We start from the raw sequence: 57,671 nt of genomic DNA on the forward strand, positions 1-57,671 counted from the left end.
CCTTCGATATCTGCCGTCATGGTGTCGTGAAACCCCCCGGGGATACCTGTTCCGGCTCCCACGGAAAGTATTGCCGGGTGCTCGAGCATTTTATTCTTAAAAGCCTCACGGTTATTTCGTATCTCCGTATGGTTTAGTGGAAATGTAAGCACCTGCTGCTTATCAAAACCGAGGTCCTTTTCCTGGATAAAATTCATCTGCCTCCCTACCATAAGTGTCATGATGATCAGAAATGCAGAGGTAGTAAACTGAAGAATAACCAACACCTTTCTAAAACCAACACCACTTTTTCCGCTTTTTACTTTTCCCTTCAGCACCTCCACGGGTTTATATGCCGAAAGTATAAATGCCGGATAAATACCGGAAAGAAGACCGGTAACAACAATGATAAAACCAAGCATAGGCAAAAGCACCGGTAGTTCATGAGTAAGGGATAGCTCCAACCCGAAGGTGTGGTTAAAAACCGGCAGAACGACTTCAATAGACATAAAAGCAAGCACCACAGAAACGCCGGAAATAAGAAATGCCTCTCCCAAAAACTGGATCATTAACCCCTTTTTCGATGAGCCGAGCGTCTTTCTTACTCCTACTTCTCTGGCTCTTAACACAGACTTTGCCGTGGCCAGGTTCATGAAATTAATGCAGGCGATCAGAAAAATAAATATGCCTACCACAGAAAAGACGATGACACTGCTTTTGCTGCCATGCAACACTTCATCGTAGCGCACATCCTGCTCGAAATATGTTTCTGACAGGGGCTGTAAAGTGATGTCTATCCGGTTGGTCATCGTTTCGAAATCCTTCCCGAAATACTTATCCATAAAGCCCGGAAACTGTGCCTCCAGATGAGATTCACTGGCAGGGTCGTTAAGTAAGACGTAGGTAATAAAACTATTGCTCCACCAGTCGGAGAAGTAGCTTGCATTTCGCAGTAGCGCCAGGTTGCCCACAAAGTCAAAGTCCATATGAGATTTGGCAGGAAGCTCTTCGAATACTCCTGTTACCATCAGGTCGAATTCATTATCAACCCTAATCATTTTGTTTAGCGGGCTATCATCTCCAAAATATTTCCTGGCTATCTCCCCGGTAATGATCACTGAATTTGGCTGATCCAGCGCTGTTTTGGGATTTCCCTGAGCGAGCGGAAAAGTGAATACATCCAGAAAATTCGAGTCCGCAAGAGAAAATTTTTCTTCCATAAACACCTTGTCTTCATAAGCCACCAGCCCCTCCCCAAAAGACATTCTCACCGTTTGATCCACTTCTTCGGGAAAGTCGGTATGTAGCGCCTCTGCAAACGGACCGGAAGTCACCCCAATGAGGTATTTTTCGCCATTGAGATTTCCGATGCGTAGTAGCCTGTATATTCTGTCTGATTGGGCATGAAAACTGTCATAGCTGAGCTGATCATTGACATACAAATAAATGACCATGCAAACGGATATCCCAAGTGTAAGCCCTGAGATATTGATGAGGCTGAAAACCTTCTGCTTCCAGAGGTTTCTTAGTGATATTTTTATGTAATTTCTTAGCATCGTGTTTGTCTGTTTATTTCAGAACTTTTCGAAACCACAGAGGTAACAGAGGCTTATTGGAGAAACACAGAGAAATCTCTCTGCGGACTCTGTTTCTCCTCTGTGTACCTCTGCGGTTAATCATATCGTCAAAACGATCGATCTTTTTATTCTTCTTTCAGTACCTCCACGGGGTTGGTCCGCGCTGCTCTGAACGACTGGTAGCTCACTGTGATCAGCGTTATCATCACCATAGACAAGCCTGCTATAACGAATATCAGCGGGCTCACTTCTATTTTGTAGGAGAAGTTCTGCAGCCAGTAATCTGCCAGGTAGTAGCTAAACGGAACTGCTATCACCAAAGCTATTGCTATGAGCGTCAGAAAACCTTTGTTGACCAGCAGCAGAATATCTTTTATATTCGCGCCAAGCACCTTTCTTATACCAATTTCTCTCACTTTTTGTGTAGTGGTGTAATATACTAATCCAAAAAGGCCGATACACGCAATGAAAATTCCGAGTCCGGTGAATATGGTGAACAACGCATTCAGCCGCTCTTCCGATTTATACATTTTGTCAAAAGCATCATCCATAAACGTATAGGCAAACGGCCATTCCGGCTCCAGCTCCGCCCACTTGTTCTCAATGAAAGTCAGGGTTTCGGAAACATTCTCCGGTTTTATCCTCAGCGCCAGGGTATGATATGCCTCAGGATAAATCTGCAACACCGTGGAGGACATGTCTTCTCTAAGGCTTTTAAAATGAAAGTCTTTCACCACACCTATCACCCGGGCTGTTTTTACCGAATCATAATGCCACATGTCCCATTTTAATTCTTTACCAAGTACCTGTTCAGGCTCATTATATCCCATGTTTTTCATGGCTGTTTCATTAATAATAAAAGCCGACTGGTGGTCTGTTGAATGTTCTTTCGAAAATGCCCGGCCGGCCAGCAGCTCCAGTTGCATGGTCTGCAGGTAGTCATGGTCTACCATAAAATGATTGGCGGGATACTCTTTACCGCTCACCGCGTCCACCACCTCATCACCGGAAACGAGGTCACCGGGAAGGCCGTAAGAATAGGTTGCGGCAATAATGTTTGGGTGGTTGAGAAACTCCTGCTTAGCCGCATTCTGGTTATCGCTGATATTATCCCTGATCCTGAAAAAGATGATCTGCTCTTTGTTAAAACCCAGGTCCTTATTGCGCAGAAAGCTCAATTGCTGATATACTACGATGGAGCCTACGATAAGGAAAATGGATAAAGTAAATTGAATGACGACCATCACTTTTCTGAAAACAGAGGTAGAGGAAACTTTTGATCCGGAACCTTTGCCCAAAATAGCCACGGGTTTGAACTTAGAGGCATACAAGGCCGGGTATACGCCCGCCAGGCAACCGATAAATACAGCAAAAGCTATAATGGAAAGTAACACCAGGGGCTCGGTCACAAAATGAAATTGAATGTTCTTATCCGCATAGGCATTGAGGTAGGGAAGCAGAAGCTCGGCCATCAAGCCGGCAATCAACACCGAAACCACCGCCAGGAGGATGGATTCTCCCAAAAACTGAAAAACCAGTTGTTTCCTGACTGCTCCGATCACCTTTCTTACACCCACTTCCTTCACCCGGTTGAGCGAGCGGGATGTGGATAAATTGATGAAATTGATACAAACAATAATGATGATGAAGATGGCGCTGGCCGAAAGTGCTGTCACCGTATAAATGCTGCCTTTTTTGGCAATATCCATTTCCAGCCTGGACGAATGCAGGTAGATATCCTGCACATTTTGAAAGTATGGACGATACGTAAACCCCCGCGGTTCCGTAACCGGCCAGGCCTCCTCTTCGATGAAGGAGGCAAACTTATCTTCAAAAGCCTGCGGATCAACCTCCTCTTTTAGCTTCACATAGGTAAAAAACTGCTGCCAGACCCAATTCTTCATCCGCTCCATATCAAAGCTGGGGTGGTACAGGCTTTCCATCGATATCACCACCTCCAGGTCGAGGTGGCTGTGTTCGGGAAGGTCTTCAAATACACCGGACACTGTGAAATCTCCCTGATCGAGCTTGATCACCTTGCCCAGTGGCTCATTGCCCAGATGTGCCTGTGCAAAACTTTCCGATACAATAATATGGCGACCTTCTTTTAGTGCAGTGGCCGGGTCACCTTTAAGCAGCTCTACGTCCAGGATGTCAAAAAATGTGGGCTCCGCATAAATAACGTTACGTTCGAAAAACCGATCTCCGTCTATGTCAAACATCACCTCGCCATAGGTGTCCAGCACCCGCATGGTGGATTCCACCTCTCCGAAATTCTCTTCCAGCTTGGTAGCAAAAACAGGAGGCACAATGGGATAGTAGTTGGTAGTGCCATCCGTGCCTTTTCGGATATTGTAGATCCGGAAAGTTCTATCCTTATCCGCATAATGGGTGTCATATTTCAGCTCGTCCCAAACGAAAGTGCCGATGAGCATAAAGCTGGCCATGCCTATCGCCATTCCGGCTATGTTGATAGCGGAGAACAGCTTGCTTTTAACAATATTCCGGTAGGCTATTTTTAAATAATTTCGAATCATCTCTCTGACATTTATTCCTCTTTCAAAACATCCACCGGGTTGGTGAGCGAAGCCCTGAGTGTCTGAACAACGATGACCGCCAGCGCCAGCAATGCTACTATGGCGCCTGCAGCCATAAAAAACCAAACCTCCATTTCAACCCGGTAAGGAAATTCATTGAGCCAGCGGGTCATGATCCACCAGGCTACCGGCAGAGCGATAGCCGCGGCTATGACGATCAGTCGCAAAAAGTCTCCTGAGATCATTGCTATTATCTGATTGGCTGAGGCGCCCAGCACCTTTCTGATGCCTATTTCCTTTGTTTTCCTGCTTACGGTATATCCCACCAGCCCGAAAAGACCGAGAAGAGCGATCAGCAGGGAGATAACAGAGAAAATGTTGACTATTTTAGCAAACCGCTGATCATCTCCATAGCTGTTGAGCAGGGCCTGATCCTGGAAGGTGTAGTCGAAAATAGCAGAAGGGAAATGCTTCTTCCACGCTTTTTCCGCCACTGCAAACAGCGCTTCAGCATCCTTTCCCTTGATCGTAATCCTGGAAAAATTGGTTTGGACGTACATGCCCAATGGTTCTATCTGATGTCTCAATGAATTGAAGTGAAAGTTTTTCGTGACTCCGATGATCTTCCCTTTGCGGCCGCTGTAGACCAATTCCTTATCGATGGCCTCCTCAGGGCTCCAGCCATAGGCCTTCGCTGCTTTTTCGTTGATCAGAAATGCCTGCGTAGAGTCAGAATTGATCTCAGGAGAGAAGTTCCTGCCCGCCAGTAGCTCTATGCCGTACGTATCGAGATAGTCGAAGTCTACCGGCAGGCGGTAGAGCTTTTCAAACCGCACCTCGCCATCTTCATACTGCACGCGGCCATTGCCGTTGCCCAGTCCATTGGTGATCATAGACCCCGAGCTGGCCACCTGCTGGATATTCGCATGTGACATCAGCTCTTCCCGGAAAGCGAGATACCCGTTTCTCACATCTTCATTACCGTTGACGCGCAACACCATCAGGTTGTTGTGATCATATCCAAGGTCCTTCGACTGCACAAATTTCAACTGCTGTGTCACCACCACCAGGCCTACCAGTATCATCAGGGTGATAGCAAACTGGAAGGTCACCAATATGCTTCTGGTGGCGCTCCTGCCGGTTTGGCTCAGCGTGCCCTTCAACGAACTGATGGTATTCAGGCGCGCCAGCCTGCGGGCCGGAAAATAGCCGGCAACAAACCCGAGGGGCAGGCAGAGCAACAGCAACTGAAGCGCTACACTTAAACGGTCGAACAAAATGAATTCCTTGCCGGAAAGCTGGTAAAACAGGGGCTTAAATACTTCGATCAGCAGCCCTGCGAAGATCATGGATAATAATGTTAGTAATAAAGTTTCTGTCAAATGCTGCCAGATCAGTTGCTGGCGCATCGCTCCGAGCACTTTCCGCACACCGGTCTCCCGGGCCCGCTCCAGTAAAAATGAAGTGGAAAGGTTGACATAATTGATACCTGCCAATAGCAGAATAAAAACTCCGATAGCTGAAAATATCCACACATGGGCGAGCTTGCCATTCGCTTTGAACTCATACATCAGATGGGAGTGCAGGTAAATAGAGGTGATTGGCTGCAGATAAAACCTGTAGTAGAGGTCATACTCCTCCATCATTTCTCCCATGTGGGTATCGGCCATGCCGGGAAGCTTTTTCTCCAGGGCTTCGGGAGAGGCACCCTCGTCTAACAGCACATACGTATGATAGCTGTTATTACCCCAGTTTTGAAGTTCTCCCCCGGCAACACTTTCGATGGTTTGCAATGATCCCAGGATATTGAAGGTGAAATGCGAAGCTTGAGGAGGATCAGCGATAACGCCAGTTACCTCATAGTCTATTCCACGGCCGTCAGGGTCATACTGGTATATCTTCAGCGACTGACCAACCGGATTTTCCTCTCCAAAGTATTTTTTGGCCATACTTTCCGTCAGCACCACCTGGTACGGTGCGGAAAGCGCAGTTTCTTCATTGCCTTGCAGCAGGTGATAATCGAAAACCTCAAAGAAGGATGGGTTGGTAAAAACTATGTAGTCCTCCACAAATTTCAACTCCCCCTTTTCTACAATGGCGTCATTCTTCGCGAACGTTGCGCTGGCTTTTACCTCAGGAAAGTCCGCTACCATAGTTGGTCCCAAAGGCAGACTGGTTACGGACTGGTGCCAGCGGTCAGTACCCACGCCACCCTCGGCCACTACACGATAAAGCTGATCTTTCTTCGCAAAGTGCTGATCGTAGGAAAACTCGCTGCTGACCCAATTGAATATAAATGCCGCACACGCCAGACCTGTGGATAACCCGATGATGTTGATCAGGCTATACATTTTTCTGCGTTTCAGGCTCCTCAGGGCTATTTTTATATAATTTTTTAACATTTTTGATCTTTTATTCCTCTTTCAATGATTCTACAGGGTTGGTAAATCCCGCTTTCAGCGCGTGATAGGCTACCGTAACAAAGGCAATCAGGCCCGCGCTAACAATGGTAATAATAAAAATTTCGGCTCCGATGGCTATTCTATAAGCAAAATCCTGCAGCCAGCTGTTCATCCCATACCAGGCCAGCAGACAGGCAGGCACCGCTGCTATCAGCACGATCATGAGGTATTTCTTTGAAAATGATGCTACAATCCATGAAATGGAAGCCCCCAGCACTTTCCGGATGGCGATCTCCTTGGTTTTGAGCATTACACTGAAGGACGCCAGGGCATATAATCCCAGGCAGGCGATCAACACTGCAAAAACCATGGAGAAGGTGAGTACGCTGGCTACATTTTCTTCCGTAGCATACAGTTCCTTGAACCTTTCCGCGGGAAAATAATATTCATACGCCTGATCGAAGCCCATTTTCTCCCACGTGGCCGCTATTTCCTGCAGTGCCGTGGCCCTGGCTTCCGGGTTGAGCTTTACAGACACGTAGCGATAAGAGCGGGCGCTGTCGCCTCCGTAGTAGTGGACCAGCGGCTGCACTGGGTCGCGCAGTGACTGGACATTGAAGTTATCCACCACTCCGATGATATCCAGCTCATCACGGGAGCGCGGGAAAATCAGTTTCTTACCCTCTGCCGTTTTCCAGCCGATCTGATCGAGCGCGGCTTTATTCAAAATTACGCCTCTATCGAAATCGCTTCGCGAACCTTCATGAAACGATCGCCCCTCCAGCATTTTCACGCCATAGGCCTCAAAGAAATTATGATCGACCACGGCTACCTGCCAATCGAGCGTAACATCTTCTTTGCCCTCGGCCAAAAAGAGGGTGTAAGATCTCGTATAGTTACCGGGAACGGAGCTGGAGCCCGTCACTTCGGTCACCCCCGCGATGTTTTTTAGTTCATTGCGAAAGGAGATGATCCGAGGCAGGGCAGTATCCCTGTCACGAAAATCTCTTAGCGACAAGGGGATAACCATCACATTGTCCTGGTCGAAATTCAGGTCGTGGTTTTTCATGAAATCGATCTGCTTCATAATAATGCCCACGCTGCTCATCAGGGCGATGGCCAATACAAACTGTATCGTCACCAGTGTATTGCGGACGGACATCTTTCCTCCTTTCACCTGGCCACCCTTGAGGATGTGCCCTGGCTCAAAGCGTGAAACAAAAAGTGCAGGATAGCTGCCTGAAATAATGCCCACGAGCAGCCCGATGCCGACAATCAGCATCAGAAAATCAGGATCCTGCAGGTAGCGGATCTCCAGGTCCATCTCCACCAGCTCGTTGAACTTAGGCAGGAACAATTCTGCCAGCAGGCCACCCAATATCAGCGCGATGATGCTCATGATCATCGATTCGCCCATGAACTGACTGATCAATTTGTGGCGGTTGGCGCCCAACACTTTTCTTACCCCTACCTCCCTGGTCCTGAGCATACTTTGGGCTGTCGCCAGGTTAGTGAAATTGATAATGGCAATGACGAGGATACCCAGCGCCACCAATAGTAGGATGTGGGCATATTTCCTTTGTCCAGTTATCTTATCGTACAGATCTTCCAGGGGCAGGATCAGAAAATTACCCCGCTCCTGCTCCACAACATACTTCTCCATCAGGATATTGAGCTGTGGACGAAGTTGATCGGGATCAGCGCCGGCCCTCAGTTTAATAAAGGAATCGCAAAATGAACCGCGCCACAGGTTGTCTCCCAACTGCTCTCTGACCAAAGTGGCAGACAGGGGAGCGATACAATCAAAGGTGTAGGACGAATTCGAAGGAATTTTACCCAAAACACCAGTCACGACTCGCTCAGTGCTGAACCCGAAGCGCAGGGTCTTGCCCAGCGGATCTTCATCGCCAAAAAATTTCTGCGCCACCTCCTGGCTGATGACCACGGAGTTGGGCTCGTCCAAAGCCGTCAGCGGATCGCCCTTGATCACGGGAAAAGTAAATACTTTGAAGAAGTTGGAATCTGCCAGCGTCATCTGCTGCTCAAAGCGCTTGTCATCCAGCTCTACCCAGGTGTTTCCGGTTCCCACCATGCGTGTGCCCTGCTCGATCATGGAAAACTCCTCTTTGGCCACATCTACCAGGGGATACCACGTATCAAATACATCCATACGGCCATTTTCAGTGGCCCGGTCGCGGTACATGAAGTAGATCTGGTCGGAGTCTTTGTGAAACTGGTCGTAGGTGAGCACGCTTTGCGCGTAAAATATGATCAGGATGGTGATGGCCAAACTACCGGCCAAACCGAGAATATTGATCAGGGAATATGCTTTATGCTTAAGAATATTCCGAAAGGCGATCTTCAGGTAGTTTTTAATCATAAAAATTTGAGTTTTTGACCTTGATTTTCTCCTTCCAATACATGTGCCATAGAAATTATTGCACTGAAAATCAACCGTTTATATTATATCCATTGATCCCAAAACAACTATTTTGTTCCTTTTTGGAACAGCTTTGTTTCGGTGTGAAACAACATTTACTTTTACAGCTAATGGAAAATAAGCTACTTGATGGACAAGATCAGGGAAATTTTTGAAAGCGTTGTAAAACAGAGTGATGCTGACTGGCAGGTATTCTCGTCAAAGCTTGTTAGAAGGGAATACCCAAAGAAAACCCTGTTGTTAAAAACCGGGGAAACGGAAAAGCATCTCTCTTTTATTGAAAAAGGCATCGTGAGGTTCTTCATGCCCCGCGAAGAAAACGACCTGACCACAGCCTTTATTTTCGAAAATGAATTCTTCAGCGCCTACGACTCCTTTCTCACCCAAACCCCGGCCATCTACCAGGTAGAAACCCTCACGGATGCCACCGTCTGGCATATCACACATGCCGACCTGCAGGAAATCTACGAACGCACCTCCGTTGGCAACCGCATCGGCCGCCATGCCGCGGAGAACCTGTTTCTGAAGAAAACAAAGCGAGAGCTCTCCCTCCTCAATGACAGCGCAGAGGAACGATACCTGAAATTATTCACCGAACGGCCCGAGTTGATCCGGCATATCCCGTTGAAGTATATTGCTTCTTATATTGGCATTACTCCGCAGGCACTGAGCAGGATCAGGAGGAGGGTGAGGGGGTAGGTGGATGGTGCTTCACCATAGTTTTGTCGGTAGATAAAGCAGCAAAACGTAGATGCTGTAGCTTAGTCAAAATCCAGCAATCCATACGTTTCGTGATACGAAGTTCTGATGTTGATTATTTCAAACTTAGCGTTCACCTTTTCTTTGAGAATCTTGTGTATTTTCAAGCATCCCTCATCAGAAGTGACAAAGTGCGTTATCGCCTCCTCTATATCAGCTTGAGCAAAAAGCTTCGAGTCATTGGGAATGATGTTCCTGTTATTCAGCTCAAGTTTGTCTTTTTCATCAAATATGATTCTTGCGAATTGTCCCGCTCGAATACCGTGGTTAAAGTTGAATGGAACAACTTGCAAATTTCTCCAAGGTAGCTCATCAAAACTTCCTCTAACGCAATATTCAGCAATAGATATTGTTGAGCATTTTAATATAATATCTTTCTCAAGAAAGTATTTAAAATACCCAAGTGCATTTGAATGCAGACTATCATTTTCATTTAATAGCCGGATGAAGAAGCTTGTATCTAGGAGGACACTATGCTTCATAATTTCCTCTTATGGAATTAAGCCACTTATCGACATCATCTACATCTGACCATTTTGATGTTGCTTTCTTCATCAAAGTAGATAGATAGTTTTGATCGTACTTAGGAGTGTAGTCTATAAGTTCGATAAGTTTCAAACTGGATTTATCTATTTCAGAAGTTTGGATATTCTGTTTCCCAATTGCTCTGACCCCAAAGTCCTTATAAAGCAAATTTTCCTCCTTTTCACCAAGAAATTCTCGATCTGTTTGGATTGTTAATGACCCAAGATCCTCGGTGTCTAGATGAATATTAGCTTTGTTTTTACCCCCAGCATTTGTTAATGTGCCATAAAAATAGAATTCAGCATCAACCCAAATATTTTGGGTTCTTTTGAATCTAGTCTGGCTGGTAATTTTAAGTTCATTACTCTTATCAAGGGAAGTTCTAATACTTAGATCAAAATTATTTTTGATAGCGTTCTCTTGTAATGTTTCTATTGCTTGGGCAGACTGTGCTTCAAGAAAATCCACAGAATTGGATGAGTCTACCAAGCCAATAATGGCATTAAAACCAATAACCGCCTGAAGGCTCGTTTTAATGATGTGTTTAACAGATCCAGTTTCTATAGAATAGCTAATAGTGGGACGATCTTTTTTGCTGGTTGGAAATAGAAGATTTTCAACAGTTTGCAAAATTGTGATGATCTCTCGGATGTCATAGTTATCCGGACTGAGTTCAATATTTCCTCTGCTACCGACAATTCTTATCTCTATGTTTCCAAGGTTCTCCACAATCCAAATATACAAAAACTAAATTTTGAATCCAGGCCAGGGGTCGATCATATCACCAAATCATTTTGCTCGAACTCAAAGAGCAGTTTGATGCCTCTCCTTTATTGAAAAAGGCATTGTCAGGTTCTTCATGCCCCGCGAAGAAAACGACCTGACCACACCGTTTTTCTTCGAAAATGAATTTTTCAGCGCCTACGACTCCTTTCTCACCCCCCTTCCATCCCTGGCGCGTGTTTAGCGGTTAGCGTAACGTGTGCCCTCCCTCGCATTAACAGTACCTGAGCCTCAGCTTCCGCCTCGGATCTGGGGGGATCCTGAATATTTTCTCCGTTGCTCTACGAAAATTTCAGGATGACGTGGTGGTTGAGATCTTGGCTATGTATGTAATAGTTTGTTGGTGAAAAACACCAACAAAAGGGGTAGGTAAAATTTCAGGATGACGGGGTTTAGTTTTGACCGCTGGCACTTTTTGAAACGGATCAGCCTGCGGTTAAGTAGTTTCGTTTTGTATTATACGTAAGCAAATACCCTCTTTTGTTCGTATCACTTAAAAATGAACGGTTCACCAGGGTTTCAATGAACGGCTGCCTTTCCAGGAATGGATTTAATAATTTCCCGACTCTTCTTTCTGCAACACCTATTCGCCTGGCAAATTCAATAAAGTCGCTTTTACCGGGATGTCCGCTCTTTCTGTATTGTTCACTTTGAAAATCATCGGCAAACAATCCTTTATCCAATGCAAAATCGGTATCGTCTACATGCAGCCGGGTATTTATCAAATCATAAGCAGGGCTAAGCAAGTAATCGCCTCCCGTTGATTCAAGAAGTGAAAAGTTTTTTAAATGGGCATCTCCATTTGAAAAAAGGAAATTAAAAACCACTAATGAAAAGTATTTTTCTATTTCTACCCGCCATGCCGGAGCATATCTTTGTATCAGTAGTCCTGCTTCCTCGTAACTATATTCATACTTAAAATTGGCTCCGGCATTGTCTTTTGTTTTACCTGCCAGCGTTGCGAAATCCTCCTTGCCCCACTTGCTGCCGTCATCTTTTACATCAAACCGTTTGGTAATATAGGCAGGTGAACCATTTTTGAAAAATACCATGGCATTTTCAGCCGTGTTGAGTCTATAGACTTGCCGGGCTATTTGCATGGTGAGATGTTCGTTTGCCGGAACCTGGTCAACGTTCTTCAAGTCTCTTGGTATGGGTTTGAGTATGTAAGTTCCCTGTTCCCCCTGATTTGTTAAACGCAAATGATTTTTTTCAAGTAGCAGGCTTAGTTTTTCCTGCACCCCCGAGATGGAGATACGCTTACGATTTTCAATGAATTGCTCGGCAACCTCTTCATTTTGCTCCGGCTGCTCGTAAGGTAATACATGACTTACTTTTTTCCCGCTGAACAGGTTCCGCAAACAACCAGGACTGTAAGTTGTAAAACCTTCAGCCAAAGTTCCCGGGCAATATTTCAATTCATCTAAGTTCATTTTACTGCTATCGGTTTTACAGTTACCGCTCCTATAGTGTCATACTGTGCCGTTGCCATTAGTAGTCCAAAACTATCTTCCTCATCTATCCTCAGTTGTGTACTTTGCAGCTTTCTATTGACGCCTTCGCTTAGCATGTTAAAGAAAAAAGGAAACAGAAATTCACTGCTGTATTCCTTTTGCGTTTTAGGAAGCGTTAAACTTATGGCCGGTTTGCTGTCATCGTTAAAATAACTGTCTGCATATTCAAAAACATAGCGATGGCGGCTTTCTTCCGTCAGCGTTCCGGCTAAAATTCCATTGCGGTATATCTCCATTCTTCTCATTTACTCATGGCTTCTTTTTTACTTCAAGAGTAATTTCCATCCCCAACACTTCCGCTATTTTTTCCAACACCTCCAGAGAAGGATTGCCTTGTCCCCGTTCTAGTTTATAGATCGTATTGGTGCTCACATTTGCCAGCTCGGCCAGGTGCGGTTGCGTTATATTCAACTCTTTTCTTCTGTTTCTTATGATTACTCCAATCTGCTTCACTAACATTATAATGTGATTTTTAGTATAAAAATAGCATTTATATTTGAGTTAGGCAATCAAAATCACAACATGGTGTGATTTTAATGTTTTTTATTAGTGGTCGAAAAGAAAAGCTCTTTAAAACACATTATAATGTGATTTTTGGGTTTGAATGATGGTTTGTTCAAAGCCTGAGCTTCAGCTTCTGCCATGTATCCAGGGTACCCGAATATTTTCTCCGCTACGCTGGCAGGAGCAGTAGGCAAAACATGTGAAAAACATTCCACCTCCGGCCGTTGGCCACCTCCGCCAGCGGAGGACAGTGCTAACTCAATTTACGACAATGGAAACTTAGCTCGTTCTCCGTTTCGCCATTCATACCTTCAGCACTATATCCACTACACCTCATCCCAACAGGGCACATTACTGACAAAACCACAAAAAGAAATTAGCATTTTCCCCCTCGGGAGGGGTCAGGGGGAGGTCCACATAACTAAAACGCTGTCAGCTACAGCCTCTCAATCTGCTCTTTTGATAAACCGGTGATTTCGGCAATCTCTTCAATAGCATATTTCTTATCCAGCATCTTCTTCGCCATTTCCTTCGCCTTCCTCAACTCCGCCTTATCCAGTTGCTTTTTCAGCAGCTCAATCTGGCTGAAGGTAAGGTCATATTCGCTGTCTTGCATAATTTTGGCCAGTAAGCCCTTTTCTGCGAAGCTATAGTAGCTCTTTTCGGTGATGATGAGGTGGTCGATAACGGGTACATTAATGAACTTGCCGATGGCCTGCATTTTATCTGTCAGCTCGATGTCTATGTCAGAGGGGGAGAGCTCTCCGCTCGGGTGGTTGTGCACCATAATGATCTTCACCGCCCGCTTTTGCAGTGCAAAGCTGAACACCTCCATCGGCTCTACAAGGGTTTGGTTCACCGTACCCAGGCTGATCAGCTCGATCAGAAGGATCTGGTTGTTGGTAGCGAGGCAGACAATCCAGAAGTGCTCTTTATTGCGGTCGATCTTATTCTCACGCAGCAGCACCTGCTGCATCACCTTGTAGAGGTCATCAGCATTGAGGATCTTGATCTTTTGTTCTTCAGTTAGGCGGACGTTCATGTATGCAAATTAAGGGATTTTGGGGATATGTTGGTAGTGGGTGTGGGGAAAGGTATACTAACTGTGCCTGATTCGAAGTCTAAAATTGTGTTTGGAGCTGTGCTGTTGGAATGGTTGGTTATTGGCTTATTGATGTTAATAAATAGTACGTAACGATGAAAAAATAGTGGTGTTTTATCACGTTGAAGTAATTGGCACGGCAGTCTGAACCATATTAAATACAGGCGTATAAAGATCAACTTCTTGTTCAGGAGTCTCAATTGTGACAATAAGGCTGTACCGAACTATTGAATCTATTTTACCAAGTTGTTTTCTTGTCCTGTACCAGCCATTCTTAGGATAAACCGACAAAATATTTCTTCTGGACAATTCGACACCAGAAGTTGTTTTAAAGTCTTTTTTTATTGATCCTTTACTCCTTATACGTTCCTTCAGCGTCCACAACTCTGAAGATGTATCAATTGTATCATCATCGTTTTCATCTGTTCCAGAAGATGCAGCCGATATTCTCCTTTTAAATTCATTAAGTGGCTCTAAAGGTTTAATAAGTTTGAAATCCAGTTCATGAGAATGATACCGGAAATTTGACGCATATTGACGATTACCTGGATTAGGTTCTATGTAGTAAGATAAAGTGACTTTAATTGTTACATCACCATCTCCAATTTCGTCTCTCAGCACATCAACTGGCCAAGGGAGTTCATACAAATGATATTCATTGTATCGTGGCTGTGATTTTTCCAATCTGTATGGTTGAATGGAACGCTGCGAGACAAGTGTAAGCGAGTTATTTGAACTATTCTTTGCCCTATTTAATATAGGAACACCGTAGCCTACAGACCGTAACAGAGCTCTTCTGTCTGTCTCAAGATTCAAGTTATAGTTTTGCAACATAGCATCTGTCCACTCTGCTGAATGTACCATTAGCCCTCGAATTGTTTCAGGCCAGTAATCAGGATATTCTGTTTTCAGCTCGGCTGCCATTTTTGAAGCCAAAGCGACAGATGCACTTGTATCTCCAAATGTTTGAAAGATATTTATTCGGTGGTCTTTATGAGTAGTCAGCAATTGAAGGGTATCCTTATAATCAACTTCATTTTCTCTGTGCGCCAAATTCCCTCCCTCCATCACGATATCTGGCTTATTCGGCCACTGAGTTTCCCAAGTTCCTGAGGTTGAGTTTGAAGGTGCCATTGCACCATTAATTGCTAAAGGATTCCATCCCGGCCATTGTTGGCCATCAATTCTATCTTTACGTGTGTAACTCCCAACTGTTAGCGCGTTATAGGCTTGCGCAGGATCTTGAACGGATTCATAAAAGTTCTTATCTGGGAATTCTTCTGCGTTTTCAATTCTTACATTACCTCCACTTACTAAAATTAATTGTGGTTCTTTAGGGTCAAGAATACTACCAAATGCGATTTTATCAACTGACGCTGAACTTGATGAGGGTCTCCCTCTAAAGCCGAAATCCTTATTGGTTACTGATAAGCAAAAAACCCTGGGATGATTTGGGTTATCAACAATTGGTGTAGCACATGCATATTCATAAATCGCACCATACATTTCTGGGTCATTCGGAGATTGTGGATGATAAATCTTGAAGGATTCAAGCCCGTGATAGAGTTGAGTAGTTCCACTATTGGCTAAAACCTGAGTTAAATCTCCATATAATGCCAGACCAGCCATTCCTGTACCATGACCACCTCCACGTTCACTATCAAACTTGCCCCAATCTTCAATCCATGTATATAATCTTTCATCAGGCAATGATGGATTTATCAGAGCGTGTTGATTAGTTACCCCACTATCCAGTAAACAAACAAGAACAGAATTTTTATTAAAACGATTTTCCGTTCTTTCTGATAGGTCTTGTAGCCATTGTTCTTTATCCGAAATTGAAATACCATCTTGAGTAATAAAATCAGATAATTCCTGAGGATGTCGTAGCTCAGCAAGATTATCAAGAAGCATTATAGATTCTGAAAGCTGATTAGCAGAAGCTTTTACTAGTCGTACAAAATGCTCTGGAAAATCTAACTGCAACCGACCAATCTGTGCATCTAGTTCCTCAAGATTATTTATAACTTTAGCTATTCTTTCGTTGTCATTGTCGGTTTTCCTAAACCAAACTTCCCACCAGACTATTTCATTTTCATCAGGAAAAGGAATTTCTGGATCATCAGACCAAAAAGCTTCAAGTGTTGCTAATTTAATGTTTGCAATATTTGAAATAAGTGGATTAGACTTTGGGGTGTCGGTTATATTTCCTTCTCGGTCTTTAGTATTTTCAGTTAAGTATTGTTCAGCTTTCTTGATAAAATGACTGATGCCTCCCTTTGTTAACATTAGAGCAACACGATAGCGATATTGATTCTCTTGCTCTGGATGTTTTTCCTGTTTAATGTTAACTATTTGATAGGTTGGTCGATCTGTATTTTGATGTAATTGGTCGAATTTTAGTGGATAACCCCATTCTGAGATGAAAGTCACATAAATCGCATCATCTCGAATAATATTTTCTGGAAGTTCGGTATCTTCGGCTAATTGTAATTGCTGACGTACCACTTGAAGCTTTCGTAATATTCTGTTCCCATGTTCGGAACGATTACGTTGGGTAATTGGGAAGTCCACCTTTATTTTGGTGGGGTACTTATATTGTTCACCGGAGGCATATTCTTCGATTCTCCCAATATGTGGTTTGTCGAAATTATCTGCCATTTATGATTTACGTTTTTTAATGGCGATAATTAATTCTGATTTTTTAAGCTTATTATCTCCGCGAAGAATCATCTCTTTAATAGTTTCTTCACAGGCTCTAACAATATCAGAATAATTCAGTCCTTCTGCCTCTTTAGCTAGCATCTGGTAATTAATTCGCTCATTAAATTTGAACCCAAAGAGATTTTTCTTGATTGTATCAATGATTTCACTTTTGTTCGGTAAAGGATAAGTAATGATATCATCAAATCTTCTGAATAAAGCCTGATCCAGAGTCTCTGGCATATTTGTAGCAGCAACAATAACGCTGTTACTTTGATCTTTTTCAATATTAATTAAAAAGCTATTTAAGACACGTTTGATTTCTCCAACATCTTGTCCTTGGTTTCTGTGCGAACCAATTGAGTCAAATTCATCAAATAAATACACTCCTCTATGGTCGGGCATTGCATCAAATATCAACCGCAATTTTGCAATTGACTCCCCCATAAACTTAGAAATTAAACCATCCAATCGAACAATGAAAACAGGAATTCCTAACTCTCCAGCAATTGCTTGTGCGGTCATGGTCTTTCCACATCCTGGAGGACCCTGAAGTAAAAGCTTCCTCCTTGGCATGAGGTTGTGTTGTCTGAGGACTTCCCATTTTTGTTGTTCATTGACCAATTTCAACAACGGTTCTTCTACTGATGGAGCAAGAATCATATCCTTTAGCTTGATCTTTGGCTGGAAAATTTCAATCAGTTCATGAAGATCCCGTTTTGATTGATTTATTGGAATTGTCTTACTCCGATCGAGAAAAGAAAGGGAACGGTTTTTTCTCGCTTTCTCAATTAGCGACTTAAGTTCCTGAGCAAATGTTGTATGACCTTTCCGTGCTTCAGACGCAGCAATTTGCATAGCAGAAGCAAAAAAACGCTCTTCATCACCATCGCCGAATGATTTAATTAAACTTTTTATTTGATCCGCTGCTGCCATTATTAAATAATTAGTTCTTCTTCATTCATTTCCAAAAATACAACTAAGTATTTCCAAATCCATTTAAATTGACGTTTTTGATTGACGACCCTTTTGCATATAACGACCGCATACGCCTTAGGCGATTTCCAAGCCACTGTCGGTACGAGTTATTTTTCTACTTCGAATTCATATTCAATTTCATAAATCCCAGGTTGCAGTGGAACATTGAATTCATCCGATTTTAAACCTATATGAAAATCATATACGGTCCCTGTTTTCGCAAAAACATTTACATTTTGACTTCCATTTGGTGATTTTTTTAATACGGATTTATTCTTAGTGGGTGGCGAACTTAAGTTCGTATCGAATTTGGCCACAACATGCCCTTTGAAACTAGGCTCCGAAAGAAGAACCTTGATGATCCCCTTCTTTTTATCGGTATCGTTTGTTTCAATCAGATGGTCATGAAGTTCTGCATTATTTCTTTTTAAACTTGATTGTGGGACTAAGTGAGAGGGAAGTTTTTGAGAGTTCGCCTCTATTTTTTCTTCAATTTTCTCTCGTTTAGCAGGAGAAGCACTTGAGATCAGATCAATATCTTCAAATAATTGTGACTGGGCATTACTTTGTTCAGTTAGTTTTTCTCTAACCTCATCTGATACAACACCTGCCCAATCACTTAGATATGTGTTATTTGATGAACGAATTAAACGAATCATATTGCGAGTTGATTCTAGATATATCATGCCCTTCGAATCCGAGTTTTCCATCGCTGATTTTTCTTGCTTACTATCAAGATACTGTTCAATGGAATATAGCTGTTTTGATTGATTCAATATCTTTTCGCTTGACTGCTCTCCAATCCTATCAATCAATTTTGTGTTTTCTGCCTTTAAGGTTTTTTTAGAATAATGTGATGAAATAACCCAAGAAAAAGCCGCTGAGCCTAACGCTAAAATGATTGAAATCAAAAGTCCTTCTCTTGATTCAAGATTATCTAGTTGACTTGTCAAAACCAAACATGCAATAACTAAAAAAAATGAACCCCCTGCTAATATATTCTTAACATTCATATCCAACAATTTAATATGCGCAAACAATTACATATTCTGTAACATTTTCTATTATAATATTGATCTATGTCAAGCGCCACAATCTACACCTCCCCCTCCTCACCTCCACCAAAACTTTCCCAACACCCCAAATCCCTTTCCGAAAGCAGCAGAAAAGCGGAAGATCCGCCCACACAGCACTTCAGGCATCTCCAAAAGATAATCAATTAAAAGCAATGGTTTTTGTAGGGAAAAAGGAACGGAATGGTGAAAATGGCCTTGAGAGGCTATAGGAGAAGATTTCTGTCAATCCGGATTAGGTATTTTTCACTATAAAATTGGGTAAAATGTACCAATTACAGTTTTGCCGTTTTCTGTTCGCAGTTCACAGTTTTTTGGGTTTGGTTGGGGAGAAGTAGCACAGCCTGGAGGGATTTATGCACAAGTAACTGCTCCAAAGGTGCATGGATCTCTCCCTCTGTCCCCGAGGCAAGCCAGGCAAGCTCGGGACAGGCGAGATGACTGTACTTCTAACATTCTTAAGGAGGGGGGCATGGCATGCGTCAGACGGTTCCGAAACCGTCAGACGCTTTTCCACGGCTCCCATCCGAACAGCATTACTTAACCCAGGTTCATTGCCTGGCCCACTTCCCCAGGCGATCTTTGCGCAAGAGATTCTAGTCGGGAGTCTTTAGTCGTGAGTATTGAGATGACACGTAATAAATAATTGGCAACGTACCCAAGTCTCAATACTCAAATCTCAAATCTCAATACTAGTTATATGAAGCCGTTAATCGTACTTATTGTCACTTTTTTAATCGCTCTTGTAGCATTCAAAATATTTCGCAATGCCTATGAATTAGCTTTGTCTGCCCGGATAGCGCTCTCCATCACCCTTTTGTTCACCGCCATGGGGCACTTTGCTTTCTCTGAGGGCATGGCCATGATGGTGCCGGAATTTATTCCCTTCAAAAAGGAGATGGTATATCTCACGGGCCTTATTGAAATTGCTGCGGCTATTGGTTTGCACGTTCCTCAGCTCCGCCCTCTGACGGGGTGGCTGCTGATCCTGTTCTTCGTGCTGGTGCTTCCGGCCAACATCAAAGCAGCCATGGAGCAGGTAGATTATCAAAAAGCAACGTTCGGAGGCCCCGGTGTGACTTATTTGTGGTTTAGGGTGCCTTTGCAAATCCTTTTTATCGTGTGGACGTATTTTAGTGCTGTGCGTAACTAAAGCTGTTACTCTATCTTTTTCAAAAGATCTAACAGTTCCTTATCTGTGATATTTTCCTTGTTGGATTTATCATAAATGGAGAGCAAAAAAACCGTTTCACCAGTAACATAAACATACGTAATCACTCGTGCACCACCAGATTTGCCCTTACCCTTTGAAGCAATAGCAAGGCGAATTTTATAACAGTTATTGCCAATTGAAGTGCCAAACGTAGGTTCTTCGGCAAGTTTATCTCCTAATTCCTTTAGTTCAGTTCTAAGAGAGGGGTACTTCTTGATGAGTTTTTTGCTTCCCTTTTGAAGGAGGAAATGGCACCGACTCTATAGCTCATCCAGAAACTCGCTTAACGGTTGAGCTTTTTTTTTCCCCGCCTTAATCTGGTTTACTTCTTCAACAGCGCTTTTTAAGTCTTTCAAGATTTGTTCTTTTGATGTCTCTTCTTCAGTCTCCACTTTTTTTATAAACTTCAGACTTTTTATCAACTCCATAAAAAACGGGACTTTTTTATCAGGGATATGTATGGTAATCTGTTTCATCTATGAAAGAGTTTTGCCTGCAAAATTGTAAATATAGTAACCTTATCTAAGCAAAAAAAGTTGCACCTTAGCTTCAGTGCAGTGCGTAATTAAAAATTCTTTCCCTTGGACCACGGCCACATCATAGAGCAAACAAAGAGCGTTGTTACATCGATTATAAAAGCTTCTGACCCGGAGTTGCACTATTTCAGGCAAAATGTTCGTGTCCATCAAATGGCAAAATCAGACCTCCTGGTTCGGGAAGGCGAAACATGTAATAGCATCTTTTTTGTGAACAGCGGTGTTTTTCGCTCATTTTTATGGGCTGATGATGTGGAGGTGAATACTGAATTTTTCTTTGAAAACTCTTTTGCAGGGGCTTTCACCAGCTTTTTACTGGAACGCAAAACTGTGCTTAATATTCAGGCGCTTGAAGAAGCTACGGTAACTGAAATTCCAAAAGCGACTTTGGAAGCGCTTTATCAACGCGATCCGGCTTGGTACGCATTGGGTAAATATATTTTCGAAAGGGAATTCATAAAAAAATGTCAACGGGAAAGTGACTTCCTAAAGCTAAGTGCAAAAGAAAGGTATCTCAGCCTGGTTCAACAGCACCCACAGATAGAGGAGCGGATTCCGGGATATCATATAGCCTCTTTTCTGGGTATCAAACCTGAATCCCTCAGTCGCATTCGTTCAGGAAGATTGACATAAATTAACCGTGAGTTCGATATAAAATGCTTAAAAAAAGATAGTCATCCTGACGTGAGGAAGGATCTTCCTAAGTTGGCGGTAGTATCCTTGAACTTAGTAAGATTCTTCGTGCCTCCCCGGCAAGTTCCATAGCCGTTAACTTAAGAGAAATATAGCCCCAGAGGATATACATAATAACCTAAATATATGACACCTTGTGAAAATATGTGGTCTCACACCTCACCCATCAAAAGCCTGTGCTTTTACTACAGTCTGCACTTCCCTCTCCTTGAGGAGAGGGCAATTCTTCTGTGCTTATATTTCAGCCTGTTCAGGGGTGAGGTGATAACTCAACACGGGAATAAAATGATTGGATTTAGCATTTTAGATATCATTTTAAAAGTGCCACAGACATTTCGCTCCTACCGGGATGTTTGAGTTAACGGCTATGGAGCCAAGGTCGGGACAGGCAGAATGACCTTAAAATGAGGTTTTTGGGTTATTTTAGTCGGTTCTACTATATGAATTCATGTTAAATTAACATAGGTCAATCACCATATTGTTACACATCTCATTATTTTGACATCAAAAAAGTACCATGGACAAAAGAGTAAAATTTGACTTCGAGTTTTTCTTCACCAACGGAGGCAGTATCAAAGGCGAAGATTTCCGCCTCGATATCTCCGGAGACGACATCAGCGATAAAGCGCTGGCCGATTATATCATCGAAGATATGCGGCTGCTGATGGTAGGCGAGACCAGGATCCTGAACAAGGAGATCATTACCGAAAAGCATAAACGAAAGCCGGTCAATGGCAGCACGGGCAAAAGCATGCTCATAGACCTCAGCCACACCATAGAAGATGGGCTGGTGACCTACAAAGGCTTGCCTGCACCTGTTATCTGTGATTATCTGAGTCGTGAAGAGTCAAAAAAACACTATGAAGAGGGCACGGAGTTTCAAATCGGCAAGATTGAAATGGTATCCAACACCGGCACATACATCGACTGCCCTTTCCACCGGTTTGAAAACGGTAAAGACCTCTCCGAAGTAGGACTGGAAGCTTTCACCGACCTCGAAGGCATCGTGATCAGGGTGCCGCATACCGAAACCAAAGAGGTCACACGGGCACACCTGGAAAACTATGAGGTTCGTAACCGGGCAGTACTTATCCACACCGGGTGGGATGAATACTGGAACATCGAGGCTTACTACGAAAACAACCCTTACCTGACCAAAGAGGCGGCCGAATACCTGGTAAGCTGTGGCGTCAGGCTGGTGGGTATCGACTCTCTGAACATCGACAACACCAATGGCAAGAGCCGGCCTGTGCATACCACACTTTTGGGAGCTGAGGTGCTGATCGTTGAGCACCTGTGCAACCTGCAACTGCTTCCGGAAGAGGGGTTTACGTTCAGCGCCATTCCTCCGAAGTTTAAAGGGGTGGGCACTTTCCCGGTGAGGGCTATGGCGAAAGTGAGAGGGTGATGTTTCGAGGTAAGTGATCTGATTGGAGTCATCTGATCACGCTCTAGAGCTGCTTATGGAAGAGAAACTAAAACATGTAAATGCTCAGATTAGTATCTATGTGCCAAATGATAAAATAAAGGAAATCCTGCAGAAGGAATCCGCACAGAAAGAAGTTAAACTGACACCTGCCAGAGCCATGCTGCTTTACCTCATGTTTCAATATGAAGCTATGGGAGAGCAGAGCAGTTTATTTGTCGCCAACAAACTGGCTTATTTTCTACAGCGCGCAGGCGAAAATCTACGCTTAAAATTTGAAGCTTATCATTATGGCCCTTATGCGGTACAGTTAAATCATGTTTTGCTGCATTTAAATGGAGTCTATTTAAAAGGAATGGAGCAAAATGTAGTCAAGCCTTTTGAACCAATCCATTTGGACTATGACAAATACGCAGAGATTGAGAAATACATTCGTGCGAATCTATCACTTGAACAGCAGCAGCGACTTAAAAGTGTTCTAAAACTAATCCAAGGTTTTGAGTCGACTTTTTCGATGGAATTGCTTTCCTCTGTTGATTATCTTGTTTCAAAAGAAGCGGTTAAATCCACTGATGAGATTCTGAAACACCTGTCGCAGTGGAACCCGAGAAAAACTGACCTGTTCCAACCACGACACGTCAAAATAGCCTATGATCATCTGAAAGATCAAGCGCAAAGTAGTTTTGAATTGGTTTATAGGATTATTTCGGATTGAAGGAAAATTTCGATCAGTTTGATATTCTCGGTTAGGAAGCTCCTTCCTTCGTCAGGTTGACCGTCAATATTGCATATCGAGATATGCGATAAAAAATTATAGTTAATAATTTTACAGTCCGCGACATGTTGATTCTCAATTCGCGATTCGCGAATTCTAACCACACATAAAAATAAATATTCCATATTCCGATATGGAATATTTATCTAATTCCACTTTAAAATCAGCATCTAATTCAGTAATATTATGTATTCGAATATGGAATAAAGAAAATGGCTGTACAAAAACAACCTACAATAAGCCCGTTGGATATAGTTGTTCTATTACGAATCGCCATGTCCAATGAACAGGAACTTTCGCAAAACCTACTCGCTGGAGAATTACAATTAAGTCAGTCCGAGATCAGCAAGTCTCTTAAAAGATCCCGCTATGCAGGTCTGTTAATTGGCAACTACCAAGTGATGAAACAACCTTTAATGGATTTTATTCAATATGGAATAAAATATGCCTTTCCTCAACAGCCTGGTGCGGTAGTAAGAGGAGTGCCTACGGCCCACTCGATGAGTCCTTTGAGTGATGAAATTCAAAGCTCAGAAAATTATGTATGGCCCTATGCAAGAGGAACGATGAGGGGGCAGGCAATCACCCCGTTGTATCCCGGGGCTGTTAAAGCGGCCCTAATGAATGATCGATTGCATGTGCAATTATCATTAATTGACGCGATACGTGTAGGTAGAACAAGAGAAAGGCAACTTGCTATTCAAATATTAAGAAAACAGCTATTGAATGAAGAATACACAGATCAATCGACTGGCTACTATACAGGTAGCTAAAGCATTAGATGATTTAAATGAACAGGTAGTTTATGTTGGCGGAGCAGTGGTCAGCCTTTATATTGACGACCCTGCTGCTGATGATGTTCGGCCTACAAAAGACATTGATCTGAGTTTTGAAATTCTGAGTATCGGTGAACTGGAATTGTTAAGGGAAGAATTGAATAAACGTGGATTTAAACAGACTTTTGAAGACAATGTGATTTGTAGATTCCGTCTCGATGATAAAAAAGTAGATGTGATGGCCACGGAGGAAATAGGCTGGGCACCTGCAAACAGATGGTTTAAAGACGGATTTAAAAATTCTTATACTGTTGATGTAGAAGATGTTACAATTCGACTAATGCCATTCCCATATTTTCTGGCTTCCAAGTTTGATGCATTCAAGGGTAGAGGCGCTAAGGATGCCAGAATGAGTCATGATTTTGAAGATATTGTGTATTTATTAAATTACACCTCAGATTTTACAGAAATTATCCTTTCAAGTGACGCAGAAGTAAGAATTTTTTTGATCAACTGCTTTGAAGAAATACTCAATGACAAATTACTACAGGAAGCTATTATAGCCCATATGTATTACGCGGAAAGAGAGGAAAGATTTAATATTATTATTGACCAGATAAAAGAAACAATAGATGGGCTTCAACAAACTCAATAGCGTAGAGCACTACATCATCCACCAGCTCAGCGGAATGAACCTGAACACCCAGGTGCTGGAAGAACCGAAAGCTAACTATGGCAAGGGTACCGCTCGCCGCAAGAGATTAATCGCGGTGTAAATGAAGTGCTCGTTGAGTCAGAATTGAAAGAGGCGCTGATCAGGCTCAACCCGGCTATTGAAGCACAACACGAGCTGGCTGATGAAGTAATTTTAAACTCAGGACCATACTGATTTCGGTCAAAGCGAACGGCTTGAAGAGCTCAGAGACCGGGCGGAACAAGGTTTGATCACCTCTATTGAGTTTGTCAAGGAATTATGCAAGCTGGCAAAAGAAACTGTTCAGGCCGAAAAAGAACTGGAAGAGGAAATCAAAGAAAAATCCCCTAAAGCCGCTTTAACAGAATTGTTTTTAGAATTAAAAACGGACAAAGCCCCCGCTGTAGTGGAACGAATAGTGCATGATATCGATGCTATTGTGCGGGGTGGTTAACTTTCCCGGATGGCAAAATACTTCTTCAGGGGAACGGGAAGTACAAAAATCTTTGCGTAAAGCACTTTTAAAATATCAGCTTCACAAGGATCAGGTGCTGTTTGACCGGGCTTATGCTTATATCAAAGAGTATTATTAGAGCTTTTCAGTGATCTGATCACTGCACGCAGTGAAGTGGATTAAGAAAACTTTTCAAAACCTCACCCATCAAAATTCTGTGAGTATACTACAGCTTGTGCTAAGGCTATTCTCCCCAACCATAACAAATATTTAACATTTAATGACTGCCTGCGTAACAGTTAATAAAGAACTTAGCTGAAAGTAAGTGAAAAATTCTTCATTAGCCGATGAACTATCACTGCACTTTATGGTTAGTACTCTGGTTGCGACCGGAGGAAGCCGAAAGTGATGAGAAGATATAGAAATGTCGGGTGAGGCTGTTGGGTTTAGGTTGAAAATATAATTTGACAGCCCCCCGGACATTTCCCGTAAATCAAAACCCTGAACGGGTGTGGGTTATTAATGCATCAACATCTTTGGTAGATCAAATGTTTTGGCGCGCCTAAAAATGTGTGTTTGAACGATTAATTGAAAGGAAAATTGCTGTGGGCTTCTTGCTCGGGCTGAACTTCAAAAACTCTTGCCTTGTTCTGCCGAGGCTATGCAAGGGCGAGGTGGAAAAGGAGGCTGCTAAGGGGAGGTGACAAACTTTACTAATCCTTGAAGGCTTAGTAAAGTAGCTAACTACCTTAGAATGACTGACAATAAAGGAAAGTCGACCATTTAAACTTAACCTTTCATTTCCGACAACACACCCACCCATTGCTGCTAACACGGTTATCTGCTATATTTACTTCAACTCTGTGATTCCAAAAAACCACTATGAAATGTACTCAACAATTAAATTCTACCTTTTAATAACGGCTTCCATGGCTATTTACGCTTGTAATGGCTCGAAAACTTCAAACGAAGAAGCAAGTGCTGACGCTGATGCAACAGCGTCCCCAGAAGTTCGTGTAAACAATAATGGCGTATTTATAGCTCATAAAAGCTGTGGTGATGGGGATACAACCTTGTTGTTTGTACACGGATGGGCTATTGATCAAACGTATTGGTCTGGCCAGGTAGAGGCATTTTGCCCTGATTACCGGGTGGTGACAATAGATCTCCCCGGCCATGGCAGTTCCGGATCGGATAGAGATAGTTGGACCGTTGAAGATTATGCCGGTGATGTAAAAGCCGTCATTGACCAACTCCATTTGAATAACGTGATCCTGATCGGTCATTCGATGGCCGGGGACATCATTCTAGAGGCAGGCATCAATAATGACAAAGTCATTGCGCTGGTTGGTGTAGACAATTTTAAAGATGTTGGCTTTGAATATACCGAAGAAATTCAGGCGCAAATATCTGGGTTCATAGATCAGTTAAAGACCAACTTTGATACAGTGGCGACCGCATATTCCAAAACCTATCTTTTTCACCCGACTACGGACAGCGCTATTGTCGACAGGGTGATTACTAATGTGGTAGAAATCGACTCATCCATAGCCACAACAACCTTACAAAAGTTGTTTGAGTATGCACCAAAAGAGGCTGATCGCCTGTCACAGCTCGATAAAGAGCTTTACCTGATCAACAGCAGTGCAACCCCTACTGATTCCACAGGTTTGAAATCGACAGGAGTTTCCTATAAAATACTGGACATTGGCCCTACCGGACATTACCCTATGGTTGAGGCTCCTGAAAAGTTTAATACCTTGCTGCGATCGGCATTGGAAGATATAAACGCTGATGCCAATGAATGACGTTTGATCATCTGATCACTGAAGCCGCAAAAAAGGCGTAGCCAAGTTCAGTTCCAATTGATCTTACATAATTAACGTGAGTTCGATATAGTAGAACCGATTAAATTGTATTCGTATCTAAAACAGACCTAAAAATCTCTTTTTGAGGTCATTCTGCCTGTCCCGAACTTGCCTCGGGGGAGGCCAACAACTTAGGAAGATCCTTCCTCACGTCAGGATGACTTCCTTTTTTAAGCATTTTATATCGAACTCACGTTAATTATATTCAATTGCGTATAATTTCAGGATATTAAGCAATATTATACGTAAAAGCATATAATAAGCTTTTTTTTGTTATATTTGTATGTAAATGCATATAACATGAATGAATTATCAAACTTTGTAAAGACCCGAAGAAAGCATTTGGGCTTAACTCAGGAAGAATTTGCAGAAAAAGCGGGAGTAGCCCTCACAGTTATTAGAAAGATTGAGCAAGGTAAAGAAAACCTCAGTTTGACGAAGGTCAATCAGGTGTTGCAAATGTTTGGTCATGTTTTAGGCCCAATAAATATGAATCATGCGGCAAGGAATAATTAAATACAACAACGTAAGGGCTGGCCTTTTGACTGAGGAAGATAATGGAGAGTATTTGTTTGTATATGATGAAAATTACGTCCGAACCCACCCTGACCAATTCATTACTTTTCAAATGCCCGTATCCACAGGGCCATACAGAAGCAAGAGATTGTTCCCGTTTTTCGATGGGCTAATTCCGGAAGGATGGCTGTTAAATATTGCTGCTGAAAGCTGGAAAATTAACAAGAATGACCGCATGGGACTGCTTCTTGCCTGTTGTCAAAATGCTATTGGTGCGGTAAGCGTTCACCCTGTTAATACTGAAGCCGATGCCTAAATGCTTGTATTGCTATAAGGAATTGGATGAAAACCATGTTGACTATCATCCGAAGTGTATCAAAGCATTCTTTGGAACAAATCATGCTCCCGTTTTACCATATCGATTATCGGATATGGAAAAATTGGCAAAAAAAGTAGCAGAACTATCCATATCTGTTCCGGGCGTTCAGCCAAAATTGTCTTTGGGATGGATAAAAAATGAATTGAAAAATGGCCATCAGGGGCGATTAACCATTATGGATGCTTTAGAGGGGCATTATATATTAAAACCGCAAAATGCGGAATATCCTCAGATGCCTGAAAACGAGCATCTTTCCATGAAATTAGCGGAACTGTTTAAAATTGATATTGTACCTGTTAATCTGATTCGCCTGGAATCCGGCGAATTGTGTTTCATTACCAAGCGAATTGATCGTAATCCGGATGGATCAAAAAGTCACATGATCGATTTTCTACAGATCCTTGAATTGGCAGATAAATACAAGGGTACAATGGAAACCTTGGGAAGAACCATTGGAGATTTATCAGTGAACACTTTATTAGACAAATTGCGATTTTTTGAATCTACGGTTTTCAACTTCATCATTGGCAACAACGATATGCACCTTAGAAACTATTCGATGTGGATGTCAGATATGGGCTGGGTACTTTCGCCTTTCTATGACCTTTTAAATGTAAAATTGATACTCCCCAAGGATAAAGAAGATATGGCCTTGCTATTGGGTGGTAAAAAAGAAAGTTTCAATAAAGGTTATTTTGACCGCTTTGGCACCGCTTTGAAATTAAATGACAAGCAAATACGTGCCGTGTATAAAAAACTTGCAAAGTGGCTACCGGAAGCTACTCAATTGATAGAAAGCTCTTTCCTGGAGGCTGATCGGAAAAAAGCCTATAAGGAATTAATATCTCAACGCGCAAGACTTTTTACCTTGTAACCCAACAATACTTCTAAAACTTTACTAATCCTTGAAGGCTTAGTAAAGTAGGTAATTATCTCAAATCCCGGCCTTCTCCCTCTTCCAGCACCCAAAATTCATCGGATGGAATATTTTGCTCCTTCAGGGCTTTCTGCAGGTCCTCCACAGGTTCCCGCTGACCATCATCGCCTAGCGGGAAGGTGCCGAAATGGATGGCAACGCTTTGTTGCGAATTGATATCCTTATGCACCTGCACGGCCTCTTCCGGTGAGATATGTACGGGAGACATAAACCATTTGGGCACATAAGCGCCAATGGGGATCAACGACAGCTTGATCGGTGCAAAACTTTGCCCCACTTCTTTGAAGATATTTTGGTCATAGCCTGTGTCTCCCACATAGTAAATATTGCCATCAGCTCTTTTGAGTACGAACCCACACCACAGGGTGGCATCTCTGTCCAGCATACCGCGGCCTGAGAAATGTTGTGCAGGCACTGAAGCCACGACTAACTCCGGGTTAAGTGGCATTTCCTGCCACCAGTCCAGGCTCACCACCTTCTCGATATCCAGGCTCTTCATGTACTTATCCACACCCAGGGGAACAACAAACATCGGTTGGAAAATGTCATAGAGTCGTTTTACCGTGGGTTTATCAAGATGGTCGTAGTGGTTATGGGAGATGAGTACGAAATCGATCGGGGGCAGGTCTTCGAAGCGGATGCCGGGAGGGCGCATCCTTTGAGGGCCTAGTTTTGTGAAGGGGCTGACTCTTTGGCTGTAGACCGGGTCTGTGAGAATGTTTACCCCGTCTACCTGGATGAGAAAAGACGAATGGTTGATGAATGTTATCCTAACCGAGTGCGTGATTTCAGGTGGCTTTGGACCGTAACTGACGTCCAGCTTCTTCCATGGCCCCTGATCGCGCTGTGTCATCCATTTCAACACCTGAGCAAATCCCTGGGCCGATGCTCCTGAGGGGTTTTTGAATTGCTTTCCATCAAAATGAGCCATTTTAGGCCCTTCATGCTTCGGTGCAGATATGGACATCCCGATAATGACCGGAATGATGAAAATTAAAAGGATTGCGCCTATGATCCAGAGCATTGTTTGTTTGTCAGTTGTTTAAGAAAACGTCTGTGGTCTTGTTATGTTTGGCTCGGAAATGCTTATCGCGGAACTGCATGGGCAACGTTTCTTATAGGTATTTATTTTTTACCACAGAGTTAACAGAGGTATACTTGAGAAACACGGAGAGATTTCTCTGAGCCCTCTGCTTCTCCTCAGTTTGCTCTGCGGTTAGTCCACACCCTAAAAGATAGGCAAATGTTTACAGAAAGCCCACCACCGGCTGGTGGTCTTCCAGCACCTCCGCTTTAAACCCAGCCTCCTCCACCACACGCATCAGCTTGTCAAAATCCACAGACCTGTTTTTACATTCCACCCTCAAAATGTTATCCACATCCTCCAGGTCAAAATTTATAGTAGCCAATGGGAAGATGTAGGAAAGGAGGCGAAACACCCTCTCTGCATCTTCTTTTCGATCAATATCGGTTTTAAATACTTCTACCATGGATCATAAACATTAAAATTGTACCCTGTACATCACATCGGGAAAGAACCCTATTTGCTCCACGAGGTCAACGGCATCGGTCACCTCGTTATATCTTCTCACAAACTCATTTTTCCGGTTGGTCACATTTTGAAGGTCCACAAAAAACTGGTGCGAAACATTCCGTTTCTTGCTGTTTAGTCTTACCCCAAACTTCACATCCCACCGGAAGTAAGGATCATATCGCTCGGAAAACGCAATGTCATCCCTTCTGATCTCCCTGCCCGCATTAGCGCGTGTAGCCTCCAGATCTACTGGAGAATACGGCTTGCCGCCCGATGTTGTCAGCTTAGTGTCAAAAGTCCAGGCATTCCTGCCTCCTGCGCCAAACTTCCATTCCTTGCCAAACAGCAGGTTATAGACTACATTATTGTTAAAGGCCGTGTTTCTTTCAACCCCATCGCTGCCTTTGTACTTAGATTCATATACGGATGTAGTCATCAGAAGGTAATAGCCGCGGCTAAAAAATTTTTCAAGCGTTAGCTCCACACCATAATTAGTTCCCGTGCCTTCGTTCACCAGTGATCCTTCCTCATTGAACACAAAGTCTGCTCCTTCGTTGAGCACGGAGTAGCTTCCAGGCACGCTTTCCACGGGCACATCAAACAAATTTTGATAGTAGAGTTCCGTCTTCAGGCGCCAGTCTGTACCAAAGTTGCGGTCATAGGCCAACACGTAGTGATGGCTTTTGATGAAATCGAGGTGCTGGTTGGTACGCTCGTAAACGCCCGGAGCCACCTGTTCTTCAAAAAAGAGCACTGGCGTGGGAACGGCTTGGGCGTGCAGCCCATAAGCAGCACTTAGTCTTTGACCTGGTGAAAGCTGCCAGCTTACTGCGGCACGAGGCTCTAAAGCGAAGTCTTTGGTATAGTCAAGATATTGGCTGTGCAGTCCGAAAGTAATACTTAGGTTATCAGTCAGCTTATTTTCTGCCTGCGCAAAAATCTGACTGAGCGTGTACGTATCGTCAATATTCCTTATTGTAATGAAGTAATCCGGCACTTCGTCACCATCGTTGTCGGGAATGTCTGACCGGTTGTCTCTGTCTGTAACAGCAAGGTCAGCCTCGTATCGCTCTATCAAAGCTCCTGCTTTCAGGCTCCATCTGGCATTAAACTTCTTATTCAGAGCAGAGGTCAGTGTATACCTGTTTTCTCTGGTAGATGAATTGACAGCCCGGTACTTCCTGATCAGAATATCTTCCGCGTCTTTGATCAGATTGTCTTGCAGGTATTCATTAAAATTGGTTGAAGCACCGATGGCTGTTTTTATAAAAGTAGTTTTGTTTATCCTGAGCAAATGGCTCAATCCCACTAGTCCCAACTGGTTATCCACATAGGCATCCTCATTGGGGTTGGCAAAAAGGTCATCCTCCTCTACCTTATCCCCATCGAAGTCGATACTGCTGAGTCCACCCAGACCAAAAAGCTCAAACTTCCCTGCTTTAGATTCTCCGAAATTGATCTTAAAGGAAAAATCCTGGTAGTAGGGTACGGCAGTAGTTCCTGTTGCAGCCAGGCTGGCTATTCCATAGCGATAGGACGCAACAAATGAAGCGTTATTGGCCTGCCTGATAGGTCCTTCAGCCATAAACTCTACCCCGCTAAAAGCACTCACCTGACCGGTAAACTCATAGGTGTCAGTATTACCATTCCTGAAGTTCACATCAAACACAGCGGCATTGGCATTACCATATTCAGCAGGAAATGCTCCCGTCAGGAAGTCAGAAGTCCTGAGCAGGTTGGTGTTCAGCGCATTAACCGGTCCACCAGTAGTGCCTTGGGTGGCAAAATGATTGGTAGTGGCAATAGGTATCCCTTCTATTCTCCACAATAGACCTACCGGTGAGTTGCCACGAACCACGATATCATTTCGCGAATCGTTTGGCGCGCTAACCCCCGCAAAGGTGGTGGCCAGGCGTGCCACATCATTACGCCCCCCGGAAAAGCGTGTCACCTCCTCAAGGCTGAATGTGCGGGCGCTTACTTTGGCCAGCTCATTCAACGGCAGGTCCTTGTCAGCCTCAGAAGTGATCACGATCTCATCCAGTCTCTCAACAGACTCTTCCAGCCTGAGCTCCAGTACCACTTCTTTCCCGGCTGTCACCAACACATTGGGTACAGTAATGCTTTTGTAACCTACATACTGCACGGACAGGGTCTGCCTGCCTACAGCTACATTCTCAATACGAAAATAACCTTCAGTATCCGTTGCTCCTCCTTTTATAGGATCACAACCTACCAATGTCACAGTAGCCCCGATTAGCGGATAATCTGCCTGGGCGTCCAGTATCCTGCCTTTGATCACCTGTGTTTGTGTCCACCCGGAGACGACCAGACCAAAAAATCCAACAGTAAAAAGCAATAATGTTTTCATAGTAAAGGCTTGAAGTTACACCCTAAACTAGGGGTTTACTTGTACCTTGTAAATGGGAAAACCCGTGAACACGGGAATTATCGAAGTTAAAGCTGGATTTGGCGGCATGGACGCGCCTCTTCTCATTTTTTGAAAATAAAAAGGCCTTAATTAACATTTTTCCGGCTTCAAGGGTAGTTTTTCCGGCTTCACCGCCAAAATGATTCGTTACCTTCAGGAGATTTGATTATTTTGTACTGATAATTAGTTTTATCTATAAGAAAACTCTTATCGTCATCGCGCCTGTCCCGGGCTTGCCACGGGGAGGAATCGAAGCGATCCCCTCTTAATGCACCCCAAAGAAGAGGGGATTGCCGCACTTCGTTCGCAATGACGATAATTGTGAGTTTTCTTAGAAACACTAATTAGCCACGCGCTAGTAAATGACCGGTAATGAGGCTGAGCAATCAAATCAAACTAAGGGAAATACACTTCAGGTGGATCGGGATACTAATATTATCGCTAATCATCACCTTTTTTGTCGACAGGGATGACGGCCATAGCCATACTCCTTTGGAAAAGCTCTTTATTGTGACCGGCATTACGGCATTTTTCTGGAATGGGGCCTTCATACTCTTCATTTACTTCCGAAAGAAGTTTCCATTTGTCCGTCAAACGCCAAGACGCCTGGTATTGACCGCCCTAGCTTTGAGTGGTTTCCTGATTGTTGGAGATATTGTGATATGCATGATGCTGGAGAGAAGAACATTGGCTAAGTTAATAGCAGAGCCTTCCACTATTTTTCTATACACAGACGTCAATTTCATTGCAGCCCTTTTTGTAGGCCTTATCTATGAAAATGTTTATTTCTTTGAACAATGGAAAAGTACTATCCAACTCAATGAAGCTTTAAAAAACCAACAGATCAGAACACAGTTTGAAGTGTTGCAGAACCAGATGAGTCCGCACTTTTTATTTAACAGCCTGAATACATTGACGACTTTGATAGCAGAAGATCAAAAAATTGCCACGGAGTTTACGCAAAAACTGTCAGAGGTATATCGTTATATTCTGGCTAATAAAGAAAAGGAACTGGTGTTGCTCAAGGACGAGCTGGAATTTGCCGAGGCTTATTTGTATTTGCTGAAAATGCGATATCCTGAAAACCTGACCGCCAGCTATGCGGTCGATGAGCAATACCTAAGGCAGTATATCGCTCCGCTTACCATTCAAATGTTGATTGAGAATGCTATAAAACATAATGTTATTTCGAAGGCACACCCGCTACACATCGATGTATATGTTGAAAATGGAAGTTCTGTTGTGGTTAAAAACAATTTTCAAGGTAAAAAAGGAATAGAAAAGTCTACCAAAACAGGTCTGGCCAATATCCGTAAGCGCTATGAGTATTTTGGCAATAAAAATATCGACATTATTACCACCGCACAAAACTACCTGGTAGCTATACCTCTGATCAGCCTGGTCAATGAAAATGATCAACCCGTGATTGTCGAGCTATGAGAGTATTGATTATTGAAGATGAGGCCCCCGCTTTCCGGAGACTGCAGAAGATACTGGAGGAAGTACAGCCTGGTGTGGAGATCATTGAGGTGCTGGATAGCGTGGAGGATAGCATCAAGTGGCTCAAAAACCACAACACGCCCGACCTCATCTTCATGGACATTCAGCTCAGTGATGGCCTGAGCTTTGAGATCTTTGAACAGGTAAAGATCACCCGTCCTGTGATTTTCACCACCGCTTTTGATGATTATATACTCAAAGCTTTTAAAGTAAATAGCATAGACTATCTGCTCAAGCCCATCAAGGTAGAAGACCTGGCCCACAGCCTGCAAAAATTCCGCGAGATGAAAAATGCTTTCGGGCATGAGAGCAGCACGGACATCAACACCTTGATCAGCCAGATCCGAATGGACGACCGCAAATTCAAAAGCCGGTTTTTAGTGAAGCAGGGAGAGAAGCTGGTATCTGTGGAAACGGTCAACATCGCCTATTTCCAAACACGAAATGGCGTAGTGCAGTTGGTAACTAACGAGGATAAAAAATATCTCATGGACCAGACACTTGATGACCTGAGCCAACATCTCGATCCGGAAAAATTCTTCCGGGCCAACCGCCAGTTCCTGATCCACTTTCCGGCCATCAGGACTGTACATAAATACCACAAGGGCAAGCTTCTAGTCGAGCTTAATCTCCCTACCAGCGAGCCGCTGACTGTTAGCAGTGAAAAAGCGAGTGTTTTTAAGGAGTGGCTGGGGGAGTAATTCAGTTTCTGTTCTCAGTTCACCGTTCTCTGTTCTCAGTTTAGAGTTTTGAAGTTTGGAGTTTCCTGTTTCCAGTTTAGAGTTTTGAAGTTTGGAGTTTCCTGTTTCCAGTTTAGAGGTTTGAAAAAATCAAACCAATGGCCAAACCATCCTAACGTCATTGCGAGGAGATGTCATCTGACGAAAGGAAGATGACCTTGACGTGGCAATCCCCCAATCGATAACGAGAACCAATGGCTTCACGGCTTTAACCATTCTTTCAATTTAGGAGACTGCCGCGCTCCCTATCGGTCGCTCGCAGTGACGTTTGCTTCGTTAATCTCTAGGCTGTCATTGCTAACCAGGAGCTGGACGGAGAAAGAGATGGTGAAGCAATCCCCCGGATAATTTCAGTTCTGCGTTTATCTATTCGTGCCACCACTATCTTCTTTCTGGCAGAGTGGTGGCACGAATCTCAACTTTGAGTTCCCGGTTCTCCGTATTCAGGGATTGTCAACTACTAACCAATGACAAGTAGCCAATGACAAGTGACCAGTCAACCAGCCACCAGCCGCCAGAAACCAGCAACCAGCAACCAGCAACTAGTCCCCAGTCAAAGCACAAACATCTATCCTTTTCAGCTTGCCCTTGAGCTGGATCTCTCCAATAGATCGGCTTTTATAGCCATTAAGGGAGCCTATTCTTTGGAGGAGCTGACCGGAGATCAGGAGCTGCTCACCGTATTCGTTGCAGATCGACTGAATTCTGGAAGCCGTATTGAGCACATCACCATGGTAAGCAATATCACGCTTGATATTGCCGATCTCGGCCACGGTGACCAGTCCGCCATGGATTCCGGCTTTAAACTCCGGCACCATGTTATATTTTTTGAGATAGTAAGCCCTCCTTTTATTTAATGCTCCGCAAAAGGCATAAAAGATGGCTATATATTCATGGGTTTTCAGCACTTTGTCGGTTTTCCACGTCAGCACCACTTCATCACCCACATACTGATAGATCTCTGCTTTAAATTTTCCTACCAGCAGGTTGATATCATCAAAGCAATCTTTAATGAGCTGCGAGTATTTGATGTTGCCCAACTGCTCGGCATAGGTGGTGGAAGACTTCAGGTCCATGAACAGAAAAATACGGTCTTCGATCACGGGCTGCTGGTATTTCCCACTAAGGAAGTTGAACAGGTTGTTGATCCCGAATTTGGTGATGGTTTGTACTACAAAATTGAGGAGCAGGATCTGGAAACCCAGGAAGAGAAATCCGAAGGCAATCATCCCGTAAGCCGGCTTAAGCGCAAGAACCTCCCGAAATGCACCTTTTGGAAAGAAATCAAACTGGCTCATGATCAGGTAAACCACTACTCCGCTGAGCGCAAAGCCGCATAGATAGATGCAGCTTTTGATCAGGATGATCTTCCCGAAGCTGAATTTTTCTACCCTGAGCTTTTCTGAGATCTCGTTTACCCCAATAAAAAGAAAGCCGAATAGTAGTCCAAATAATGTCGCTTCAAACATCTGGAACGGAGAGGCCCAGTAGCTGACAATCGGGCTCTCAATAGACTCGATATCTATTTCCGCCAGCTTTACAAAACCGGTAACGTTCGCCAAAGCAAAATAGGACACCATGTCCATCATCAGCACCCAGTATAGTAGGATGAGCAGGTACAGCTTCAGCTTGTTCATGTCGTAAAATAAGGGAATTATCAGCTAAAAGAAATGATGAAGCTCCTTAGATGGCCAGTAAATGTCGATAATTGATGGATTTTCTAAAAAACATAAGATCAATATCTTTGCTTTATGACCTACGGAGAAAAAATATTAAACTACTACCGATCTTTAGCGTTGCCTCAAAACTTACCTGAAGGCGTGGAAGTGTTGTTTCCTTTTGCCGAAGAAGAAGTGAGCGGCATACTTGAAGCTTTCTACACTAAATATTTCAGCGACAACGGTAGACGCACTTTTCTCATCGGTATTAATCCTGGCCGGTTTGGTGGTGGAGCAACCGGTATTCCCTTTACCGATCCCATCCGGCTGCTGGAAGAGCTGGGTATCCCCAATTCCTTCGATCCGAAGCAGGAGCTGTCTTCCCGGTTTATCTACCAGATGATCAATGCCATTGGCGGTCCGGAGATCTTCTATAAAAATTTTTACTTCACCTCTGTATCACCGCTGGGGTTTGTAAAAGACGGAAGAAACCTGAATTACTACGACATTCCTGCACTTCAGCAGGCTCTCGAAGCGTACATTGTGGATGAAATGAGAAAGCAACTCGCTTTTGGAGCTAACCCCGTGGCGTTCAGCCTGGGGATGGGCAAAAACATCGAATACATCAAAAAGCTGAATGCTAAATATCAGTTATTTGAAGAAATTATCCCACTGCCACACCCGCGGTGGGTGATGCAGTACCGGCTGAAGCGGCTGGATGAGTTTATCGGTGAATATGTGGATAAGCTGAGGCCGCAGATCAAGCAATAAGCCCCAAGCTACAAGCCACAAGGTGCATCTTGAAAATCGCTTGTTGCTTGAAGCTTGGGGCTTGTAGCTCCCATCAGTCTTTACTTAAAGACCGCCACAGAAACAAAGTAGCATAGGCCTGCCAGCCCTGCCACTTTTCAGACAGCTCTGCCAATTCGCTCATTGAAGGCTTGTCCTCTCTTCCCTGCAGATATTTAATTGCATTTTGCAGACCTGCATCTCCCATAGGAAAAGCATCCATGAATTTCAGGCATCGCATCGCTACGTAATTAGCCGTCCACGGACCGATACCTTTAAGCTCTGAAAGCACCTGCACTGCTTCTGCTAATGATAACTGTTGCAGTTCCTCTTTAGATATAAGCTTTTCAGCAAATTTTTGAGATAGATTGATGATGTAATCTGCCTTTTGTCGTGAAAATTGAAGTTCCAGCAAATCTTCACGAGTAGCAGACGCCAATGCTTCCGGTGACGGAAAGAAATAGTAGCTATGGCCCTCGTGGTCGAAACGCATGCCATACTTTTCAACCATCGCTCTTTTGAGCCTAAAAGCAAACGCCAGGTTGATCTGCTGCCCAATAATAGACCAGCACAAGGCTTCGTAAAGATTTTCGATACCAACCAGCCGCAGTCCCTGGTATTGCCTGAGCAAGGGTGTTAACAAAGGGTCGAACAAGTTATAAAAACCTGACAAATCCCTATCCATATCGAACCATGAGCGGACATACAAGGAAAACTGGTCAGGATCTAATGTAGAGTCAGTTAATGTTTTGACGTTGAGCGTGCTACCTGCCTCTGCAATTTGTATGACCGCCCTTTCATTATTAATAGAGATGGTTTTGGTAATGATATCGTCCTTTACATGATAGAGGCATTCATCAAAGCCCCTATCAACATAGCGAAGGCATTGCGCATAGTCAAAATACGCTGGCTTGGATATAGTAACTTCCATAGATCAAAAATGCGCAAAAGCCGGAAAAAGAGAAATCCATTTCTTGCGAATACCAGCACATAATGTTTCAATGGTCCTTGTTTTGTTTCATCAAACAATTTTATCGCTAATAAATGTATTTCATCCCGCATAAACGTTGTTGGTCGGCCGGGATTTCGTATTGTGGGTTCGCACCCCTTATCTTAGTATCAATTAAAGCCAACTATAGACAACAGAAAATCCCCTGGGGCAAGGTTCTCCAGGGGATTTTTTGTTTTATTTAGTATAGATCAAAGCTTCACCTTCACACCCAAGGACATCACCCGCCCGCGGTTGACCACACCGGCATCAGATAAGACTGTGGGTGTACGATACACTTCGTCAGCTATGTTGTTCACTCTGCCAAAGACAGTAAGATTATTGGATGTAATGCTTAGCTTAGCATTAACTACGGCATAGCCGTTCTGGTTGGATATCTCTTTAATCTTTCCGTGGTAGATCCCATTTAGATTAAGATTAAAAAGGCCAAACTTGTAGTTAATGCGCGCTGACGCCATATTTTCCGGCATAAAGGTATAGTCATCCATCAGGTGAGTATATGTTGCTGTCACTGATAACACTTCAACCGGTTTTAATATTGTGGCTATCTCGAATCCTGAGGTGTTTACATCTTCAGGTAGATTATAAAATGAAGGTGCTGATAGCGGATTGTTTTCCGTCTCCACCGGTGGGGCTGCAGGGTCCAGGAAAATAAGATTTTTGATGGTGTTGTTAAAGTAAGTCAGCGTAGCGGAAAAAACAGAGAAGTTTTGAATATACGCTACCTCAAAAGTTTGTATTTCCTCTGCTTCAAGTGCAGTATTACCGAAGTCTACAGGATTATTCTGGTCGTGAAGTTCCAGATAGTTGGGTGCACGGAATGCCTGCCCGTACATAACCTTAACAGTTGATCGGAAAGGTGTATTGTAAACAACAGCACCTCTGGGATTAATGCTTGACCCAAAGTCGCTATAGCTATCCAGTCGAGCCCCGAAAGTTACTCTCAGGTTGTCAGTAATGATGTGTCTGTCTTGAATAAACAGCCCTACGATATTTCGCTTATCAGCCGTGTTGTTGAACGGTAAATGATACTCTCTGATTCCACCAAAGTACTCAAAAGTGATATAGTCGTGCGTAGCCAGCGACACGGCACGTTCAATTCCTGCTTGTTCATAAGAAACTCCGGCAAGTAGCTCGTTAGCGTCACTAAATTTATAAGACACATCTGTGCTAAAGTTAACTGCGGAGCTTTTCATAAACGGTCCTGCAAAAAAATCTTCGGTCATCATTCCAAAACCCGGGTCAAAGCCAGTGGGAAGAATAACTGCTTTCGTTTTCCAGTTTTCCACTCTATAGCCGGCTTTAAAACTAAAGGCTAATTTGTCGCTGGCAGAAAGATTATATCCCAGGTTGATCATAGACTGAGATGATTGTTCATTATTGTTGAAGTCGGCAACTCCTCCCAAACCATAAAAGCCCTTAAACTCCCGCTCATGGTGCCTGGCTTCCGCCTTTAAGCCCTTATACTGTGCCCGAAGCATAACGTCAACACCCTGCTCCGGGTCTGTCATGTCTGATGGCCTGTCCAATAGGTCTTCAAAATCATCAAACTCATATCCTTCATTAGAAAATCCTTTTACGAAACCACCAAGATCCACATCTCCAGCCTTTGTTGAAAAATTACCTGCAGCAGAAATTCCCTGAAAGCTACCATATGAAAACTGGATGTCATTGGTATTTTCCTTAGTTACAATGTTAACTACACCAAGAAAGGCATTGGATCCGTAAAGCGATGAACCGGGACCGCGGATCACTTCTATTTGCCTGATATTCTCGACAGGGATCAAACGGTTAATAACAGAAACTCCTCCTGTGTAAAGGTCATTGATGCGATGACCATTCACCAAAAAAAGTACTGATTCTGAAAGGGCTGTGCTTCTCCCTCTGGCACCCACCCTGAATGCCTTTCCTTGTTCAATATCCAGGCCTGTAAAATATCCGGGAACATAATTAAGCAACTCCTCCACTGATGTTACCCCCATGTTTTCAATCTCAGCAGAGGTAAAAACATATACAGAAGAAGGAGAATTGATAAAAGATTCACTGTTCTTTGATGCCACGGAAATTTCAATACTCATAAGTTCTTCGAGCGACATGTCGAAATACTCATCAAGTTCTTCATTCCCCTGTGAATAAGATGGGATTGCGCAAATGGTGGCACAGGTCAGGAAGCAAAAAAAGGAGGCGATTAGCTTCATAATTCTAAAAATTTAAATGAAAAAAAAATGGCTAAGACGTAAAAGTTAGTGGTATACCCCCAATTAACCAGCGAACTTTAAAGAAATATCTTACACATGTAAAACCTGCGACCAACTAGTTGGAATACCCCCAACAATCGCGTCATGAAGGGCATTAGCCTGTTTTTGGTGCTTACTGTTAATTCGAAAAGGTCATATTGCCAGCTTTTTTACATAAACAGACCTTATATTACGTCAGTAACCAGTGGTAAAGCTCTTCATCTTCAAAAAAAGACTATAATATAAATCTATATGTATACTTGATCAGAAAAGCATTGTGTGGTTTTTTGTCAAAAAGGCCGTTGTACAAATGGTTGAAACTGTGTTTGTCAACAGAAGGAGATTCATCCCGATTCTGTGTCCATACCAGAAAAAGTGTAGAACCAGGAATGTACTCCCAGCGCACCACCATGTTTGATCTGAATTGCGCAAAATTAAAATCGGGATTTCCAATGGCAAAATCTGTATTTCCATCACCATTTTCATCCAACTGATGCTCCTCATTCGCCAGATTATAAGTACTGGCAAGCAGATCAAATCTATTGTGATAGTTCTCCGCGTTAGCCTGGGTTACTTTTTTGAAGTGAGAATATCTCCCCGATGCTGCGAACGGCTGACCCCAGTACTGTAGTGACAGGTTGGGAGTGATCATATAAGTCATTCTCAATGACAGGTTATAAGTATTCTGATCAATACTAGCTATAATGTAGTCATCTTTTTCAGATCGCTCAACAGTTTCTACATATTGTAATTCACTATGGTTGTTACTTACACTGGGGGAAGCCGATATCACCAGTGCGTTGGTAGGGCGAAAGTTAAAGTTAAGAGCAAAACCCCTATTATGTTGGTAACCATCAAAGCCCTGACCCCACCAGCCTTCAGCGCTCACCCTGAGCTTTTTGCGATGGTCAGTCCCCACCCACAGCCACTGGCTGAACCGCCCGGGATATGTTAACGAGGGGCCTCCACGAAGGTCTGCATTGGAAATTGTATTGCCTGTGAGCTCAAATCCGGAGCTTACTCCCCAGAAATTCTTAAACTCCAGGTGCCCGTTCATTTCCACACCCCGTTCGATGTTTACTCCACCAAAATCCCATGATAAGTATTGCATCAGATTCGTTCGCATGGAACGAAAAGCGCCAAAGGGTTTCAGCTTCCGGTACTGCATCCATGCCCATTGGCTCATGATGTCGGTTTGGGATAAAAAGCCAACATCATTTAATTCAAGACCGGGAGATCGCCAGGTAAAACCGGCATCGTAGATGATTTTTCCGCTTCTCTTTCCAAAAATCAGGGTTCCTCCTGTTCCAGATAATGATTTTCTACTGCTGTCCAGTTTGGTGTGATGATTATCAGGTCGTTGAAAAAATCTTTCTGCTGACTCTTGTGTGGCTTTAATCGCCTCTGTATCTCCTTTGACATGGCTATACGTAACTTTAGCGCCAAAAAAATACGTCCGCTGCAACCAATGATGTGTAAAATCCAGCCCCCCGCTGTAGGCCTCGCGGTGTAGCCAGTTCAACGATTCACCATCGATTTGGCGATGCATGGCCGTAAACATACCACCTACCAGGGTATTCCCTTCATTGATATCCTGCTGTGCCCGGGCAATGAAATAATTTGTCATAGGCTCAACCACCTCCTTTCGCCTTACCCCCAGGCTATCTATTTCCGCCTCTTCCCTGGCTGTAACAGATTCCAATATGCCCCATGAAAATCCATTTTTATTTTTACCCGTGAGTTTGACCGCCCCTAGAATGCTCGTATTAGTTGGCTTGTCTACATACTCATCCACGTTATCTTCACCGGATTCATCTGTATCAACCGATCCCTGGGGGCTCCTGCCTATTCTTCTGGAGTAGAATAGATTGTTGTTATTATTATTTTCTACCGGAAAGGTAAGGATGTTGTTTCCCTCAATGAAGAATGGGCGCTGCTCAGGAAAGAAAAGCCTGAATGCTGACAGGTTGACCTGTGAAGGATCAGCCTCCACCTGGCCGAAGTCAGGGTTGACGGTCAGGTCAAGCGTAATGTCGCTCGTCAAACCAATTTTAGCGTCAGCTCCAAAGCTGATATCTGAAGACGAGCCTGTGCGGTATGGATTTCCATCTTCTTTTTGGTAACGTTCCGATCTGGCCACCATGTATGGCTGTATTTCAAGCTGCTTTTGTGGCTTGATCCCGGTGATTCCCCGCAGCTCTCCGAAAAGATGCACCCATCCGGGGGCATCCTGGGGAATATACTGCCAATTAGACCGCTCGTTGTTCCTAAAAAACCTCCTGGTCACCTGCATACCCCAAATGTGCTCCGGTTTATCAGCAAACCTCAACTGACTGAGTGGTATCTTCATTTCAGCAATCCAGCCCTCTTCGTTGATGCTCGTCTGAAGATACCATATTGGATCCCAGTTAGCATCCCAATTATTACCATTATTCGACACGTATTCATCCCCCTTAACTCCTGAAACCGAAGCCGTAAAAGAAAAAGCCGTGCGCTTATCGTAGTAGCTGTCGATATTTATTTCCACAAAGTCTCCCTCAAAACCATCTCTTCTAGACATCCTGTTTACGATCTTGTCAGGTTCAGAGTCGAGATTTTTGAACAGCACGTAAAGGTTTTTAGCGTCATACAAAACCTTAAATTTGGTCTGAACCGATGGCTCACCACCATCATCAGGGGAATGTTGGGTGAAATCGCCTCCTCCCCACTCCACTTGCTCCCAGGCAGGGTCATCAGCATAACCATCGATCTTTGGCGCTTCACCTTGCAAGCGCTGGGTAGTATAAACCTTTACCTGTTGATCTTGCGAATAACATAAAATGGCAACCCCAAAAAGGGTAAAAGTAAAAAGTACAAACTTCATTGTGAGAATTTTATCCCTGTTAATATTTACTGGTAAAGGTTGTAATGGTTACAGGAAAACGGGTTGCTGATGTCCAAAGGTCGGTAATTTATGACAGACGTAGCATTAAATTATACAGACGGAGCTATGAGTTTATGGAAGTCCAGGCAAATATTGTATCAGTCAAAAAGCCCGTGCTGGGAATTTTCCCGCTTTCTCCTGTATAGATTCTTAGTGTAAAGCATTAACTTCATAAGACAAATTAAAATTCTTGACTGTAATGAATTCCAAAGTAAACCTGAAAGAAAAACTCACGCTATTCTCTGCACATTGGACACCAAAGATCATCGGGGAACTAAACGGGCAATATGTAAAACTAGCTAAGCTACAGGGAGAAATGGTATGGCATGACCATGCCAATGAGGACGAGCTGTTTCTTGTTATCAAGGGGAGCATTACCCTGCACTTCAGAGATGGAAAGATAGACCTGAACGAAGGAGAAATGTATATTGTACCCAAAGGAGTGGAGCACCTTCCTGAAGCAAAGGAAGAATGCCATGTCTTACTTTTTGAACCAAAGTCGACCGCTCATACCGGAGATGTGGAGTCAGCGCTTACTGTAAAGGATTTGGAGTGGATTTAGGCGTGCTACCTTCCTCTAAAAGCAAAAAACACGGCCATTCCTATTCCGAAAAACAATAAACCCATTCCGCCAATGAGCGTTATCACGAACCACCTTTCGGTGAATGTATTCACGATGACGTCAGTAGGGTTGTCGGGATTAACAAATACCTCCACCTGCTCTCCCAATTCATAGCTTGGTGGATTGGATGAGACGGTGGAATAGTAGCTATACATCTGCCCTTTGTATTCATAGTCGATGACCGGTTGAGAGGGATTACTTACCACCACTCCGATAGCCGGTTCTGCTGTTTCGAGAAATTTCTGATGGGAAATAAAGAGGTAGATGATCAGACTGAGCATAATAGCTCCGATTATTCCAAATACCAGCCCTATCACACTGCCGGCCTTACTGCCAGCCCGTGTAAAGACGGGTGGAGGGCCCACATATTCATGATCAGCAATGTCCTCATCGATGAGTTCGGCCAGTCGTTTGCTTTCTCTAAGACTGAGGTCAAAGTGGTCTCTAAGGTATTTTATAGCTTCTATTTTCCGCCCATGGACGAGCAGGGTCCGCACATGCTGTTTTTGCTCTTCGGTAACTTGCATAGGTAAAAAGGATAGAGCCTTAATTTACATAAATTCGATATGAAATGCTTGAAAAAGGCAGTCATCCTATCCCGAAAGCTTTCGGGAGAAGGATCTTACTAAGTTTTTAATTGTACCCTTCGAACTTAGTAAGATTCTTCCTCCTTTTCCCGAAAGCGCCCGAGACAGGCAGAATGGCCTTAAATGGAGGTTTTTTGCTCGGTCCTAGTTCCTGGGCTTAAGCCACGCCTTTTGCAACGCTATTTGCTCTTCGGATGGGTTTTCAGAAAATCCCAGCACATACTGTTGTGGCATTTCCACTTTAAAGATTTCAGAACTGAGCTCTACTTCTACCTGCTTACCTTCTGCATTAGTCCTGATTACCGTATAAGTTAATGTATCTCCTTCGGAGAGGCTATCATGTACTTTGCCAATAAATGCGCCTAACTCAGGCCCCAGGTCCGGGAGTTCTTCCCTATTAATACCCAGCAGTATGTCTCCCTCTTCAAACCCCAGAGAATCACCCATGGCGTTCAGGTTTTCAATATCGCCAATAGCCAACTTGTTCTTTCCATTATAAGAAGCAATGGTAATATTATTCTGAGTAATACCAAGAGAGTAGCCCATCACGTTTTTGTGCTGCGCAAATTCAATTCCCACAAGATCAAGAATATCCTCATAAGGAAGGGGTGTTGGCCCACCAACATGGGCATTCAGAAAATCACCAATTTCCTGATAGGTTATTTCGGTAATTACACCAAACAATTCTTCATCGTCAAATGCCTTCTTTTTACCATAGCGCCGGGAAAGATCTTTCATCAGATCTTGCAAACCATATTTGCCATCAGAAAGCTGCAGGAGTTTAATATCCAGGGCCAAGCCTATGAGTGCGCCCTTCTGATATACGTTATAATACTGATCAGAATAATCTTCCAGGGTGAATTTACTGATATCGGTAAAGGCCACCGTATCCAAAAAATTAGAGGCTACGATCATTTTTTGCCTTAGTATATCCAAATATTCCTCTTGTGTGATCAGGCCATATTTTACCTGCATATTTCCCGCGAAATATTCCGTAACCCCTTCGTACATCCATAAGTGCTTAGACATTTGAGGGTTGTTGAAATCAAAATTTTCTATCTCTTCGGAATGGACAGTAAGCGGGGTTACAATGTGGAAAAATTCATGTGCAGCAAAATCTCTCAGTTGCTGGTTCATATTTTCTATCCGTGTTTCAGGCATATAATAAACTGAGCTATAAGAATGCTCAAGCGCCCCGTAAGACATCACCGGCTGATCGGTAAAATAAAATATAAAGGCATACTTATCCACAGGAAGCTCCCCCCCCAGATATTCCTTTTGTGCCATCAATACTTCCTTTATACTGGCGGCTATCTCGTTAGCGGTGATCACATTGTTTGGTGAATAAGAGGCAATGAGCACATCGGTATCCGCTACCTTCACGAACGCAGTATCCGGCTCGCTGTACATCAATGGAGAATCAATGAGTAAGTCATAGTCATCCACTACAAACTGGTCCACTTTTTTACTTTGTGAAGCTTGTTCATTGCCTTCTAGTTTCACAATAGCGCTGAGATCTGCATTTGTGGTAGACGGGATCAATCCTGTAGCTCCGTAAAAACCCTCGGGACGAATGATATTTAGTTTAAATTGCATTTCCTTCATCCCCTCAAAATAGCCAAAGAATCCGCTGGTATTGATCAGAAAGTTCTTCCCCTCCTCAATATTTGTACCCGCCGGCTGGAATATATTCGGTCCTGCAATTGGAGTATCATAGGTATCGTCTACCCAATAGCTGATCTTAGCCAGCTTGTTCGCCTTTCTTATTTTCCATGAATTGTTATCCAGCCTTTCAATTTCTAATAGCCGTCCTTTTTTATCGAATGCCTGGAAATCAGAAACCATACGGCCATAGTCGGCAATACTATAGGTGCCGGGAATAATTTTAGGCAGGTAAAAAGTTATTTCATCTTGTTTGATTGAAGGTGGTGCCAGCTCAACATAAACTTTATCATTATTTACACGGGTGAGGTCAATAACATATGTATATACATCGTTGGCCAGTAAGGACGATGCTCCCAACAGGAACATGCTCAGCATAATTAATTTTCTCATCTCTGTTTTTAAAAGGTTTAGTTGGGAAACTAACGAAAAGCCGATTACATTAGTTTTGAAGATGTGATAGGTGGATAAATAATCTTATAGGAACGCCTTTCTAATGATAAGAATATGAAGACCATAAAATAACTAGTGTTTGTAAGAAAACTCTAAGTGGTTTTAAGAAAACGCCAATGTCTGCGTTATGATTGTCCCAAAAATGCTCACGTACCTCAGTACGCTCCGCTTTTTGGGACTTCACAAGCCTTGACCTTGACGTTTTCTTAGAGACACTAACTAACTTAAAGGCATGAACTTTCACACACGTAAATGGGTAAAACCTGAGGATCTGAACCCCAACGGAACACTGTTTGGCGGCAGCTTATTGAAGTGGATTGATGAAGAGGCGGCTATATATGCTATTGTGCAGCTTGAAAACCAACGGTGTGTTACCAAATATATTTCGGAAATCAATTTTGTGAGCTCTGCCAAAAAAGGAGACATCATAGAGCTGGGAATGGAAGCTATGAATTTCGGGCGAACTTCGTTAACGCTTCGCTGCGAAGTGAGGAATAAGCTGACACACAAAACCATCCTTGCCATCGATAAAATTGTTTTTGTGAGCCTGGACGAAAACGGCAATCCTCAACCTCATGGTAAAACCGAAGTAACTTATGTAAAAGATCGTCTGACAAAATAGTAAATCTGTAATAACTTTAACATTATGAGCCCTGAAGTTCTAAGCGTAATCTCTTCCCTGGCCGGGGTGCTGGTTGGCGGTGGTATTTCTTTCCTACTGCAGAGAAACCAGTTGCGGAATGCTTACAAAATTAAAATAGAAGAGCTGAAAACAGAGCATATGGCCGAACGCACAGCCCGGTATTACCTGTCTCACAAGGGGTATACTGATCGCAAATTCGAAACCATAAAAAAAGGACTAGGTGGATTTGATGATGACGAATTAAGAAGGATACTGGTGCGCGCCGGAGCGATCAGAAGCTATCGCGATGATGAGGAGTGGTGGACTTTGCTTGAGAGGCTTCCCGAGAAGATAGAAAAAAAGAGATCTAAGGCTGAAAGCTAAAGGCGCCCTGACAGTTATTTTGCACTGTCAGGGTGAATCCATTAAAGCGCTTTCAAAGCACTTTCATAATCAGGCTCTTCGGTAATTTCGTTGACCAATTGAGAGTATTTTACTGTCCCTTTTTCATCCAGAACCACTACGGACCTGGCATCAAGACCCGCTAAAGGCCCATCTTCCATGCGTATGCCATACTTAGTTGCAAAGTCAGGGTGTCTGAAGTCAGAAAGAGACACTACGTTTTTAATGCCTTCTGCTCCACAAAATCTTTGATGAGCAAATGGCAGGTCTTTAGAGATACATAACACCATTGTGTTATCAAGCCCGGCCGCCTTTTCATTGAATTTACGCACGGAGGTTGCACAGGTGGATGTGTCTATGCTGGGAAATATATTCAGCACCAGCTTTTTGCCTTTGAAATCGCTCAATTTCACGTCACTAAGGTCTAATTTTGTTAGTGTACAATCAGGCGCAGATGAGCCTGCCTGCGGTAAATTACCATTTGTACTTACCGGATTTCCTTTTAAAGTTACTTTAGCCATTGGTTTTAGTGTTTACTGTTTTGGTTGCCCTCCTAACATTTCATCGATGGTGTTTGTTGCGACAAAATGGTAGTTAGGCCTTGCTTTTTTATAGATCTCCTGCGCCATCTTTTTACCTTCCTCTGTTTTTATCAACTCCCCATAAAGAGGCGTAAGAAATTTCCTTCTCCCCGTATGCACCAGAAAGTGCTCCAGCTTAACGTACGCTGCCTCATATTCATGCTTAATAACCTGTAGCAACCATGCCATCAGCACTTCTGAGTTGCCTGTTTGTGTAAAACCAAATGTCTTATCCAGTTCGGTCATTTTCCCTTCTTCGAGTTCTGCAGGAAGCGATCGGACGAAGTGCAGCCATTCATGTGAAGACCAACCGGTTGTGTCAAGCTGGTTAGCAGGTGTTCCCCCCATAAATTTCTCCAGCTCTTTGTTAACAAAAACAAACCTATCGGATTGGGGTGCAGGTACATCATCCGGCAGCCTGGGATGATATATCCATTCGTTGATCTTCACTTCGCCAATATTCAGCCTCTCCTTCTCAATCAGATGCGTGTCTAACTGGTCAATAAATTCCTCCGTGGTCATTACCCTGAAAGCATTTCTTTCGAAGTAATCTTTCAAAAACCTGTCAAAAGCATCTCTTCCGGCCGCCTCCTCAAGGTATCTTAGGAACAGGTATCCTTTATCATAAGCAATGGAGGTTACGCCATCATCAGGATTTCTGCCCTCCAGCTCCAGTTTCAGTCTTGTGTCGGCCTCTTTGCCCTGTTCTCTCATGGTTTCTACCTCTTCTACCAGGTCCTGAGCGGCCAATGAAGCGAGCATTTCGGAGTAATCCCGGCCGTAAAGCTTTTCCATGATCCGCTGTTCAAAATAGACCGTAAAGCCCTCGTTGAGCCAGAAATCATTCCAGGTGGCGTTGGTTACAAGATTGCCGGACCATGAATGCGCCAGCTCATGCGCTACGAGAGAAGTTAGCGAACGGTCTCCCGCCAAAATAGTTGGTGTAGCAAAAGTAAGCCGTGGATTTTCCATTCCTCCGAAAGGAAAACTGGGAGGCAACACCAAAAGATCATACCTCTCCCATTGGTAAGGCCCGTAAAGCTCTTCGGCTGCTGTTACCATTTCCTCCAATTCACCAAATTCATACTTCGCATCGTCAATTACGGAGGGCTCAGCATATACACCCGTTCGTGGGCCGATCTCCTGAAACTCCAGGTTACCGACAGCCAGCGCCAACAGGTAGGCCGGAATGGGCTGGTCCATTTTAAACTCATAAAAACCATCAGCGCTCTTCTTCTGTGGGTTCTCAGCGCTCATCAAAGCCATCAACGGAGCCGGCACCCGTACTTTTGCTGTGTAGGTAAATCTTATACCGGGAGAATCCTGAATGGGCACCCACGTTCTGGCAAGTATAGCCTGAGACTGGGTGAACAGAAACGGGTGTTCCTTTCCGGCCGTTTGAACTGGGGCCAGCCATTGAAGCGCCTCTGCGCCTTCCGAAGTAGTGTAGTAGATATTTACCCTTTCCACTTCAGGTGTGATGGAAATCTCAAGAGGACTTCCCATGATCTCGTCCTTTTTTCCCAGTTTGTAGGTCACCTCCTTTTCGCTCTCGCCTTCACCAACCGTTACCTTCTCAATGTCCAGGTCTTTGGTGTCCAGAATAAGCCTTTCAGCATCCTCGATATTCTCAACGGTCAATGTGGCTTTGGCGGTAATCTTCCTTGTATCAAAATCTACTTTTGCATCCCAGGCGAGGTGCTTTACCACTGACTCCTGCGGGCGAGCGTAACTGTGGGGGTCTTCTATTTTCATATCAGAAGTGGGTTCATCCTTTTTTTCAGACTGGCAAGCAGAAATAGCGGCCAGCAAAATGATTAAGTATTTTATTCTGTTTAACATTTATTGTTAGTTATAAGTGAATTCACCTTTTTCGCTTTTAATGGTCACTTGCTTCTTATCGGCAGCTTCTACTCTTCCAATTACCTTTGCCTCCACACCAAAGCTCCGGCTGATATCAATGATTTCCTGCGCATACTCTTCCTTAAGATATACTTCCAGCCTGTGCCCCATGTTAAAGACTTTGTACATTTCCTTCCAATCAGTGCCACTCTCTTCTCGGATGATCCTGAATAACGGGGGCACATCGAACAGGTTATCCTTGATCACATGTAGGCCTTCTATAAAATGAAGGACTTTGGTTTGTGCTCCTCCACTGCAATGCACCAACCCGTGGATATGCTTCCGATGACTTTTGAACACCTCCGCCATAATAGGAGCGTAAGTCCTGGTAGGGGAGAGTACCAGCTTGCCAACATTCAAAGGAGCATCGGAAACGGTATCCGTCAATTTATAGCTGCCGGAAAAAACCAGGTCTCGCGGTACGTCCGGGTCAAAGCTTTCGGGATATTTTTCTGCATAAGACTTATCGAAGACATCATGACGGGCTGATGTAAGCCCATTGCTACCCATTCCTCCATTATATTCACTCTCATATTTGGCCTGACCGAATGATGCCAGACCCACAATAACATCCCCAGCTTCTATACGATCATTGCTGATCACATCCTCCCTTTTCATTCTGGCCGTCACAGTGCTATCTACCACCACAGTTCGCACCAAGTCGCCAAGGTCAGCGGTTTCACCACCAGTGCTGATAATGTTCACACCATTATCCCTAAGCATCTGTAACACCTCCTCCGTTCCATTGATTAAAGCAGCGATCACCTCTCCGGGGATTAAATTTTTATTCCTGCCGATGGTTGAGGATAACAGAATGTGGTCCAATGCTCCAACGCACACCAGGTCATCAATATTCATGATGATGGCATCCTGCGCTATGCCTCTCCACACCGACATGTCACCGGTTTCCTTCCAATACAGATAGGCCAGTGACGACTTGGTGCCGGCACCATCGGCATGCATGATGTTGCAGTAGGCCGGATCCCCGGCAATATAGTCTTCTACGATCTTGCAGAAAGCCTGTGGGTACAGCCCTTTATCAATGTTTTTAATGGCATTGTGCACATCTTCTTTAGATGCAGAGACTCCACGTTGTGCGTAGCGTTCGCTCATAATTTGAATTTAAGGAATGAGAACCACAAAAATAAGAAAAGTGGCGACTGTTGCAGGTAATTTGGAGGTAGTAATTTGGTGGGGTGGTTTACAGGGTACTTAAGAAGTGGGCTGCGTTTTGTGGTGGCTGTGGGCTTTGGGGTGGATTTAAACTGAGGGATCACTCTCCTAACTTGTCAGGGTGCTCACTGGTATGCATAATATTAATGATGTCGATACTATTTTCTCCCACTTCATAAACTATTCTATAGCTCCAGCGAAAAAACCTCCTGATATTTCCTGCGTTTTCAGGATAATATTCTTCTGACTGGTATTTGTATGGGTGTGAGGGTAAAGATTTTGTCGCTTTAAAGATCTCTGATCTTACTGCCTTAGCGGCTGTGGGTGATTCCTCTCTGATGTGCTTGTAGATCTGTTCCAATGAGGTGCTGGCTTTTAAAGACCAGACAACTTTTCGCTTTTTAGCTACCAATTCTCTGATTCTTTTTCCAAATCTTCCTGACTAATGATTTTTCCCTCTCTTATCTGTTGACGGGCTTCATCTATGTCCCGCTTGTATACTTCAATAGTAAGAGGTTGGCCATCTGATGTATAGCCTATGATTTTACCTTTCTTTTGTAGCAGTGATCTAAAATATGCCTGTACATGGTTCAAGATTTCCTGATCCTCTGTCTCCACTATGTACTTATGTAGGATGGACTTTATCTCTGAGATGGTTGCCATAACTTGCGCTTTATTCAAAGATAACACTTTTATGCTTACTTTTAGTTTCACTCATTCTAGTGTGAAGCATTCACCCCTCTTAAATCAGTAGCTTCACCTAATGATAAAAGGAGAAACAACAGTATTCTATTTCGTTCCAAAACTCACCTCCTCTGTTTTAATGCCATCTTCATCGAATTCGATGATCCTGTAGCCAAATGTGGAATTATCTGTAACAATTTCTTTTGCAGACTTTACGATTTGGTAAGAGGAAGCGTGTGTTATGATTTGCCTGATGTTTCCTTCGGTACGCTCATCATTCATATGGTAGTGGCCGCAAAACACAGTGATTTCCTTCCCTGTTGCTTTTAGTAAAGGCTGTAGCTCTGCTCTGTTTTTAAGCGGATGCACCTTATCAATAGGGGTATCCACTGCAAAGATAGGGTGGTGGATAAATAGTACCAGATTTTTATTGCTATTCACTTCTGCTTTCAACCAGGTCAACTGCAGGGGGCTGATTTCTGTTGAAGAAGTATCTAAAAACAGGTATTTATAGTCGCTGTCCTCCAAGGTGTAAAAAAGCTCATTTGTGCCGTGCCCATTCCGGTAGTACTTTGCCACCTGATTGAAGTTATCATGGTTACCCAAAACTAGCTTGAGGGAAAACGGGCGTAAAGTTTCGAAGAACCATTGATGGGCATTGTGGTCACCAATGTCCCCGCCAAAAACAACCTCTCCAATTTTCCTCGATTTCAGGTCTTCAATAATGGTGGCCCAGTTTTGCTTTGGATCGACAGTCGGTGATGGTTCGTTCAGGTGGATATCGGTGATGAAGGCTACTTTTTTCATGGATGGAGGTTAGATGCTCAGCAGCATTTCGTGTTAGGTTTGTAAGACAGTGCCATCTTCCGTGCTATCTTCCTGCTAAAGCCAGTCCAGCTATCCATCGGGCATCTTACTTTAATTACCCATTAATTACCTACCCCCCGAATCACCCTCTTCATCATCAAAGAAGCGATCCTCATCAAATTCACCGGCTGTTTCGGGTTTTCTTTCACCGACCTCAAGTATTTTAAATTCTGTCCTCCGGTTAACCTGGTGCTCTTCCTCTGTTTTGGCATTAGGGATGATCAGCTTAGATTCACCATATCCTTTAGCCATAAGCCTGCTAGCCGTTATTCCTTGTGATATAATATAATCAACAGCAGATCTTGCTCTCCGCTGTGACAATTTCATATTATAGTCATCATCAGCGCGATCATCAGTATGAGAGCTCAACTCTATTTTCAGTTCGGGGTTATCTTCCAAAATGGTTACCAGCTTATCCAGCTCTCGTGCGGCATCTTCCCGTATATCAGCTTTATCCAGGTCGTAGTAAATATTTTCCAATACGAATATCTTGTTCTTCTCTATCTTCTCAAGCACCAGTAAAGTATCAAAACGCACGTCCGTCACCAAGTCTTTCAATGTATCCCTGTCCACAGCCCTGCCTACTGTCGTAAACTGTGTTCTGGTAATCAGATATTGATCCTTTCCTCCTCGCTTTTCTCCTACCAGGTTGTAGTGCTCATGCTCATAAACTCTGAACAAAAATTTCCCGTCATCGGTGGTGGTACTTTCATCAAGGACCTCCCCTTTGTAATCCAGCAGCCTGACATTAACGCCCGGCAATATTACCAACTCATTTTTGTCATTATGGGTTTTTGTAAGACCTGCCAGGTAATAGTTAACTATTTTCAGATCGGGATCTTCATTCACAAAAGTATAGATATCATCATCCCCCTTTCCGCCTTCGCGATTAGAGGTGAAAAAGCCACGATCGGCTTTAAAAAGGAATAAACCGAAATCATCCGCATTGGAGTTCAGAGGCTCTCCGAGGTTCTCGATCTCAATCCGGCCGTTCCTCCTTTTAGCTACAAAAAGATCCAACCCTCCAAAGCCCGGGTGTCCGTCACTTGAGAAATACATGTGCCCGTCATCAGAAATATATGGGAACATTTCGTTGCCCGTGGTATTGATCTCAGGCCCCAGGTTGGTCACCTTGTGAAACCGACCCCTTGAATCTCGCTTTGCTGAGTAAATATCGGTGCCACCATATCCTCCGGGACGGTTGGATGCGAAATATAAAGTACGGCCATCACGACTAAAAGCAGGAGAAGAGTCCCAATAACCCGGGTTGTTAATATTCAGCATTCTTGGCTCAGTCCACCCGTCTCTGCGATTGCTGGAAATGTAGAGGTTAACATCAGCAGTACCCTTTTTCTTGCCGGAATTGCCCCGCGCAAATACCATGGTCTTTCCATCCGGGCTGAAGGTAACGGACCCCTCGTTAATATTATAATAATTAATAAGATCCCCTAACCCTACAATGGTTGTAGTGTCTACCCTTGCTCCCTGGGTTTTTACTTTATAGATGTCAGTGAAAGGCGTTCCTGTGGCTTTATATATCTTGTCAATACCTCTCGATGAAGTAAAATAGAGTTCTCCATCCTGATAAACAGGAGCATATTCGGCATAGGGTGAGTTAATCTCATCCAGGTTTTTTACCCTAAAATAATTCTTTTTGGCACGGATCTCATCCAGGTTATTGAGGTTATCAAATTCCTCCTGCGAACGCTTTGCCAACCCCTTATCATCTACAGTTTTAAGGTGCTGCTCCAGTTGTTGTCTGGCTTCGGCATATTTCCCATTTGACTTTAGCGAGAATGCATAAAAAAGACGAATGGAATCGTTTTTCAAACCGCGATCAAGGGCTGTTTTATAATATGGCTCTGCTTCCTGCAACCTGTTCGACTGACGGTATGATTCAGCTATATAGAAATTAGCTTCGGCATTGTTGGGGTCTTTCCTGAGTACTTGCTCGTAAAGATCTATGGTTGACTGGAACTGCCCGCGATCAAATGTTTTTGATGCTTTCTTTTCTACACTGCATGATATCACGAGCAACAGCGTGAAAGCCATCGAAATTCTGAATATCGCATTCATTGCATAATCCTTTGTCTAAAGTTATGATTATTAATCCTAATCGTATAACGACAGGAATAATTTTTATGTTGTAGCCATGAATCTTTAATTGAAATACCTACCCAACCAGGTAGATTTGGCAGGTACCATCCATGCCGATGCTAATTCTCCTTTCACGGAAACCAAATTGTTAAAAGTGAGCGTGTCTTCTTGTATGGTTCCTTCATCCACTTTGGACTTCAACTGTGAAAGAGGCTCCAGAAACACCTCTTCGTTCAACACAAAGGCAACTTTAGTACGATCAAAAAAATTAATCTGCAGATCACTTTCAAGCTGCTTCACAAAATGAACCGAGGCATCTATAGAGCAGCCACTAGCCATATTATGAGATTCATCTACAGTAATGATGAGAAACTGATCGTGAAAAATCCTGAAAGAACATTTCAATGGAGCGCCATGTGCCGCCCAGCCTTCGCAAAACGATCTTCCCAGGCCTTCAATATGGCTCTTATCTGCATCCGTAAGCTTTTTGTCCGACTGGTAAATCCATACACGGGCGTTATCGGGCATGTTTTCAAATGGTATCAACATAGCAACAAATTTAAAAATTAAAACCGGAATCGGGCTGATTAAGTTTCGAGCTTCCCTGAATAATGCGGTCAGATTTAACGATTTTATATTTCTTAACGGAAAAATTGCCTAAAAAGTCAGAAGGTTGACTTTTTATCATTACACCGGTGCATAAGTTTACAATCGGAAATAAGACACCTGTTGAACCTCAAGTGTCTGGCACAACTTTCATATTTACATCTAACTATATGAATAAAATCATGGCATTATTGCTGATTTTCCTTTGCGGTTGCATCGGAACAGATATCATCGATGATGAAATGGATGAGGTGATCATCATTGAAAACATTATCGACACACTGAAGGTAGGGGATCAGCATCAGTTCAAAGCGCGCTATCTCAATAATGTTGGCATCGAAACACCAACTAACTTCAACTGGAATTCTTCTGATGCCGCTGTTATTTCCATAGAGGATAGTGGCATTGCAACTGCCCATCAAATAGGCTCTGTTAAGCTAACTGTTGACGCAGAGGGAATATCCGAATCTATTGAGGTAGCTGCTGGCAATAAGACCAGTGAGGCTGCAAACGAAAGAACTGCCAATCTGGTGACTGTAAGTTCCTACCCTTTGACCGGAACAGCCACCCTGAAAAAAGGAGACAACGGATTGATACTTCAGCTTGAAGACAATTTCAATACCACCTCGGCATTACCAGGATTATATGTCTATCTTACCAACAACGTAAATACTTTAAATGGTGCTCTTGAAGTAGGCAAGGTAACAGCATTCAATGGTAGTCAGTCCTATGAGATTACGGCTACTACCAATTTATTCGAATATAATTTTGTTTTGTTTTACTGCAAGCCATTCGTAGTGCCGGTAGGCAATGGCAAACTTAACCCCTGATACGTATGAATTCCAGATTAGTATTAGCCGTCTTTCTGATAGCATCGGCCTCCACAGCAATGGCGGGTGGTGGCTGGCCACAGCCCAAAGGCAAGGTTTATTTAAAACTTAGCCAATGGTGGGTAATATCTGATCAGCATTTTACCAACACAGGCCAAATAGACCCGAACCTGACGCGAGGGGCCTTCAATACCAGTATTTATGGCGAATATGGCTTCACTGACCGCCTGACAGGGATACTCTATTTTCCCTTCTTCAGCCGTGCCACTTTGAACGAGCAGGTATCGGGTACAACAGGAATGTTGATATCAGAAGGGGATGCGGTAAACAGTGTTGGTGACGCAGACATCAGCCTCAAATATGGACTGATCACTAACAAACCTATTGTTGTCAGTGCGTCTTTGACGCTCGGCCTGCCTCTTGGCAATGACAGCGGTGGCAGGGATGGCTCATTACAGACGGGAGACGGGGAATTCAATCAAATGATTACTATTGATGTAAGTAAGAGCTTTAAAATAGGAGATTTGTACCCTTTTTTAACTGTAAGCGCTGGCTTTAATAACCGAACAAACGATTATTCGGATGAATTCAGGTATGGCGTTGAGGGAGGCATTACGTT

The 57,671-nt window shown here is 43.4% G+C and carries 53 protein-coding genes (2 of these 53 cut by a window edge); 21 read left to right on the top strand and 32 right to left on the bottom strand.

What is annotated here, in order from left to right; genetic code table 11:
* The 4 genes from C900_RS04925 to C900_RS04940 all read right to left on the bottom strand — a co-directional run.
* On the bottom strand, positions 1-1,535 hold the 5' portion of the coding sequence (locus tag C900_RS04925; protein WP_009578537.1) for an ABC transporter permease. Its footprint begins 838 nt before the window's first position; only the first 1,535 of its 2,373 coding nucleotides appear in the window; it begins with the start codon at positions 1,533-1,535; its stop codon lies off the left edge, out of view.
* A 146-nt stretch (positions 1,536-1,681) separates the two neighbouring features.
* Positions 1,682-4,093, bottom strand: coding sequence for an ABC transporter permease (locus C900_RS04930; protein ID WP_009578538.1), 2,412 nt, complete (start codon positions 4,091-4,093; stop codon positions 1,682-1,684).
* A gap of 11 nt (positions 4,094-4,104) precedes the next feature.
* Positions 4,105-6,495 carry an ABC transporter permease gene (locus tag C900_RS04935; RefSeq protein ID WP_009578539.1) on the bottom strand — a complete coding sequence of 797 codons (2,391 nt, stop codon included), beginning with the start codon at positions 6,493-6,495 and terminating at the stop codon, positions 4,105-4,107.
* Positions 6,496-6,505: 10 nt separating this feature from the next.
* The gene (locus C900_RS04940; protein WP_009578540.1) at positions 6,506-8,875 is read right to left on the bottom strand and encodes an ABC transporter permease; all 2,370 of its coding nucleotides are present in this window, start codon (positions 8,873-8,875) and stop codon (positions 6,506-6,508) included.
* A gap of 189 nt (positions 8,876-9,064) precedes the next feature.
* Between C900_RS04940 and C900_RS04945 the strand changes: the two genes are divergently transcribed.
* Positions 9,065-9,634 (top strand): Crp/Fnr family transcriptional regulator, encoded by a 570-nt coding sequence (locus C900_RS04945; RefSeq protein WP_009578541.1) that lies wholly within the window; start codon positions 9,065-9,067, stop codon positions 9,632-9,634.
* Between the two features lie 62 nt (positions 9,635-9,696).
* Here C900_RS04945 and C900_RS04950 read toward each other — a convergent pair whose 3' ends face one another.
* The 9 genes from C900_RS04950 to C900_RS04990 form a co-directional block, all read right to left on the bottom strand.
* A complete protein-coding gene (locus tag C900_RS04950) occupies positions 9,697-10,176 on the bottom strand; it encodes a hypothetical protein (RefSeq protein ID WP_040495697.1) in 480 nt (159 codons plus the stop codon).
* Positions 10,166-10,963 (bottom strand): hypothetical protein, encoded by a 798-nt coding sequence (locus tag C900_RS04955; protein ID WP_009578543.1) that lies wholly within the window; start codon positions 10,961-10,963, stop codon positions 10,166-10,168. The genes C900_RS04950 and C900_RS04955 overlap by 11 nt, the downstream gene beginning before the upstream one ends.
* A 464-nt stretch (positions 10,964-11,427) precedes the next feature.
* A complete protein-coding gene (locus C900_RS04960; RefSeq protein WP_009578544.1) occupies positions 11,428-12,435 on the bottom strand; it encodes a type II toxin-antitoxin system HipA family toxin in 1,008 nt (335 codons plus the stop codon).
* Entirely contained in the window at positions 12,432-12,752 is a 321-nt protein-coding gene (locus tag C900_RS04965) for a HipA N-terminal domain-containing protein (RefSeq protein ID WP_009578545.1), read from the bottom strand. The genes C900_RS04960 and C900_RS04965 overlap by 4 nt, the downstream gene beginning before the upstream one ends.
* 13 nt (positions 12,753-12,765) lie before the next feature.
* On the bottom strand, positions 12,766-12,975 hold the full coding sequence (locus tag C900_RS04970; protein WP_009578546.1) for a helix-turn-helix domain-containing protein: 210 nt from the start codon (positions 12,973-12,975) through the stop codon (positions 12,766-12,768).
* Positions 12,976-13,456: 481 nt separating this feature from the next.
* Entirely contained in the window at positions 13,457-14,062 is a 606-nt protein-coding gene (locus C900_RS04975; protein ID WP_009578548.1) for a JAB domain-containing protein, read from the bottom strand.
* A 177-nt stretch (positions 14,063-14,239) separates the two neighbouring features.
* Positions 14,240-16,783 carry a S8 family peptidase gene (locus tag C900_RS04980; RefSeq protein WP_009578550.1) on the bottom strand — a complete coding sequence of 848 codons (2,544 nt, stop codon included), beginning with the start codon at positions 16,781-16,783 and terminating at the stop codon, positions 14,240-14,242.
* The gene (locus C900_RS04985; RefSeq protein ID WP_009578551.1) at positions 16,784-17,761 is read right to left on the bottom strand and encodes an AAA family ATPase; all 978 of its coding nucleotides are present in this window, start codon (positions 17,759-17,761) and stop codon (positions 16,784-16,786) included. It abuts the gene before it with no gap.
* 149 nt (positions 17,762-17,910) lie between these two features.
* A complete protein-coding gene (locus tag C900_RS04990; RefSeq protein ID WP_009578552.1) occupies positions 17,911-18,816 on the bottom strand; it encodes a hypothetical protein in 906 nt (301 codons plus the stop codon).
* Between the two features lie 760 nt (positions 18,817-19,576).
* Between C900_RS04990 and C900_RS04995 the strand changes: the two genes are divergently transcribed.
* Positions 19,577-20,029, top strand: a complete 453-nt coding sequence (locus tag C900_RS04995) for a DoxX family protein (RefSeq protein ID WP_009578554.1) — start codon at positions 19,577-19,579, stop codon at positions 20,027-20,029.
* Positions 20,030-20,034: 5 nt separating this feature from the next.
* Here the strand turns inward: C900_RS04995 and C900_RS05000 are convergent, their stop codons facing one another.
* On the bottom strand, positions 20,035-20,307 hold the full coding sequence (locus C900_RS05000; RefSeq protein ID WP_157493898.1) for a type II toxin-antitoxin system RelE/ParE family toxin: 273 nt from the start codon (positions 20,305-20,307) through the stop codon (positions 20,035-20,037).
* Positions 20,308-20,349: 42 nt separating this feature from the next.
* Positions 20,350-20,565 carry a hypothetical protein gene (locus tag C900_RS05005; protein ID WP_009578556.1) on the bottom strand — a complete coding sequence of 72 codons (216 nt, stop codon included), beginning with the start codon at positions 20,563-20,565 and terminating at the stop codon, positions 20,350-20,352.
* 105 nt (positions 20,566-20,670) lie between these two features.
* On the opposite strand from C900_RS05005, the gene C900_RS05010 reads away from it, so the two are divergent.
* The 11 genes from C900_RS05010 to C900_RS05055 all read left to right on the top strand — a co-directional run bounded on the left by C900_RS05010 (position 20,671) and on the right by C900_RS05055 (position 29,080).
* Positions 20,671-21,258 (top strand): Crp/Fnr family transcriptional regulator, encoded by a 588-nt coding sequence (locus C900_RS05010; RefSeq protein WP_009578557.1) that lies wholly within the window; start codon positions 20,671-20,673, stop codon positions 21,256-21,258.
* A gap of 577 nt (positions 21,259-21,835) precedes the next feature.
* Positions 21,836-22,726 carry a cyclase family protein gene (locus C900_RS05015; RefSeq protein ID WP_009578559.1) on the top strand — a complete coding sequence of 297 codons (891 nt, stop codon included), beginning with the start codon at positions 21,836-21,838 and terminating at the stop codon, positions 22,724-22,726.
* A 55-nt stretch (positions 22,727-22,781) separates the two neighbouring features.
* Positions 22,782-23,459 carry a hypothetical protein gene (locus tag C900_RS05020; protein ID WP_009578561.1) on the top strand — a complete coding sequence of 226 codons (678 nt, stop codon included), beginning with the start codon at positions 22,782-22,784 and terminating at the stop codon, positions 23,457-23,459.
* 272 nt (positions 23,460-23,731) lie between these two features.
* Entirely contained in the window at positions 23,732-24,292 is a 561-nt protein-coding gene (locus C900_RS05025; protein WP_040495702.1) for a hypothetical protein, read from the top strand.
* Positions 24,246-24,950, top strand: a complete 705-nt coding sequence (locus C900_RS05030; protein WP_009578564.1) for a nucleotidyl transferase AbiEii/AbiGii toxin family protein — start codon at positions 24,246-24,248, stop codon at positions 24,948-24,950. The genes C900_RS05025 and C900_RS05030 overlap by 47 nt, the downstream gene beginning before the upstream one ends.
* A complete protein-coding gene (locus tag C900_RS29720) occupies positions 24,928-25,071 on the top strand; it encodes a hypothetical protein (RefSeq protein WP_009578565.1) in 144 nt (47 codons plus the stop codon). The genes C900_RS05030 and C900_RS29720 overlap by 23 nt, the downstream gene beginning before the upstream one ends.
* A 165-nt stretch (positions 25,072-25,236) precedes the next feature.
* Positions 25,237-25,443, top strand: a complete 207-nt coding sequence (locus C900_RS30330; protein ID WP_009578566.1) for a hypothetical protein — start codon at positions 25,237-25,239, stop codon at positions 25,441-25,443.
* Positions 25,444-26,330: 887 nt separating this feature from the next.
* Positions 26,331-27,251, top strand: coding sequence for an alpha/beta fold hydrolase (locus tag C900_RS05040; RefSeq protein ID WP_009578569.1), 921 nt, complete (start codon positions 26,331-26,333; stop codon positions 27,249-27,251).
* 360 nt (positions 27,252-27,611) lie between these two features.
* Complete coding sequence (locus C900_RS05045) at positions 27,612-27,827, top strand: helix-turn-helix transcriptional regulator (RefSeq protein ID WP_009578570.1); 216 nt, start codon at positions 27,612-27,614, stop codon at positions 27,825-27,827.
* Positions 27,808-28,143: a HipA N-terminal domain-containing protein gene (locus C900_RS05050; protein WP_009578571.1), complete on the top strand. Its 336-nt coding sequence runs from the start codon at positions 27,808-27,810 to the stop codon at positions 28,141-28,143. Before C900_RS05045 ends, C900_RS05050 begins: the two co-directional genes overlap by 20 nt.
* Positions 28,136-29,080: a HipA domain-containing protein gene (locus C900_RS05055; RefSeq protein ID WP_040495707.1), complete on the top strand. Its 945-nt coding sequence runs from the start codon at positions 28,136-28,138 to the stop codon at positions 29,078-29,080. The genes C900_RS05050 and C900_RS05055 overlap by 8 nt, the downstream gene beginning before the upstream one ends.
* A gap of 55 nt (positions 29,081-29,135) precedes the next feature.
* Here C900_RS05055 and C900_RS05060 read toward each other — a convergent pair whose 3' ends face one another.
* The 3 genes from C900_RS05060 to C900_RS05070 all read right to left on the bottom strand — a co-directional run bounded on the left by C900_RS05060 (position 29,136) and on the right by C900_RS05070 (position 33,048).
* Complete coding sequence (locus C900_RS05060) at positions 29,136-30,167, bottom strand: MBL fold metallo-hydrolase (RefSeq protein ID WP_009578573.1); 1,032 nt, start codon at positions 30,165-30,167, stop codon at positions 29,136-29,138.
* 223 nt (positions 30,168-30,390) lie between these two features.
* Positions 30,391-30,633 carry a hypothetical protein gene (locus C900_RS05065; RefSeq protein ID WP_009578574.1) on the bottom strand — a complete coding sequence of 81 codons (243 nt, stop codon included), beginning with the start codon at positions 30,631-30,633 and terminating at the stop codon, positions 30,391-30,393.
* 12 nt (positions 30,634-30,645) lie between these two features.
* On the bottom strand, positions 30,646-33,048 hold the full coding sequence (locus C900_RS05070; protein WP_009578575.1) for a TonB-dependent receptor: 2,403 nt from the start codon (positions 33,046-33,048) through the stop codon (positions 30,646-30,648).
* Between the two features lie 432 nt (positions 33,049-33,480).
* Between C900_RS05070 and C900_RS05075 the strand changes: the two genes are divergently transcribed.
* Positions 33,481-34,548, top strand: coding sequence for a sensor histidine kinase (locus C900_RS05075; RefSeq protein WP_009578576.1), 1,068 nt, complete (start codon positions 33,481-33,483; stop codon positions 34,546-34,548).
* On the top strand, positions 34,545-35,309 hold the full coding sequence (locus C900_RS05080) for a LytR/AlgR family response regulator transcription factor (RefSeq protein WP_009578577.1): 765 nt from the start codon (positions 34,545-34,547) through the stop codon (positions 35,307-35,309). Before C900_RS05075 ends, C900_RS05080 begins: the two co-directional genes overlap by 4 nt.
* A 581-nt stretch (positions 35,310-35,890) precedes the next feature.
* Here the strand turns inward: C900_RS05080 and C900_RS28115 are convergent.
* Positions 35,891-36,985, bottom strand: coding sequence for an adenylate/guanylate cyclase domain-containing protein (locus tag C900_RS28115; protein WP_009578579.1), 1,095 nt, complete (start codon positions 36,983-36,985; stop codon positions 35,891-35,893).
* Positions 36,986-37,099: 114 nt separating this feature from the next.
* Here C900_RS28115 and C900_RS05090 point away from each other — a divergent pair, with 114 nt between their 5' ends.
* Positions 37,100-37,777: a uracil-DNA glycosylase family protein gene (locus tag C900_RS05090; RefSeq protein ID WP_009578580.1), complete on the top strand. Its 678-nt coding sequence runs from the start codon at positions 37,100-37,102 to the stop codon at positions 37,775-37,777.
* Positions 37,778-37,850: 73 nt separating this feature from the next.
* On the opposite strand, the gene C900_RS05095 is transcribed toward C900_RS05090, so the two are convergent.
* From C900_RS05095 to C900_RS05105, 3 genes are all read right to left on the bottom strand, one after another.
* Entirely contained in the window at positions 37,851-38,726 is an 876-nt protein-coding gene (locus tag C900_RS05095; RefSeq protein WP_009578581.1) for a DNA-3-methyladenine glycosylase 2, read from the bottom strand.
* Positions 38,727-38,995: 269 nt separating this feature from the next.
* A complete protein-coding gene (locus tag C900_RS05100; RefSeq protein ID WP_009578582.1) occupies positions 38,996-41,002 on the bottom strand; it encodes a TonB-dependent receptor plug domain-containing protein in 2,007 nt (668 codons plus the stop codon).
* A gap of 274 nt (positions 41,003-41,276) precedes the next feature.
* Positions 41,277-43,904, bottom strand: a complete 2,628-nt coding sequence (locus C900_RS05105; protein ID WP_009578583.1) for a DUF5916 domain-containing protein — start codon at positions 43,902-43,904, stop codon at positions 41,277-41,279.
* Between the two features lie 259 nt (positions 43,905-44,163).
* Here C900_RS05105 and C900_RS05110 point away from each other — a divergent pair, with 259 nt between their 5' ends.
* Entirely contained in the window at positions 44,164-44,526 is a 363-nt protein-coding gene (locus C900_RS05110; RefSeq protein WP_009578585.1) for a cupin domain-containing protein, read from the top strand.
* A 5-nt stretch (positions 44,527-44,531) separates the two neighbouring features.
* Here the strand turns inward: C900_RS05110 and C900_RS05115 are convergent, their stop codons facing one another.
* Positions 44,532-45,113 carry a DUF3592 domain-containing protein gene (locus C900_RS05115; RefSeq protein WP_009578586.1) on the bottom strand — a complete coding sequence of 194 codons (582 nt, stop codon included), beginning with the start codon at positions 45,111-45,113 and terminating at the stop codon, positions 44,532-44,534.
* Positions 45,114-45,317: 204 nt separating this feature from the next.
* Positions 45,318-47,228 (bottom strand): M61 family metallopeptidase, encoded by a 1,911-nt coding sequence (locus C900_RS05120; protein WP_009578587.1) that lies wholly within the window; start codon positions 47,226-47,228, stop codon positions 45,318-45,320.
* Positions 47,229-47,520: 292 nt separating this feature from the next.
* On the opposite strand from C900_RS05120, the gene C900_RS05125 reads away from it, so the two are divergent.
* Both C900_RS05125 and C900_RS05130 read left to right on the top strand, forming a co-directional pair.
* Entirely contained in the window at positions 47,521-47,910 is a 390-nt protein-coding gene (locus C900_RS05125; RefSeq protein ID WP_009578588.1) for an acyl-CoA thioesterase, read from the top strand.
* A gap of 24 nt (positions 47,911-47,934) precedes the next feature.
* Positions 47,935-48,294, top strand: a complete 360-nt coding sequence (locus C900_RS05130) for a hypothetical protein (RefSeq protein WP_009578589.1) — start codon at positions 47,935-47,937, stop codon at positions 48,292-48,294.
* A gap of 41 nt (positions 48,295-48,335) precedes the next feature.
* Here C900_RS05130 and tpx read toward each other — a convergent pair whose 3' ends face one another.
* The 8 genes from tpx to C900_RS05170 form a co-directional block, all read right to left on the bottom strand.
* Positions 48,336-48,833, bottom strand: coding sequence for a thiol peroxidase (tpx, locus tag C900_RS05135; RefSeq protein WP_009578590.1), 498 nt, complete (start codon positions 48,831-48,833; stop codon positions 48,336-48,338).
* A 12-nt stretch (positions 48,834-48,845) separates the two neighbouring features.
* Entirely contained in the window at positions 48,846-50,735 is a 1,890-nt protein-coding gene (locus C900_RS05140; RefSeq protein WP_009578591.1) for a M1 family metallopeptidase, read from the bottom strand.
* A 6-nt stretch (positions 50,736-50,741) separates the two neighbouring features.
* Positions 50,742-51,908 (bottom strand): AIR synthase-related protein, encoded by a 1,167-nt coding sequence (locus C900_RS05145; protein WP_009578592.1) that lies wholly within the window; start codon positions 51,906-51,908, stop codon positions 50,742-50,744.
* A gap of 160 nt (positions 51,909-52,068) precedes the next feature.
* Positions 52,069-52,380 (bottom strand): type II toxin-antitoxin system RelE/ParE family toxin, encoded by a 312-nt coding sequence (locus C900_RS05150; protein ID WP_009578593.1) that lies wholly within the window; start codon positions 52,378-52,380, stop codon positions 52,069-52,071.
* Entirely contained in the window at positions 52,374-52,631 is a 258-nt protein-coding gene (locus tag C900_RS05155) for a hypothetical protein (RefSeq protein ID WP_009578594.1), read from the bottom strand. The genes C900_RS05150 and C900_RS05155 overlap by 7 nt, the downstream gene beginning before the upstream one ends.
* Positions 52,632-52,757: 126 nt before the next feature.
* Entirely contained in the window at positions 52,758-53,459 is a 702-nt protein-coding gene (locus C900_RS05160) for a metallophosphoesterase family protein (protein WP_009578595.1), read from the bottom strand.
* A 126-nt stretch (positions 53,460-53,585) separates the two neighbouring features.
* Positions 53,586-55,595, bottom strand: coding sequence for a CHU_0125 family OmpA-like outer membrane integrity protein (locus tag C900_RS05165; RefSeq protein WP_157493897.1), 2,010 nt, complete (start codon positions 55,593-55,595; stop codon positions 53,586-53,588).
* A gap of 84 nt (positions 55,596-55,679) precedes the next feature.
* Positions 55,680-56,165 (bottom strand): hypothetical protein, encoded by a 486-nt coding sequence (locus C900_RS05170; RefSeq protein WP_009578597.1) that lies wholly within the window; start codon positions 56,163-56,165, stop codon positions 55,680-55,682.
* Between the two features lie 227 nt (positions 56,166-56,392).
* Between C900_RS05170 and C900_RS05175 the strand changes: the two genes are divergently transcribed.
* Positions 56,393-57,052 (top strand): DM13 domain-containing protein, encoded by a 660-nt coding sequence (locus tag C900_RS05175; RefSeq protein WP_009578599.1) that lies wholly within the window; start codon positions 56,393-56,395, stop codon positions 57,050-57,052.
* 5 nt (positions 57,053-57,057) lie between these two features.
* Positions 57,058-57,671: the 5' portion of a hypothetical protein gene (locus C900_RS05180; protein WP_009578600.1), read on the top strand. The gene runs 244 nt beyond the window's last position; the window shows 614 of its 858 coding nt (coding positions 1-614); its start codon is at positions 57,058-57,060; its stop codon lies beyond the right edge, outside the window.

Origin of the sequence: Fulvivirga imtechensis AK7, from assembly GCF_000331535.1 — a bacterium.
GTDB lineage: Bacteria > Bacteroidota > Bacteroidia > Cytophagales > Cyclobacteriaceae > Fulvivirga > Fulvivirga imtechensis.

What these genes read in the sequence shown, in the direction of transcription:
- C900_RS04990 (WP_009578552.1), bottom strand. Translation starts at nt 18,816, where the DNA reads ATGAATGTTAAGAATATATTAGCAGGGGGTTCATTTTTTTTAGTTATT.
- C900_RS05140 (WP_009578591.1), bottom strand. Translation starts at nt 50,735, where the DNA reads ATGTTAAACAGAATAAAATACTTAATCATTTTGCTGGCCGCTATTTCT.
- C900_RS04975 (WP_009578548.1), bottom strand. Translation starts at nt 14,062, where the DNA reads ATGAACGTCCGCCTAACTGAAGAACAAAAGATCAAGATCCTCAATGCT.
- tpx (WP_009578590.1), bottom strand. Translation starts at nt 48,833, where the DNA reads ATGGCTAAAGTAACTTTAAAAGGAAATCCGGTAAGTACAAATGGTAAT.
- C900_RS05045 (WP_009578570.1), top strand. Translation starts at nt 27,612, where the DNA reads ATGAATGAATTATCAAACTTTGTAAAGACCCGAAGAAAGCATTTGGGC.
- C900_RS04930 (WP_009578538.1), bottom strand. Translation starts at nt 4,093, where the DNA reads ATGATTCGAAATTATTTAAAAATAGCCTACCGGAATATTGTTAAAAGC.
- C900_RS04940 (WP_009578540.1), bottom strand. Translation starts at nt 8,875, where the DNA reads ATGATTAAAAACTACCTGAAGATCGCCTTTCGGAATATTCTTAAGCAT.
- C900_RS04985 (WP_009578551.1), bottom strand. Translation starts at nt 17,761, where the DNA reads ATGGCAGCAGCGGATCAAATAAAAAGTTTAATTAAATCATTCGGCGAT.
- C900_RS05165 (WP_157493897.1), bottom strand. Translation starts at nt 55,595, where the DNA reads ATGAATGCGATATTCAGAATTTCGATGGCTTTCACGCTGTTGCTCGTG.
- C900_RS04995 (WP_009578554.1), top strand. Translation starts at nt 19,577, where the DNA reads ATGAAGCCGTTAATCGTACTTATTGTCACTTTTTTAATCGCTCTTGTA.
- C900_RS04935 (WP_009578539.1), bottom strand. Translation starts at nt 6,495, where the DNA reads ATGTTAAAAAATTATATAAAAATAGCCCTGAGGAGCCTGAAACGCAGA.
- C900_RS04980 (WP_009578550.1), bottom strand. Translation starts at nt 16,783, where the DNA reads ATGGCAGATAATTTCGACAAACCACATATTGGGAGAATCGAAGAATAT.
- C900_RS04950 (WP_040495697.1), bottom strand. Translation starts at nt 10,176, where the DNA reads ATGAAGCATAGTGTCCTCCTAGATACAAGCTTCTTCATCCGGCTATTA.
- C900_RS05160 (WP_009578595.1), bottom strand. Translation starts at nt 53,459, where the DNA reads ATGAAAAAAGTAGCCTTCATCACCGATATCCACCTGAACGAACCATCA.
- C900_RS05170 (WP_009578597.1), bottom strand. Translation starts at nt 56,165, where the DNA reads ATGTTGATACCATTTGAAAACATGCCCGATAACGCCCGTGTATGGATT.
- C900_RS05155 (WP_009578594.1), bottom strand. Translation starts at nt 52,631, where the DNA reads ATGGCAACCATCTCAGAGATAAAGTCCATCCTACATAAGTACATAGTG.
- C900_RS05100 (WP_009578582.1), bottom strand. Translation starts at nt 41,002, where the DNA reads ATGAAGCTAATCGCCTCCTTTTTTTGCTTCCTGACCTGTGCCACCATT.
- C900_RS05030 (WP_009578564.1), top strand. Translation starts at nt 24,246, where the DNA reads ATGAAGAATACACAGATCAATCGACTGGCTACTATACAGGTAGCTAAA.
- C900_RS05015 (WP_009578559.1), top strand. Translation starts at nt 21,836, where the DNA reads ATGGACAAAAGAGTAAAATTTGACTTCGAGTTTTTCTTCACCAACGGA.
- C900_RS05090 (WP_009578580.1), top strand. Translation starts at nt 37,100, where the DNA reads ATGACCTACGGAGAAAAAATATTAAACTACTACCGATCTTTAGCGTTG.
- C900_RS05080 (WP_009578577.1), top strand. Translation starts at nt 34,545, where the DNA reads ATGAGAGTATTGATTATTGAAGATGAGGCCCCCGCTTTCCGGAGACTG.
- C900_RS28115 (WP_009578579.1), bottom strand. Translation starts at nt 36,985, where the DNA reads ATGAACAAGCTGAAGCTGTACCTGCTCATCCTACTATACTGGGTGCTG.
- C900_RS05145 (WP_009578592.1), bottom strand. Translation starts at nt 51,908, where the DNA reads ATGAGCGAACGCTACGCACAACGTGGAGTCTCTGCATCTAAAGAAGAT.
- C900_RS05105 (WP_009578583.1), bottom strand. Translation starts at nt 43,904, where the DNA reads ATGAAGTTTGTACTTTTTACTTTTACCCTTTTTGGGGTTGCCATTTTA.
- C900_RS05075 (WP_009578576.1), top strand. Translation starts at nt 33,481, where the DNA reads ATGAGGCTGAGCAATCAAATCAAACTAAGGGAAATACACTTCAGGTGG.
- C900_RS29720 (WP_009578565.1), top strand. Translation starts at nt 24,928, where the DNA reads ATGGGCTTCAACAAACTCAATAGCGTAGAGCACTACATCATCCACCAG.
- C900_RS05070 (WP_009578575.1), bottom strand. Translation starts at nt 33,048, where the DNA reads ATGAAAACATTATTGCTTTTTACTGTTGGATTTTTTGGTCTGGTCGTC.
- C900_RS05115 (WP_009578586.1), bottom strand. Translation starts at nt 45,113, where the DNA reads ATGCAAGTTACCGAAGAGCAAAAACAGCATGTGCGGACCCTGCTCGTC.
- C900_RS05110 (WP_009578585.1), top strand. Translation starts at nt 44,164, where the DNA reads ATGAATTCCAAAGTAAACCTGAAAGAAAAACTCACGCTATTCTCTGCA.
- C900_RS05040 (WP_009578569.1), top strand. Translation starts at nt 26,331, where the DNA reads ATGTACTCAACAATTAAATTCTACCTTTTAATAACGGCTTCCATGGCT.
- C900_RS05020 (WP_009578561.1), top strand. Translation starts at nt 22,782, where the DNA reads ATGGAAGAGAAACTAAAACATGTAAATGCTCAGATTAGTATCTATGTG.
- C900_RS05120 (WP_009578587.1), bottom strand. Translation starts at nt 47,228, where the DNA reads ATGAGAAAATTAATTATGCTGAGCATGTTCCTGTTGGGAGCATCGTCC.
- C900_RS04965 (WP_009578545.1), bottom strand. Translation starts at nt 12,752, where the DNA reads ATGGAGATATACCGCAATGGAATTTTAGCCGGAACGCTGACGGAAGAA.
- C900_RS05130 (WP_009578589.1), top strand. Translation starts at nt 47,935, where the DNA reads ATGAGCCCTGAAGTTCTAAGCGTAATCTCTTCCCTGGCCGGGGTGCTG.
- C900_RS05175 (WP_009578599.1), top strand. Translation starts at nt 56,393, where the DNA reads ATGAATAAAATCATGGCATTATTGCTGATTTTCCTTTGCGGTTGCATC.
- C900_RS05095 (WP_009578581.1), bottom strand. Translation starts at nt 38,726, where the DNA reads ATGGAAGTTACTATATCCAAGCCAGCGTATTTTGACTATGCGCAATGC.
- C900_RS05025 (WP_040495702.1), top strand. Translation starts at nt 23,732, where the DNA reads ATGGCTGTACAAAAACAACCTACAATAAGCCCGTTGGATATAGTTGTT.
- C900_RS04945 (WP_009578541.1), top strand. Translation starts at nt 9,065, where the DNA reads ATGGACAAGATCAGGGAAATTTTTGAAAGCGTTGTAAAACAGAGTGAT.
- C900_RS04970 (WP_009578546.1), bottom strand. Translation starts at nt 12,975, where the DNA reads ATGTTAGTGAAGCAGATTGGAGTAATCATAAGAAACAGAAGAAAAGAG.
- C900_RS05050 (WP_009578571.1), top strand. Translation starts at nt 27,808, where the DNA reads ATGCGGCAAGGAATAATTAAATACAACAACGTAAGGGCTGGCCTTTTG.
- C900_RS04960 (WP_009578544.1), bottom strand. Translation starts at nt 12,435, where the DNA reads ATGAACTTAGATGAATTGAAATATTGCCCGGGAACTTTGGCTGAAGGT.
- C900_RS05060 (WP_009578573.1), bottom strand. Translation starts at nt 30,167, where the DNA reads ATGCTCTGGATCATAGGCGCAATCCTTTTAATTTTCATCATTCCGGTC.
- C900_RS05125 (WP_009578588.1), top strand. Translation starts at nt 47,521, where the DNA reads ATGAACTTTCACACACGTAAATGGGTAAAACCTGAGGATCTGAACCCC.
- C900_RS05055 (WP_040495707.1), top strand. Translation starts at nt 28,136, where the DNA reads ATGCCTAAATGCTTGTATTGCTATAAGGAATTGGATGAAAACCATGTT.
- C900_RS05005 (WP_009578556.1), bottom strand. Translation starts at nt 20,565, where the DNA reads ATGAAACAGATTACCATACATATCCCTGATAAAAAAGTCCCGTTTTTT.
- C900_RS05065 (WP_009578574.1), bottom strand. Translation starts at nt 30,633, where the DNA reads ATGGTAGAAGTATTTAAAACCGATATTGATCGAAAAGAAGATGCAGAG.